At 37.1% G+C, this 57,671-nt stretch carries 52 protein-coding genes and 1 pseudogene (1 of these 53 running past the window's edge); 43 read left to right on the top strand and 10 right to left on the bottom strand.

Translation table 11 applies throughout. The features are described from left to right. A protein-coding gene (locus ANASTE_RS04890) for a deoxyribonuclease IV (protein WP_007049861.1) crosses the window boundary here: on the bottom strand, positions 1 to 687 show its 5' portion. 147 nt of this gene lie to the left of the window's left edge; only the first 687 of its 834 coding nucleotides appear in the window; its start codon is at positions 685 to 687; its stop codon lies beyond the left edge, outside the window. A 191-nt stretch (positions 688 to 878) separates the two neighbouring features. Between ANASTE_RS04890 and ANASTE_RS04885 the strand changes: the two genes are divergently transcribed. The 6 genes from ANASTE_RS04885 (at position 879) to ANASTE_RS04860 (ending at position 6,935) form a co-directional block, all read left to right on the top strand. Continuing rightward, positions 879 to 1,361 (top strand): NADH-quinone oxidoreductase subunit NuoE family protein, encoded by a 483-nt coding sequence (locus ANASTE_RS04885; RefSeq protein WP_007049860.1) that lies wholly within the window; start codon positions 879 to 881, stop codon positions 1,359 to 1,361. Next, complete coding sequence (locus ANASTE_RS04880; RefSeq protein WP_007049859.1) at positions 1,361 to 2,611, top strand: NADH-ubiquinone oxidoreductase-F iron-sulfur binding region domain-containing protein; 1,251 nt, start codon at positions 1,361 to 1,363, stop codon at positions 2,609 to 2,611. The genes ANASTE_RS04885 and ANASTE_RS04880 overlap by 1 nt, the downstream gene beginning before the upstream one ends. Positions 2,612 to 2,613: 2 nt before the next feature. After that, positions 2,614 to 4,074, top strand: a complete 1,461-nt coding sequence (locus ANASTE_RS04875; RefSeq protein WP_007049858.1) for a [Fe-Fe] hydrogenase large subunit C-terminal domain-containing protein — start codon at positions 2,614 to 2,616, stop codon at positions 4,072 to 4,074. Positions 4,075 to 4,139: 65 nt separating this feature from the next. Continuing rightward, a complete protein-coding gene (locus tag ANASTE_RS04870; RefSeq protein ID WP_039945147.1) occupies positions 4,140 to 5,147 on the top strand; it encodes a LysM peptidoglycan-binding domain-containing protein in 1,008 nt (335 codons plus the stop codon). Between the two features lie 165 nt (positions 5,148 to 5,312). Next, complete coding sequence (locus ANASTE_RS04865) at positions 5,313 to 6,197, top strand: glycyl-radical enzyme activating protein (RefSeq protein ID WP_007049856.1); 885 nt, start codon at positions 5,313 to 5,315, stop codon at positions 6,195 to 6,197. A 402-nt stretch (positions 6,198 to 6,599) separates the two neighbouring features. Beyond that, a complete protein-coding gene (locus ANASTE_RS04860) occupies positions 6,600 to 6,935 on the top strand; it encodes a hypothetical protein (protein ID WP_007049855.1) in 336 nt (111 codons plus the stop codon). A 33-nt stretch (positions 6,936 to 6,968) separates the two neighbouring features. Here ANASTE_RS04860 and ANASTE_RS04855 read toward each other — a convergent pair whose 3' ends face one another. Beyond that, positions 6,969 to 8,477 (bottom strand): peptidoglycan D,D-transpeptidase FtsI family protein, encoded by a 1,509-nt coding sequence (locus ANASTE_RS04855; protein ID WP_007049854.1) that lies wholly within the window; start codon positions 8,475 to 8,477, stop codon positions 6,969 to 6,971. 115 nt (positions 8,478 to 8,592) lie between these two features. On the opposite strand from ANASTE_RS04855, the gene ANASTE_RS04850 reads away from it, so the two are divergent. The 4 genes from ANASTE_RS04850 to ANASTE_RS04835 are packed head-to-tail and all read left to right on the top strand — an operon-like array spanning position 8,593 to position 13,281. Continuing rightward, positions 8,593 to 10,044 (top strand): nicotinate phosphoribosyltransferase, encoded by a 1,452-nt coding sequence (locus ANASTE_RS04850; RefSeq protein WP_007049853.1) that lies wholly within the window; start codon positions 8,593 to 8,595, stop codon positions 10,042 to 10,044. 19 nt (positions 10,045 to 10,063) lie between these two features. After that, positions 10,064 to 11,140 carry a D-alanine--D-alanine ligase family protein gene (locus tag ANASTE_RS04845; protein ID WP_007049852.1) on the top strand — a complete coding sequence of 359 codons (1,077 nt, stop codon included), beginning with the start codon at positions 10,064 to 10,066 and terminating at the stop codon, positions 11,138 to 11,140. Positions 11,141 to 11,154: 14 nt separating this feature from the next. Continuing rightward, positions 11,155 to 12,828, top strand: coding sequence for an arginine--tRNA ligase (gene argS / locus ANASTE_RS04840; protein ID WP_007049851.1), 1,674 nt, complete (start codon positions 11,155 to 11,157; stop codon positions 12,826 to 12,828). A gap of 9 nt (positions 12,829 to 12,837) precedes the next feature. After that, the gene (locus tag ANASTE_RS04835; RefSeq protein ID WP_007049850.1) at positions 12,838 to 13,281 is read left to right on the top strand and encodes a C-GCAxxG-C-C family protein; all 444 of its coding nucleotides are present in this window, start codon (positions 12,838 to 12,840) and stop codon (positions 13,279 to 13,281) included. Positions 13,282 to 13,320: 39 nt separating this feature from the next. Here ANASTE_RS04835 and ANASTE_RS04830 read toward each other — a convergent pair whose 3' ends face one another. Next, the gene (locus ANASTE_RS04830) at positions 13,321 to 14,328 is read right to left on the bottom strand and encodes a YeiH family protein (protein WP_039945143.1); all 1,008 of its coding nucleotides are present in this window, start codon (positions 14,326 to 14,328) and stop codon (positions 13,321 to 13,323) included. Between the two features lie 129 nt (positions 14,329 to 14,457). Here ANASTE_RS04830 and ANASTE_RS04825 point away from each other — a divergent pair, with 129 nt between their 5' ends. The 15 genes from ANASTE_RS04825 to ANASTE_RS12200 all read left to right on the top strand — a co-directional run bounded on the left by ANASTE_RS04825 (position 14,458) and on the right by ANASTE_RS12200 (position 29,968). After that, a complete protein-coding gene (locus ANASTE_RS04825) occupies positions 14,458 to 15,336 on the top strand; it encodes a LysR family transcriptional regulator (protein ID WP_007049848.1) in 879 nt (292 codons plus the stop codon). Between the two features lie 43 nt (positions 15,337 to 15,379). Further along, entirely contained in the window at positions 15,380 to 15,805 is a 426-nt protein-coding gene (locus ANASTE_RS04820) for a C-GCAxxG-C-C family protein (RefSeq protein ID WP_007049847.1), read from the top strand. Positions 15,806 to 16,089: 284 nt separating this feature from the next. Beyond that, positions 16,090 to 17,703, top strand: a complete 1,614-nt coding sequence (locus ANASTE_RS11350; RefSeq protein ID WP_007049846.1) for a leucine-rich repeat protein — start codon at positions 16,090 to 16,092, stop codon at positions 17,701 to 17,703. Continuing rightward, the gene (locus ANASTE_RS04810; RefSeq protein ID WP_007049845.1) at positions 17,700 to 18,056 is read left to right on the top strand and encodes a hypothetical protein; all 357 of its coding nucleotides are present in this window, start codon (positions 17,700 to 17,702) and stop codon (positions 18,054 to 18,056) included. Before ANASTE_RS11350 ends, ANASTE_RS04810 begins: the two co-directional genes overlap by 4 nt. Before the next feature lie 8 nt (positions 18,057 to 18,064). After that, a complete protein-coding gene (locus ANASTE_RS12085; protein WP_198004126.1) occupies positions 18,065 to 18,280 on the top strand; it encodes a hypothetical protein in 216 nt (71 codons plus the stop codon). Then, complete coding sequence (locus ANASTE_RS04805) at positions 18,216 to 18,413, top strand: DUF3847 domain-containing protein (RefSeq protein ID WP_007049844.1); 198 nt, start codon at positions 18,216 to 18,218, stop codon at positions 18,411 to 18,413. The genes ANASTE_RS12085 and ANASTE_RS04805 overlap by 65 nt, the downstream gene beginning before the upstream one ends. A gap of 383 nt (positions 18,414 to 18,796) precedes the next feature. Then, entirely contained in the window at positions 18,797 to 20,503 is a 1,707-nt protein-coding gene (gene mobQ, locus ANASTE_RS04800) for a MobQ family relaxase (protein ID WP_007049842.1), read from the top strand. A 27-nt stretch (positions 20,504 to 20,530) separates the two neighbouring features. Further along, complete coding sequence (locus ANASTE_RS04795) at positions 20,531 to 21,178, top strand: recombinase family protein (protein WP_007049841.1); 648 nt, start codon at positions 20,531 to 20,533, stop codon at positions 21,176 to 21,178. A 280-nt stretch (positions 21,179 to 21,458) separates the two neighbouring features. Further along, positions 21,459 to 27,536, top strand: a complete 6,078-nt coding sequence (locus tag ANASTE_RS04790) for an InlB B-repeat-containing protein (protein WP_007049839.1) — start codon at positions 21,459 to 21,461, stop codon at positions 27,534 to 27,536. A gap of 66 nt (positions 27,537 to 27,602) precedes the next feature. Beyond that, positions 27,603 to 28,376: a class B sortase gene (locus tag ANASTE_RS04785; protein WP_039945138.1), complete on the top strand. Its 774-nt coding sequence runs from the start codon at positions 27,603 to 27,605 to the stop codon at positions 28,374 to 28,376. 33 nt (positions 28,377 to 28,409) lie between these two features. After that, positions 28,410 to 28,649, top strand: coding sequence for a recombinase family protein (locus tag ANASTE_RS12220; RefSeq protein WP_341271234.1), 240 nt, complete (start codon positions 28,410 to 28,412; stop codon positions 28,647 to 28,649). A gap of 200 nt (positions 28,650 to 28,849) precedes the next feature. After that, a complete protein-coding gene (locus ANASTE_RS12215; protein ID WP_007049837.1) occupies positions 28,850 to 29,077 on the top strand; it encodes a hypothetical protein in 228 nt (75 codons plus the stop codon). Further along, positions 29,059 to 29,487, top strand: a complete 429-nt coding sequence (locus ANASTE_RS12210) for a recombinase family protein (RefSeq protein ID WP_007049836.1) — start codon at positions 29,059 to 29,061, stop codon at positions 29,485 to 29,487. The genes ANASTE_RS12215 and ANASTE_RS12210 overlap by 19 nt, the downstream gene beginning before the upstream one ends. Next, a complete protein-coding gene (locus ANASTE_RS12205; RefSeq protein WP_007049835.1) occupies positions 29,468 to 29,707 on the top strand; it encodes a hypothetical protein in 240 nt (79 codons plus the stop codon). The genes ANASTE_RS12210 and ANASTE_RS12205 overlap by 20 nt, the downstream gene beginning before the upstream one ends. Positions 29,708 to 29,830: 123 nt before the next feature. Then, positions 29,831 to 29,968 carry a DUF4368 domain-containing protein gene (locus ANASTE_RS12200; protein WP_341271233.1) on the top strand — a complete coding sequence of 46 codons (138 nt, stop codon included), beginning with the start codon at positions 29,831 to 29,833 and terminating at the stop codon, positions 29,966 to 29,968. 79 nt (positions 29,969 to 30,047) lie between these two features. Here ANASTE_RS12200 and ANASTE_RS04770 read toward each other — a convergent pair whose 3' ends face one another. From ANASTE_RS04770 to ANASTE_RS04755, 4 genes are all read right to left on the bottom strand, one after another. Beyond that, entirely contained in the window at positions 30,048 to 31,892 is a 1,845-nt protein-coding gene (locus ANASTE_RS04770; RefSeq protein ID WP_007049832.1) for an ABC transporter ATP-binding protein, read from the bottom strand. Continuing rightward, positions 31,885 to 34,149 carry an ABC transporter ATP-binding protein gene (locus tag ANASTE_RS04765; protein WP_039945136.1) on the bottom strand — a complete coding sequence of 755 codons (2,265 nt, stop codon included), beginning with the start codon at positions 34,147 to 34,149 and terminating at the stop codon, positions 31,885 to 31,887. Before ANASTE_RS04765 ends, ANASTE_RS04770 begins: the two co-directional genes overlap by 8 nt. A 24-nt stretch (positions 34,150 to 34,173) precedes the next feature. Beyond that, a complete protein-coding gene (locus ANASTE_RS11335) occupies positions 34,174 to 34,629 on the bottom strand; it encodes a MarR family winged helix-turn-helix transcriptional regulator (protein WP_007049830.1) in 456 nt (151 codons plus the stop codon). Positions 34,630 to 34,750: 121 nt separating this feature from the next. Next, positions 34,751 to 36,052: a bifunctional folylpolyglutamate synthase/dihydrofolate synthase gene (locus ANASTE_RS04755; RefSeq protein WP_007049829.1), complete on the bottom strand. Its 1,302-nt coding sequence runs from the start codon at positions 36,050 to 36,052 to the stop codon at positions 34,751 to 34,753. A gap of 219 nt (positions 36,053 to 36,271) precedes the next feature. Here ANASTE_RS04755 and ANASTE_RS04750 point away from each other — a divergent pair, with 219 nt between their 5' ends. The 12 genes and pseudogenes from ANASTE_RS04750 to ANASTE_RS04695 form a co-directional block, all read left to right on the top strand. After that, positions 36,272 to 37,441 (top strand): ABC transporter substrate-binding protein, encoded by a 1,170-nt coding sequence (locus ANASTE_RS04750; RefSeq protein WP_039945134.1) that lies wholly within the window; start codon positions 36,272 to 36,274, stop codon positions 37,439 to 37,441. Positions 37,442 to 37,592: 151 nt separating this feature from the next. Beyond that, positions 37,593 to 38,471, top strand: coding sequence for a branched-chain amino acid ABC transporter permease (locus tag ANASTE_RS04745; RefSeq protein WP_007049827.1), 879 nt, complete (start codon positions 37,593 to 37,595; stop codon positions 38,469 to 38,471). A gap of 21 nt (positions 38,472 to 38,492) precedes the next feature. Next, complete coding sequence (locus ANASTE_RS04740) at positions 38,493 to 39,500, top strand: branched-chain amino acid ABC transporter permease (protein WP_007049826.1); 1,008 nt, start codon at positions 38,493 to 38,495, stop codon at positions 39,498 to 39,500. Between the two features lie 3 nt (positions 39,501 to 39,503). Continuing rightward, positions 39,504 to 40,286: an ABC transporter ATP-binding protein gene (locus tag ANASTE_RS04735; protein ID WP_007049825.1), complete on the top strand. Its 783-nt coding sequence runs from the start codon at positions 39,504 to 39,506 to the stop codon at positions 40,284 to 40,286. A gap of 1 nt (position 40,287) precedes the next feature. Further along, positions 40,288 to 40,995: an ABC transporter ATP-binding protein gene (locus ANASTE_RS04730; protein WP_007049824.1), complete on the top strand. Its 708-nt coding sequence runs from the start codon at positions 40,288 to 40,290 to the stop codon at positions 40,993 to 40,995. Positions 40,996 to 41,249: 254 nt separating this feature from the next. Then, positions 41,250 to 42,911 (top strand): biosynthetic-type acetolactate synthase large subunit, encoded by a 1,662-nt coding sequence (gene ilvB, locus ANASTE_RS04725; RefSeq protein WP_007049823.1) that lies wholly within the window; start codon positions 41,250 to 41,252, stop codon positions 42,909 to 42,911. Positions 42,912 to 42,927: 16 nt separating this feature from the next. Continuing rightward, positions 42,928 to 43,425, top strand: coding sequence for an acetolactate synthase small subunit (ilvN, locus tag ANASTE_RS04720; protein WP_007049822.1), 498 nt, complete (start codon positions 42,928 to 42,930; stop codon positions 43,423 to 43,425). Positions 43,426 to 43,483: 58 nt separating this feature from the next. Further along, positions 43,484 to 44,479, top strand: coding sequence for a ketol-acid reductoisomerase (gene ilvC / locus ANASTE_RS04715; RefSeq protein ID WP_007049821.1), 996 nt, complete (start codon positions 43,484 to 43,486; stop codon positions 44,477 to 44,479). Positions 44,480 to 44,491: 12 nt separating this feature from the next. Then, the gene (ilvD, locus tag ANASTE_RS04710; protein WP_007049820.1) at positions 44,492 to 46,156 is read left to right on the top strand and encodes a dihydroxy-acid dehydratase; all 1,665 of its coding nucleotides are present in this window, start codon (positions 44,492 to 44,494) and stop codon (positions 46,154 to 46,156) included. 140 nt (positions 46,157 to 46,296) lie between these two features. Beyond that, positions 46,297 to 47,832 carry a cardiolipin synthase gene (gene cls, locus ANASTE_RS04705; protein ID WP_039945620.1) on the top strand — a complete coding sequence of 512 codons (1,536 nt, stop codon included), beginning with the start codon at positions 46,297 to 46,299 and terminating at the stop codon, positions 47,830 to 47,832. 204 nt (positions 47,833 to 48,036) lie between these two features. After that, on the top strand, positions 48,037 to 49,014 hold the full coding sequence (locus ANASTE_RS04700; RefSeq protein WP_039945130.1) for an ABC transporter substrate-binding protein: 978 nt from the start codon (positions 48,037 to 48,039) through the stop codon (positions 49,012 to 49,014). Between the two features lie 121 nt (positions 49,015 to 49,135). Continuing rightward, positions 49,136 to 50,086 (top strand): annotated as a pseudogene (locus tag ANASTE_RS04695) (ABC transporter substrate binding protein); the annotation flags it as partial. A gap of 67 nt (positions 50,087 to 50,153) precedes the next feature. On the opposite strand, the gene ANASTE_RS04690 reads toward ANASTE_RS04695, so the two are convergent. Next, positions 50,154 to 50,816, bottom strand: coding sequence for a nitroreductase family protein (locus ANASTE_RS04690; protein ID WP_039945127.1), 663 nt, complete (start codon positions 50,814 to 50,816; stop codon positions 50,154 to 50,156). A 20-nt stretch (positions 50,817 to 50,836) separates the two neighbouring features. Further along, entirely contained in the window at positions 50,837 to 51,205 is a 369-nt protein-coding gene (locus tag ANASTE_RS04685) for an ArsR/SmtB family transcription factor (protein WP_007049816.1), read from the bottom strand. Between the two features lie 257 nt (positions 51,206 to 51,462). On the opposite strand from ANASTE_RS04685, the gene ANASTE_RS11940 reads away from it, so the two are divergent. The 6 genes from ANASTE_RS11940 to fba all read left to right on the top strand — a co-directional run bounded on the left by ANASTE_RS11940 (position 51,463) and on the right by fba (position 56,621). After that, a complete protein-coding gene (locus ANASTE_RS11940) occupies positions 51,463 to 52,416 on the top strand; it encodes an ABC transporter permease (RefSeq protein ID WP_007049815.1) in 954 nt (317 codons plus the stop codon). A 3-nt stretch (positions 52,417 to 52,419) separates the two neighbouring features. Continuing rightward, complete coding sequence (locus tag ANASTE_RS11935) at positions 52,420 to 53,214, top strand: ABC transporter ATP-binding protein (RefSeq protein ID WP_007049814.1); 795 nt, start codon at positions 52,420 to 52,422, stop codon at positions 53,212 to 53,214. A gap of 265 nt (positions 53,215 to 53,479) precedes the next feature. Continuing rightward, a complete protein-coding gene (locus ANASTE_RS04670) occupies positions 53,480 to 53,902 on the top strand; it encodes a hypothetical protein (RefSeq protein WP_007049813.1) in 423 nt (140 codons plus the stop codon). Positions 53,903 to 53,904: 2 nt separating this feature from the next. Next, positions 53,905 to 54,852: a tRNA modification radical SAM protein MnmL/YtqA gene (mnmL, locus tag ANASTE_RS04665; RefSeq protein ID WP_007049812.1), complete on the top strand. Its 948-nt coding sequence runs from the start codon at positions 53,905 to 53,907 to the stop codon at positions 54,850 to 54,852. A 15-nt stretch (positions 54,853 to 54,867) separates the two neighbouring features. Continuing rightward, on the top strand, positions 54,868 to 55,686 hold the full coding sequence (locus ANASTE_RS04660; protein ID WP_007049811.1) for a GTP pyrophosphokinase: 819 nt from the start codon (positions 54,868 to 54,870) through the stop codon (positions 55,684 to 55,686). After that, positions 55,686 to 56,621: a class II fructose-1,6-bisphosphate aldolase gene (fba, locus tag ANASTE_RS04655; protein ID WP_007049810.1), complete on the top strand. Its 936-nt coding sequence runs from the start codon at positions 55,686 to 55,688 to the stop codon at positions 56,619 to 56,621. Before ANASTE_RS04660 ends, fba begins: the two co-directional genes overlap by 1 nt. Before the next feature lie 40 nt (positions 56,622 to 56,661). Here the strand turns inward: fba and ANASTE_RS04650 are convergent, their stop codons facing one another. Next, the gene (locus tag ANASTE_RS04650; protein ID WP_007049809.1) at positions 56,662 to 57,582 is read right to left on the bottom strand and encodes a DUF2589 domain-containing protein; all 921 of its coding nucleotides are present in this window, start codon (positions 57,580 to 57,582) and stop codon (positions 56,662 to 56,664) included. Positions 57,583 to 57,671 lie beyond the last annotated feature (89 nt).

Raw genomic sequence — 57,671 nt, 5'->3', positions numbered from 1 at the left:
TATTTTTGCATGTCTGTCTTTATTTGTGTTAAAATCGTTCATTGTATCATTTAAATGAACAGCTTTTAATTTATCAAGTCCAATTACTTTATCGAATTTTGTAAGGACTCCGTCCAAATCATTTACTATATCGTATCCCGCACAGAAAACATGGCATGTATCAATGCATACTCCCATTTTATCTTTTAACTTTACCCTGTCTAAAATTTCTCTGAGTTCTTCAAATGTTTTTCCTATTTCACTTCCCTTACCGGACATTGTCTCCAAAAGAATGAAGGTGTCGTCATCTTCTTTTATACATTCATTCAATGTTTCCTGTATTCTTGATATACCTTCTTCAATAGAATCGGTAGTATGACTTCCGGGATGAAAGTTATATAAATGTGAGGGGATTTGGTTCATTATATCAAGATCTTTTCTGAATAATTCTTTGGCGAATTCTCTTGTGTCTTTTTTTGCCGATGCCATATTAAGAGTATATGGTGCATGAGCAAGTATATCCGAAAAGTTATTTTCTTCCATTATTTTTCTCAGTCTGTCTATATCTTTCTCACTTAAATCCTTTGCTTTTCCGCCTCTTGGATTACGTGTAAAAAACTGAAATGTATTTGCTCCGATTGAGAGTGCGTCTTTTCCCGCTGCCTCATAGCCTTTTGCTATGGACATGTGTGCTCCAATATTTAACATATATATTTCTCCTAACTGTTTTATATATTAAGTATAAGTAAAATTAATCAAAAATCAATGTTATATTAAGTATTTTGTTTTTTAAAGCATATTTTATAAGTAAAAATAATTTATTAGTAAATTGTATTTAATTGAATAATTGATACTTTTTTGATATAATACTTAAACTATATACTAGGAGGTATACTATTTTGAAGTTACCAGAAGAAATTAAGAAGGTATGTAAAAATATCATTGAATATTATGACAATAATCCATCTGATTTACTGCAGATAGTTCTAAAGATACAAAGACAAATCCCGGGGAAATTTATAAATTTTGATATTGCAAAATATATAGCGGATGAAATGCAAATCCCTTTGAGTAAGGTTTCCGAAGTCGTTACTTATTTTGACGCTTTAAGTACAAAAAAAAGAGGAAAATATATTCTTGGTCTTTGTAATGCGACAGCATGCAGTTTAAACGGAAAAGACAAAATAAAAGAAATTTTTGAAAGAGAACTTGGAATAAAAGAAGGCGAAACCACAGAAGACGGGCTGTTTACTCTTGAACTTGTGCCTTGTTTCGGTGCATGTGATGTAGCTCCCGCGGTAAGAGTGAATGATAATGTGGTTGGAAGATTGAATGAAGAAAAAATAAAGGCTTTGATAGCAAAGCTTAAGGGGGCTAAGTAATGGGAACGGTAAAATATATCACGAAAGATTATGGTACCTACGACGGTTTTAATATAGATGAATACATAAAAAGAGGCGGTTTCAAAGGGCTTAAAAAATCAATACTCCAAGGATATGAAAAAACAGTTAAAGATGTTTCAGATAGTGGACTTCAGGGAAGAGGCGGTGCAAATTATCCTACAGGAAGAAAACTTACTCAGGCAAGAGAAGCCAAAGGAAACGGAGACAGATATATATTATGTAATGCCGACGAGGGTGAACCGGGTACATTTAAAGATAAATATCTTCTTCAAAACGGGATATATAAGGTTATAGAAGGTATAATAATCTCTGCATTTTGTGCGGGAGCAAATAAAGGCTATATATATGTAAGAGAAGAATATACTTTCATGCATAAAGACATCGAATTTGCAATTAAGCAGGTTTATGACAAAGGCTTTTTGGGTGAGGATATTCTATCAAGCGGTTTTGATTTTGACTTATCTTTATTTTCCGGAGGCGGGTCTTATGTATGCGGTGAAGGCTTTGCCATGTGTGAAAGTATCGAAGGCAAGAGCGGAAGACCTAGGAGTAAACCTCCTTATGTAAAAGAATGCGGGCTTCATAATAAACCTACTCTTGTTATAAATGTCGAAACCGTAAGTGTCATAGCGACTATGATGCAAAACGGTTTTAAGACCGTACTCAAATACGGAGTGGAAGATTGTCCGGGGACAAAAATGGTATGTGTAAGCGGAAAAGTCAAACATCCCGGGGTTTACGAAGTTGAATTCGGTACTACAGTACAAAATATAATAAAAATCGCAGGCGGTATAAAAGGCGGTAAAAAAGCTAAATTTGTGCAAATCGGAGGGGCGAGCGGAGTAATCGTCCCATATGAAAAATTAAATATCCCTTATACTTACAGCGGTATGAAAAAGGTCAAAGGAAATATCGGTTCGGGAGCTATAGTAGTAGCTGACGAAGATGACAGCGTAATTGATTATTTATCTGTCGTTGAAGATTTTTTCTTTCACGAATGCTGCGGTAAATGCGTTCCATGCAGAGAAGGTAACAGACAACTTAAGAAAATAATGGATAGATTTAAGATAAAACAAGGTACTTTAACAGATCTTAAAAATTATGTAAGAATAGTAAATGCCCTTGACGCTTCTTTATGCGGCAGCGGAAAAGCTCAAATCATTCCGTTTATCAGTGCATATACAAATTTTTCACAAGAATTTAAGAATGCACTTAAGAGGGAGGAATAAAAGTGATTAATTTAACTGTTGATAATATAGAAGTAAAAGTAAAGGAAGGTACGACGATTTTAGAGGCTGCAAAAAAAGCAAAGATCGAAATCCCTACACTTTGCTATTTAAAAGATTTAAACAGACCTGCGTCATGCAGGATGTGTATGGTAGATGTGGGCGGGAAGTTGCTTCCAGCATGTGTAACACATGCTTCTGAAGGAATGGAAGTAAAGACTCACACAAAAAGACTTAGAAATATAAGAAAGACAATTCTTGAACTTACTCTTGCCAATCATAACTGTGAGTGTACGACATGTGAAAAAAGCGGGAACTGCAAACTTCAGACTATGGCAAATAAATATCTCACAGGTCCCGGTGAATTCGAAGTAGAGTTCGAAAAGGGAATAGATAACAGTTTCAGTGCTGTTACGAGAGATTTAAGCAAGTGCATAAAATGCAATAGATGTGTAAGTATGTGCAGTGATAAAGTAGGTGCTTCAGCCATTTCCCTTATTAACAGAAGCGAAGAAACTACTGTTGCTACTCCTTTTAATATACCTATCATTCACAGCGACTGTATAGGATGCGGGCAGTGTATAACGGTTTGTCCTACGGGGGCTTTGATTGAAAGAGGTACTACGGAAGAAATATACGATTTACTGGGTGAAGATACATATTATAATATCTGCTTATTATCACATGGTACATATGAAACTTTAGCTGAAGGTGTAGGGGTAGATAATGCTCTTATGAAGGCAAAGGTCGTAGATGTTTTAAACAAGCTGGGATTTTCCGAAGTAATAGATTATGAAGAGTATTTAATAAAGGAAATGAATGCCGTTGCATATTTACTTAAGGAGAATATGCTTGAAGGAAAGCCGTTGATTTATTCTTGTTCATCGGGTATACGTAGAGAAATAGAAGATGTTTACCCTGAAGCTGATGATCTTTTTGTCAATCTTTCTAAAATAAGGAAAGATATAAATACTAGGTTTAAAGAAGGTTATCTTGACAGGAATATAGATAAAGATGTTCATTTAACCAGAGTTGAGAACTGCACTGCTTTTCTCCCTGAAACCAATGAGACATCGGGGATAGATATTTCAATAACCACAAGACAGCTTGCAAAACTGATAAAAACAAGCGGTATCGATTTAAACAAGGCTGATAACAAACCTCTTGATAACCTTGATTATACAGGGGTATTCAATCCTTATTTCTTGAGCGTAAACACTGCATACGCTATAATAAGACTTGGAGAAAAAGCTTCAATAAAGAATGATAAAGGAAATATCAAAGAATTTTCATTCGATTTATCCGATGGCAAGGAAATCAAATGCGCTGTTGTAAACGGGCTTAAAGCTTCGAAAGAAGAAGTTAAGAAAATTTTGGATGGTGAAAGTGAATATAATTTCCTTTGTGTCATTCCTTGTGAAGGCGGGTGTGAATTCGGCGGAGGAAGACCTGTCATAACCAAATAAGTTAAATAAAATACCAAGACTATTCATAAGTATTTATGAGTAGTCTTTTTTATTTAGGAGGGAACATGTTAGTTCATATACTTAGAGAAAATGAAAATATAGAAGATTTATGTAAATTGTATTCAGTAAGCAAGAAAAGTATTTTAAATATAAATCGAATGAATGAGAACAGTAAAATGAAATCAGGTCAGAAAGTATTAATCCCCATAGATGATTTTTATTATTTTAAAAGAAAGGAAGAAAGTTTGGAAGATATAGAAAATAAATTTAATATTTCAAAGGAGGAAATTTATAAAAAGAATATTAATCCTATGTGTTTTAATGACGGTAGTATAAGGCTTAGGATAGATACACATAAAAAAGACATTAAAGTATATTCTCTTGTAGATTTAAACTTAAAGAGCAACGCTTTTATAGAGGCTGATTTGGAAAGTAGATATGTGAATTCCGTTCTTGGATATAACGGGATAGGGAATAAGGATGATCCTTTGTATGTAGAGGATTATTATTTAAAGAAGATACATGATGTGGATAAAGTATCTACCGGTCTGATTATTAACAGTATAAAATGTGATACTTATGAATTTTTGGCGGATTATATAACTAAGAATATAACCGAGAGTATTTATTATGATGATGTTACTTTATATTATGATTTAATGGGAGTAGATTTGATTTCGCTTTTTGATATATTGAACAGCAGAAATATAAAAACGAATATATTTCTCGATGAATATTTATTTTCCGGCATTTCAAATAATGAAGAAATAATAGAAATTATAAATAAAAATGCAAATAAAGTATTTGTTTTGCCAAATTTTATAAGTGATGTTTTATATACTTCAAAAGAAGAATATCTTACATTTTTAAATAAAATCTCTGTTTTTGATAAAAATAAAGTAGTGGCGGGATTTAATTTAAATAATGCTGGAAATGAAGATATTTTGGACATTATAGAAAAAGTGAGGTATTTATATGATATGGACTTTAGACATTTATTACTTTATAGTTGCGGTAATAGATTTTTTGAAATGGAATATATTTTAAAACATTTTTTTGCCATAAATAAGTAGTTTTCCTAATTTATTTGATATTTTCCCGAAATGTATTATAATAATATGGAATATGCTATATAATCATAAAAAAATAATGAATTTAACAATAGTTTATGTTTAATAATTGATATTGATAATAAGAATAATAGTCATTAAATCAATATAATACTGTGAGGAGATAAAATGGAAGGGTTAATATATAAGATCGAGAAATATACCACTCAGTGCGGTCCCGGATTTAGGACTGTAGTATATATGAAAGGTACACCTCTTGAATATCCATGGTGCGAATTTCCCGAAGCACAGGAAAATGATATAGAGATGCTTTTTGATAAAGAAAAGTGTAAATTATGCTACAAATGTACGGAAGCATGTAACCAAAGGATCGTAGCAGAGGCTGAGCATCAGGTGTTTGAATGTACAAAGTGCGGTAAATGTGTAGAAGCTTGTCCAAACGGAGCAAGAGAGCTCATTGGTGAATATATAACTCCAAAAGAACTGGTTGATAGGATAATGCCTGAAATGGAATATTATAAAACAAGCGGTGGCGGCGTTACTTTTTCAGGCGGCGAGCCTTTGATGCAGTCGGATTTTTTACTTGAAGTGATTAAAATCTTAAAAGAAAATGATGTCAATGTCGCTATAGAAACCGATGGATTTGTCGATTATAAGATATTTGAAAAATTGATACCTTACACAGATTATTTTTTATATAATTTGGATTTGGTAAATGATGATATACATAAAAAATTTACCGGTGTCAGTAATGAACTTATAATAGAAAATTTGAAAAAGGTATCTTTCAGTATGTCTAAAGTGATCGTAAATGTTACATTCGTAAGCGAAGTAAACTGTAATATGGACGAACTTAAACTTATCGTATCTCTTCTTTCGAAACTTGAACTTGAGGGCATAATTATTAAGGTATATAATAACACCAATGAACATATGTACAGTCTGCTTGGTAAAAACAGAGAATATAAGTTCAAAGCTCCGAATAAAAAAACACTATTAAATATATCAAATCTATTTAAAAGAATATGTGATGATGTAAAAATCCTCTCTTAATGTTTTATTTAAAAATAAAACATTAAATAACATAATATGCAAATTAGCATATGTTATATATCATAAATATAATATAATGTCGCATTAAATAGTATGAAAATTATGGAAATATACCCTTGTATTTTTCTTATTATTCTATATAATAGTAGTTACAGGATTATGTAGAAAAAGAATATTTTTTTAACTATTGTGACTATATTTGTTATTATTTGTTTTTTGATAAATAAGTTGCCTTAACTATAAAAATATCCTTTTTTTCATAGTAGGGATATTAAAGGGTATATGACGGGGAATGGGACCTGATTAAAAAGTAACTTTTTATGGGATACATAAGGAATTTAAAAGTATTTATCTTTAATATTCTTACTTGATCTTTTTAATTTTTAAGGGGAGATTGGTTTTATGGCAAAGAGTGAAAATTATAAGATTTTTGAACGAAAATTAAAAGATGTAAATTATAAAAAGAAAAGGTTGTCTCTTCTTGAGCAATTGGATTCTTTAGATGAAGAAATCTTGACTGAAAGAGACAGGATTTCCAAAGAGCTTTCTTTTTTTGAAAGAGCATTAGATTCACTTGAAGATATGGATAAGAATATTATTGAATCTAATTATTTAGAAAAAATCAGTATGGTGAAAATAGCTGAAGAAACTAATTATGCCACAAGTGTTTGTTCAAGAAAAAAAGTAAAAGCCGTTAAAAATCTTATGTATTTAATGACCGGTATCAAAGAAGATTAAAAAGAAGGGATATCCCTTCTTTTTTTCGTATATTTATATTCCTTTGTCATTTTCCATATTCATCATTTCAAGGGCGATACTATCAAACACTTTAAGTGCCGGTCCGGAACCGTATCCTCCGTTTTCAATGAATACCGTCATTGCATATTTAGGGTCGTTATATGGGAAGTATCCGGAAAACCATGCATGAGGAGATTCTTTTTCATGATTTTCAGCTGTTCCCGTCTTACCCGCAATACCGCCGTAGCTATCCATAGAATTACTTTTTGCAGTACCGTCGACGCAAACCATTCTAAGTGCCTTTTGAAGATTTTTTATCGTACTTTCTTTAAGCTTCAAATCAAATATTTGGTTTTGTTTTATATCAACTATATCCTCACTCGTATTTTTTACACTTTCAACTATATATGGCTGATAACCTATCCCTCCGTTTGCTATTGCACTCATTATGGTGTTTAACATTAAAGGTGTCGCCTGAACTTTTCCCTGTCCCAAAGCTAAGTTAAATGTATCTAAATTATTATAGATGTTATCGGGAACAAAGGAATAATAATCGTCATATTCCAAAATAAATTTTTTGTTTTTATTGGTTTTATCATTAATACTTCCAAATCCGAGTTCTTTGGCATAATCGATCACTTTGTTTGAAATTATATTTCCTTTATCATCTTTGATGTTAAGTCTTTTTGCAAGTCTGTAAAAAACTTCATTGCATGATTTGCTGAGTCCTTCGAGAGCTGTTATCTTTCCGTGACCTTCTCCCTCATGACAATATCTTGTTACTCCGTCGATTTTTATCTTTCCCGTACAGTTAAATTCCTCTTTTAAGTCTACTGCGTTGTTTTCAAGTGCCTGTGCTAAAGTAAGTATTTTAAATACGCTTCCCGGCTGATAAGATAAAACATTTTTATTGAGCGTTTCATCGCTTGAGACCATTGTTAATATCTCTCCGGTTTTAACATCGGTCACGACCACGCTTCCTCCTTTAAAGTTATTTTCCTTTAAAAATTTCTTTAAGTATTCTTCGGTATATTTTTGAAGATGATAATCCACAGTAGTATTTATCGTATTGCCTTCATTTAAATGGTCATTTACAGCAGTATAATTTTCTTCGTTTATTATGCTGCCTGTAGCGTCTATGCTTGAAATTATATTGATCGGTGTACCTCCGTTCAGAAGTTCATTATAATATAATTCAAGACCGCTAAGCCCTTCCACTGCATCTTTTGTAGTAGTATCTTCATTTATTCTTATGTTTCCTATGAAGGTTTTTCCCACATTAAAAGAAGTATTATTCTGTAGACTTACATTTAGCTTTTTATTTGCGGAATTATCCGCAAAGTTTATGCCGTTCCTGTCCAGTATTGCTCCTCTCGGATAATAAGTCTGTATGGTCTTTTCATATTGTGATGCAAGTTTTTTTATGTTATCCTCGTCTTGAAACATGAATGCTTTTACTACAAAAGCTGTAAGTAATATAAATAGAAATATTATAAAAATAGATAACATTTTAATTCTTTTTTCTAAAGTATCTCTAAACATATTATAAGTATTGGTATAATGAGGAAAAATATACTATTTTTAGTGATTTTTCTGTAAAAAGTGTTATAATAATAAATTGAATATAACATTTAAAAGTAATGATTGGGAGTAACAAATGGAAGAACAAAGGAAACTTCAATTAGCTACTGATTTCTATCAGTTGAGCGTAAGTAATGTATATTTCGAAAAAGGATTTAAAGATAGAAAAGCTGTTTTTGATGTCTTTATCAGAAGAAATCCTTTTGAAGGAGGATATTCTGTTTTTGCGGGACTCGAGCAGGTAATAGAATATATAAATAATTTAAGATTTGAAGAAGATGATATAGCTTTATTAAAAGAAAATCATCCCGAACTTACCGACGGATTTTTAGACTATTTAAGAGAATTTAAATTCAGCGGTGAAATATACGCAATGGAAGAAGGAGAAATATTTTTTCCTACGGAACCTGTACTTAGAGTAAAGACGAATTTGATAGAAGCACAGATAATCGAAACTGCGATACTTGCAATAATAAATCATCAAAGTCTTATTGCAACAAAGGCTTCGAGGATAGTTTCCGCAGCAGGAACTTATGCACCTGTACTTGACTTCGGGCTTAGAAGAGCACACGGCACGGAAGCCGGACTTTACGGTTCAAGAGCATGTATCATAGGCGGATGTGTAGGTACAAGTAATGTGGAAGCGGAATATAAATGGGATACCGTATCTAAAGGTACGATTTCTCATGCTTTTATTATGGCCTTTGACAGTGAGCTTGAAGCTTTCAGAGCATATGCAAAGTATAATCCCGATAACCTAATACTACTAGCGGATACTTACGATACTTTAGGCAGCGGTATCAAAAATGCCATAAAAGTATTTAACGAAGAAAGAGAAGCGGGAAGACTGAAAGGCAGTTACGGTATACGTCTTGACAGCGGAGATCTTACTTACTTATCAGTAAAAGCCAGAGAAATGTTTGACGAAGCAGGATTTGAAAGTGCTGTTATAAGCGCTTCAAACGACCTTGATGAGTTTATTATCTCAGACCTTAGAAATCAGGGGGCAAAGATAGGTATGTACGGAGTTGGTACAAAGATGATTACTGCCGATGGTACCAGCGCTTTAGGCGGAGTATATAAGCTTGCAGCAATAGAGCGAGACGGAAAATTATCTCCTAAAATCAAAGTTTCCAATGATCCAATAAAAATTACAAACCCCGGATATAAAAAAGTTTTAAGATTTTATGATAATCTTACGAATGTTGCCATCGCGGATTTAATAACATTAAATGATGAAGTAATCGACGATACGAAACCGCTTACGATATATCATCCTGTTCATACTTGGAAAAAGAGAACGATTGAAAATTTTCATGTAAAAGAATTGTTAAAACCTATATTTGTAGATGGAAAACAAGTATATAATTCACCTAAGCTTTCTGAAATAAGAGAAAACCATATGGTTGCCAGAAGTACTTTCTGGCCGGAATTCTTAAGGCTAATAAATCCAAGTGAATATCATGTAGATGTTTCTGATAAATTATTTGATATAAAGAAAGATTTACTTGCATCGGTACAAAAATAATTTAAGAGGAGAACGTTTTATGAGTGAGAAAAAAAATGTAGGCGTTGTATTCGGAGGCAAATCCGGAGAATATGACGTTTCGCTTTTGTCTGCCTATAATGTGATAAACGGTATCAACAAAGAAAAATTTGATATAACTATGATTGGAATTACTTTAGAAGGTAAATTCTATATTTATAAAGGCGATGTAGAAAAAATAAAAACAAACGAATGGATAAATGACAGTAAAAATCTGATCAGTGATTTTTCATTGTTTGACGGAGATATAATAAATAACGTAGATATTATTTTCCCTGTTTTACATGGGCAAAATGGAGAAGACGGAAGGATACAAGGTCTTTTTGAAATGATGGATAAACCTTATGTGGGCTGTGAAGTTTTGGCTTCAAGCGTATGTATGGATAAAGATATAGCCAAAAGGATATTCAGAAGCGTCGGTATTCCCGTCGTAGACGATGTTTTGGTTTTTAATACGGATATAGAAACGGATAAACTTCTTGAAGCTACTCTTGATAGATGTGAAGAAAATCTTCCTTATCCAATGTTCGTAAAGCCCGTTAACATGGGCTCAAGTGTCGGTATATCAAAAGCTAAAGACAGAGATAGCCTTAAAGAGGCACTTCTCAAAGCTGTTAAGTTCGATACTAAAATATTAGTCGAAAAAGGAATAAATGCCAGAGAAATCGAAGTTGCTGTACTGGGTAATTCTCACCCCGAAGCTTCTTATCCCGGAGAAATCGTTTCATGTAAGGAATTTTATGATTATGAAGCTAAATATCTTTCAGGGGATGGAAGCAGGATAGATATTCCTGCAAAAATAGATGATAAGATAATCGAAAAAATAAGGACTTATGCAGTAAAAGCATTTAAAGCCGTAGGAGGAAGCGGGTTATCAAGGGTTGATTTTTTCCTTGATAAAGACAGCAAAGACATATATTTGAATGAAGCGAATACGCTCCCGGGTTTTACAAATATAAGTATGTATGCTAAAATGTGGGATTACATGGGGATCGGATATTCCGATTTGATTGAAAAACTGATTGACTTAGGTTTTGAAAGATATGAAATAAAACATAGATTAACTATAAAAGAATAATATGGGAGAAAATAATGTTCGGGAAAATAACAAGAGAAAAAGAAATAATTAAATTAGTCGATAATGCTATAGATAAATGTATCGAACAGGGTCTGCTTGAAATAAAAAAAGAAGATGTTCCTCAAATCAGAGTCGAAGTACCAAGGGAAGAAAAGTTTGGGGATTTTAGTGTAAATACTGCTATGCAGCTCGCAAAAGCTGCCAGATGCAACCCAAGAATTATTGCAGAAAATATAATCAAAAATATCGATACAAAAAATTCTTATGTAAAAGATATTTCTATTGCAGGTGCCGGTTTCATTAATTTTACTTTGGATAATAAATGGCTTTATGACGAATTAAAGAAAGTTATCACTTTAAAAGATAAGTACGGAAAAATAGTGGAAGAAAATCCTAAGAGAGTAAATGTTGAATATGTAAGTGCAAATCCTACCGGACCTCTTCATATAGGTAATGCCAGAGGAGGGGCTATAGGTGATGTTATAAGCAATATCCTTACTTGGGCAGGTTGTGACGTTACAAAGGAATTTTATTTGAATGATGCGGGAAATCAAATAATCAAATTCGGTGAGTCTTTGGAAGCAAGATATTTACAGGAGCTGGGTAAAGATGTCGAATTTCCTGAAGACGGGTATAAAGGTGAAGATATCACAGACCTTGCCAAGAGCTATATCGAAGAAAACGGAGACAAACTTTTAAATGTAAGCGAAGAAGAAAGACAATCCGAACTCGTAGAATATTCTCTTGATAAAAATGTTTCGAACATGGTTAATGACCTTAAGGATTACGGAATTGATTACGATGTATTCTTCAGCGAAAGAACTCTTCATAATTCGGGAGCCATAGATGACGTAATCTCAAAGATGAAAAATGACGGCAGTGTATATAAAAAAGAAGGTGCGTTATGGTTTAAGGGAACCGAGTACGGGCTGGAAAAAGACGAAGTTCTTATAAGACAAAACGGAGTGCCTACTTATTATGCTGCGGATATAGCTTATCATTATGATAAGTTAGTAAAGAGGAATTTTGATTATGCGATAAATGTTTGGGGAGCAGACCACCATGGTCATGTTGCAAGACTTAAAAAGGCAATGGTCGCACTTGGAGTAAACGAAGACAGACTTGATGTGATTTTAATGCAGCTTGTTCACTTGGTTAAAAACAATGAAGCTTTAAGAATGTCAAAGAGAAAAGGAAATATTTATACACTTTCTGATTTAGTCGGTGAAGTCGGAAAAGATGCTGCAAGATTTGTATTTAATTATAATAAACCAAATACCCATATGGATTTTGACCTTGACCTTGCAATCAAACAGTCAAGTGATAACCCTGTTTTCTATGTACAGTATGCTCATGCAAGGATTTGCAGTATAATAAGGAATATCGGTAAGGAAGTTAAAGCAGAAAATCTTGAACTTCTCAATAAAAAAGAAGAAATAAACTTACTTAAAGTGATTTCTAATTTCAGTGATGAAATCTTAAAAGCAAGCAATGATTTAGACCCAAGCAAGATTACCAAGTATGCCATGGATTTGGCTGGTTCATTCCATTCTTTCTATAATGCACACAGAGTCATAGTAGATGATGAAGATTTAATGAACGCCAGACTTGCCTTAGTCACTGCAACGAGAAACGTTCTTAAAAACACTCTCGATATATTAGGTGTAAGTGCTCTCGAAAAAATGTAGGAGTTAAATATGATAGATAAAGATATTGTTAATATAATAGATGAAATTAGAAATGAGTCGGAATTAAAGCCTGAAAATGAAAAACAACTGTATCACAAGAATTGTGGTGAAACTGTAATGGAAGCTCTTAAAATAAAATATGAGCTAAATATCGATGATAATGCAATTAAAATGCTTGCGCCATATGGTTTTGGGCTCCAAAGAGGAAAAACATGTGGAGCGTTTGCAAGCGGAGTGGCTGCGATAGGCATTATGTTTACCGAAGATAAACCTTCTACCAACCAGAAAATGAAAGAGATTGTTGGGAAATGGGTAGATGTTTATATTAAAAAATTTGGTTCTATTAATTGTGATTATATAAGACCAAATCATATGGATCCTGTGAAAGGCTGTTTAAAGGTTCAAGAAGAAGCAGGGGCATTATTCGAAGATTTTATAAAGGATTATATATAAAAAAGACGCTAAATGCGTCTTTTTTATTTTATGTTTATTTTACCAAATCCCCAGTATATTCTGCATTAATAAACTTACTCCGGCTATTCCTACCCAACAGCAGGCACCCATAAAAATAGGTTTTGTTTCTGATTTTATTAGGTGTACTATGTTTGTATTTATCCCTATAGCCGCCATAGCCATGATTATAAAGAATTTACTTAATTCTTTCAGAGGTGTTGTTATTACGGGAGAAAGATTGAACACAGTGGTTATAACAGCCGCTAAAACGAAATATAAGATAAAGAATGGAAATATTTTTTTAAGACTTACATTTCCGCCTTCTGCTTTTTCTTCTTTTCTCGTTCTCACAAAAGCAAGTACTAATGTTATGGGAATTATCGCAAGAGTTCTTGTTAGTTTTACTATTGTTGCGGCTTCCAACGTATTGCTCATATGTATCCCGTCCCATGCTGCGGCAGCCGCAGTTACCGATGATGTATCGTTTATTGCGGTACCTGCGAATAAGCCGAACCCTTCGTTGGATAATCCAAGAAATGACCCCAGTGCAGGGAATATCAATGCGGCTATTACATTAAATAAGAATATTACGGATATAGCCTGAGCGATTTCTTCGTCATTTGCATCTATTACAGGTGCCGTTGCAGCAATGGCAGAACCTCCGCATATGGAAGAACCCACACCTACCAATGTAGATATTTTTGAAGGTATTTTAAGCAGTCTGCATATCACATATGATATTACAAGTGAAGTTGTAATGGTTGCGATAATTATCGGAAGAGATTGTTTTCCTTTCATCAATATATCCGTTAAGTTCATTCCGAATCCTAGCAGTATGACCGCATATTGAAGTATCTTTTTTGATGTGAAAGTTATTCCCGACTTATATGAAGATTTGTCTTTTATAACGTAATTTATTACCATTCCCATAAGTATTGCAAATACCGGACCTCCGACTACCGGAACCAGTTTACCCAAAAACCAAGCCGGAATAGCGATGAGCAGACATAGAATTATTCCTTTGATGTTTTGTTTTATAAATGCCATGTTTTCTCCTTTAAGTATTTTTTTCAAGTTACTTTGATATTTTACCATTATTTATAAATAATTTAAAATTATAAATATTTATTTATATATAAATATATGTTATGATAATTCAAAGGAGAATTATGTAAAATGTTAGATTTTAGAATTGATACTTTTTTGGAAGTTTGTAAATATATGAATATAACAAAAGCAGCTAAAAGTTTGAATATTACTCAGCCTGCGGCGACTCAGCATATTAAATTTTTGGAAAACAGTTATAATATCAAATTGTTTAACTATAAATCTAAAAAACTATCGTTAACAAAAGAAGGGGAAATATTCTTAAATTATATAACTACTCTTAAACATGATGATTTAAAGTTAAGGAGTGAAATATGTTTGATTGATAATAAAAATTTACAATTAAACTTCGGAACAACTCTTACTATAGGTGAATATCTCATCCCGGATAAAATAATCAAATATTTAACTGATAATTACAATGTAAATATGAAGATCCTCGTAGCGAATACAAATGAACTTTTAAATTATATTAATATGGGGAATATTGATTTTGCGATTATAGAAGGAAATTTTCCAAAAAATGAATTTGATTATATAAAGGTATCCGCTGAGAATTATATAGGAGTTTGCGGTAAAAATTGTGAATTATATAGTAAAAATTTATCTTTGGAGGATCTATTAAATCAAAGACTTATAATAAGAGAAAAAGGTTCGGGGAGCAGGGAACTGATTGAAAAATATTTGGGAAACAGAAGTATAAGCATAAATGATTTTAGTAATACGATTGAGATTAATAACATTAATACAATAAAAGAATTAGTAAAAAGTAATATTGGTATAACTTTTTTGTATGAAGCTGCTGTCAAAAAGGAACTTAAGAATAATGAACTTGTTAAATTACATATCAAGGACTTTAAAATAGAACATGATTTTAATTTGATTTGGAGAAAAAACAGCAAATACAAAAATTATTATTATAAAATATTTGAAGATTTTATAAAATAGGTATAGAATATAAAAAAGGGTAATTGAAAAGGAGTAAAAATTTATGGAAAAATCAAGAGTCGATATTGCTGTAAATAAATTTAAAAGCGGTTATAATTGTGCTCAAGCTGTAGTATGTACATATTGTGATTTGCTCGGGCTAGATGAAGAAACAGCCTTTGCTATGTCTGAAGCATTTGGGACGGGTATTGCAAGAATGCAGGAAACTTGCGGAAGTGTGTGTGGTATGATCATGTTAGCCGGACTTTTAAACAGCGATAAAAATTTAAAAGAACCCAAAACAAAAATCCAATCACTAACATTAGGAAAAGAATTAGCAGATAAGTTTAAAGAAATGAACACCACTGTAAGATGCAGAGAATTAAAAAGTGTAGGTATGGACAGACCTCCAATAAGAAGCTGTGACGGATGTGTTCATGACAGTGCTGAAATAATAGAAAAGTATTTATTAAAAAAATATTTTGAATAATAAGAAGTCCTTTAATAAGGACTTTTTTTATTGTAAAAAAGAAAGGAACGGGGAAATAAAAGTCAAAAGTAAAAAAAGGTAATAGGCAGAATAGGTGAAAGATAAGTTAAAAAGAAATAGAAAATCAGATAAAATAAGTTAAAAAGGAGTGGAAAAGAAGTTAAAAAAGAGTCAAAAAAGATACAAAAAAGAAGTAAAAAAATAAATAACCCTATTATTCGTACAAGAAGTATTTAGTAGGATAGTAGAATATTAAAGTAGTATGAAATAAGGGGAAGTGTGAGATGAAGAGATCTGTAAGACTATTTTGTATTATATTTTCAGCGGTAGTATTATTATCTTTTCAAGGTGCAAAGGTAAAAGCATCGAACGGAGAGTATACATATAAAGAACTTCAGGACGGTAATATTGAAATAGAAAGTTATACGGGAAGTGAGAAGGAAGTGGTCATTCCCGATGAGATAGATGGTAAGAAGGTTGTAAGCCTCGGGGAATATTCTTTTTGCTGGTTGGATATAGAAAAAATAACGTTGAATGAAAGTCTTGTGAAAATATCAAGATATACATTTACATCTCTGCCAAATTTAAAAGAAGTAATATTCAATAAAAATTTAAAAGAAATAGGCGAAAATGCTTTTGTTAATTGTAGGGGGCTGACCTCTGTAAATATACCTCAGGGGGTAAAAAGGATAGGTGAAAGTGCTTTTTCCAAATGTACTTCTCTTGAAAATGTAAATCTGTCCTGCTCTATAAGCACTATAGAAAAATATACTTTTGCAGGGTGTGTATCTTTAAGGAATATAACGATGTCGGATGATATAACATCCATAGGAGACTACGTTTTTGATGGATGTAAGGAACTTGAAAGTATATGCCTTCCTGATAATCTGAAAACTATAGGCGAAAGCTGTTTCAGCGGATGCCGTTCTTTGAAGAGCATTACAATACCGAGAGGTGTTACGAGTATAGGTGAAAATGCACTGAAGGGTGTGGCAGATGATTTTAAGATATATAATAATTCTGTTGTGGAAATAACCGATCATATATATCCTAAGGAGGATCAGAGTGATAAATATGTTTCTTTGACGCTAAAGTATAATGACGGCGGAAGTGTGGAATTAAGGTGCGGAAGTGATATAATAAAGGAAGCGGCATCGGTAAAAGTCGGAAGTAAAGTAAAATTAAATATAAACAGTGATGTTGGTAACATATATAAAGTAACTGTAAACGGAGTACACCTTGAAAAACCTTATGAGTTTACCTTAGGTAATGTGGATTATAACGTAGAAGTAGAGTTTAAGAAATGTACATCTCATAATTATTCAAGTAATAATATCATTTATGAGAAAGCGACTTGTACGTCAATAGGGACTGTGACTAAGAAGTGTATATATTGTTCCTTACCTGTTGCCGAAAAGCTCCGTGAGTTCAAGGGCATCAATATGCTCTGCGATATTGGCAACGGCACGATGAATGTCATGTATATCAACGAGTGCCGCCCTCTTGCGAAAAAGTGCTTTACCGAAAAATACGGCACCAATCAGTGTATGCTTGCCGTGCGTGAAAATCTGATGAAGCAGTTTGGCGTATCGGTGGATGAAACCGTCCTTGAGCGTGTTATCCGTCACGGCACAGCAGACATCAGCCAGCGTTATCTGACCACCATCCGTGATACCGCAACCGAATATGCGGAGGGCATCTTCCGCAGATTGCGTGAGCATGAATACGATTCCGAACTGATGCGCCTGTATGTGGTAGGCGGCGGAAGCTGTATTCTCAAAAACTTCGGCAGCTATGACAAAGACCGTGTGATTATCAACGATGATATTTGCGCTACCGCAAAGGGCTATGAGCTGCTTGCTGGGCAGAAGCAGAGCAGAAAAGGCGGCATCGTATGAAGCAGATCTACACGACCACACTACGCTTAAATCTTGCGGATGAAGATGACCGCCGGGCCTACGAGCATTTACAGCAGATGAACAAAAAGCAGTATCGCTCGTACAGCAAGGCGATTGTTACTGCCATCAACGACTATTTTGAACGGCAGGAACGGCTTGAAAATGACCCGTATCTGGAAACCCGTGAAAAAGAGGATGCTTTTCTTCGGCGTGTGACAGAAGCCATTGAACAGGGCTTGCGGTTTGCACCCGTCGGTATGCTGACCGTCATGCCGCCTGCCGCCGTTGAAGCTCTGTCTGCCGAGGATGACGAGAATATTTCGGCGGCATTGGACTTCGCTGACAGCTTCTGATATTACTTTTGCCCTCGTTTGGTATTACTGCGATACCAAACGGGGGCATTTTTGCTACTACAACGATTTTCGGAAAAAGCGTAATACCAAACAAACGGACATTTGGTATCACGCTGCTATCAAATAACCCTATTTTTACTACCAACAAGAGGATTTTCTATGACTACAGACGAGAAGAAATTACTGCAAGCCAAGCACCGATTGGAGGAAACCGAAATGCGTGACCGGCAGAAAGAGCGAAAAGCTCGGACACGACGGCTGATCCAGGAGGGAGCGATACTGGAAAAGGTCTTTCCGAGCGTTGTTTCCTTAAATCTTGACGAATTGGAGGACTTTCTATGCGGACTAAGACGATAAACTTACGACGAGGGGCGTTCGGGCAATCGAGCGTCCCGTTTCTTTTATCCCGAAGGGCGCACTTACTCACCACCTGTAAAGCAGGCGGTGGTATCCTTCCCGATGGTCGGACCGTGCGCTCTTCCCGAAGCGTCCGCCGGACACTTCTCCAGAGGGGGCAGGCAATGTCGCAAGCGAACATCGCCTGTGCAGACGGCTCTTTATTTTGCTCTGTCAGCAAAACGATGTGGCGGCATATTGCCGCCCCATCCCGCCGTCTGCCTGCGAAAACCTGCCACTGGCAGATTTATCTCAGTTATGGGTGTGCCGAATAACACGACACACCCATTTTCTCTTTAAAAAGAGAAACAGAAAAAATAAAAATGAAAGGACGATGAAAACGAATGGCTATTTATCACTTGGAAGCAAAGGTTATCAGCCGAGGTGCAGGACGATCCGCTGTTGCAGCTTCTGCATATCTGAGCTGCTCCAACATTTTAAATGACTACGATGGAGTACGGCACGATTACACTCGAAAGAAAGGGCTTGTCTGGCGGGAGGTGTTCCTGCCGGAGTACGCACTGCAGGAATGGCAGGACAGGGCCGTTTTATGGAACGCTGTTGAAGAAAATGAGAAAACCAAGGACAGCCGACTTGCCCGTGAGTTTGTTCCGACTCTGCCTGTGGAGTTGACGAAAGAACAATGGCAGGAGCTTCTATCCGATTTTATTCAAGCCAGCTTTGTTGCAGACGGAATGTGTGCGGATGTGGCCATTCACGATCCTGACCCGCCCGGTCATAATCCCCATGCCCACATCATGCTGACCGTGCGCCCATTGGACGAAAACGGCAGATGGCAATACAAGACTGAGAAAGAATATCTTTGCATAAAGAATGGTGAGGAACGGGGCTTTACCGCCGCCGAGTTCAAGGCGGCGCAGACGGACGGATGGGAGAAACAATATCAGTACAAGGTAGGCAGGAAAAAAGTGTATATGACACCCTCCGAAGCTGAGAAGCATGGATATGAGCGTGTCAACAAATATCCCAAAAGCACCAAGTTCGGCAGGCAAAATCCTATCTCCGAACGTTGGAACAGTGAGGAACAGCTTGTGGCGTGGCGTAAGGCATGGGCTGATGTGACCAACCGCTATTTGGAGCGATACGGTCACGATGAATGCATCGACCACCGAAGCCACGCCGAGCGAGGTTTGGACGAACAGCCAACGATTCACGAAGGTGTGGTTGCCCGTGCTTTGGAGCGGAAAGGCATTGTTTCTGACAGATGTGAACTCAACCGTCAAATCAAGGCTGACAATGCTCTGCTGCGTGAACTGAAAGCGGCGGTCAAAAAGCTGATGCAGGCAGTTAAGAACACAGTACCCGCCATCGCAGATGCAATGGAAAAGCTGCGTGGGAATATGATTATTTTCAAGTATCAGCTATTGCACATCGGAAGCGGCAAGCAGGCAATCAACAAATCCTTGAAAATGTATCGGGAGGATATGGCGGAGTACACCGCCCTTGCGGATAAAATCAAGGCGAAATCCAAAGAGCACAAAACGCTGTTGACTGAGAAAAAAGCTATGCCTGTCATTCATGTGCTAAAACACAGGGAACTTTCCAGCCGCATAGCAGAGCTGACTGAGGATTTGGAAGAACTGCGGACAGAAAAGGCAATGCTGCTCCGTCGGCTTCAATACCCTGAGAACGCTACTGCCGATATGCTCCGAAGGGAAATCCGCACTTTTGAGGACGGTCTGAAAAAGCTGGAAGCCAGCGAAACCAAGTACGCTACCGAGCTTGACAGCGCCTTAAAGCAGTATGCCGAGCTGCAAGAACAGGCGGCAGAGTTTGACCCGATAGAACTTCACGATGCACGGCTGACTATTCGCTCCGAACAGGAACGCCGAGCAACACAGAGAGTACAGGAAGCCTACGGAGATAAATATGATATACTCCGTATGTATGACAGCAAGCGTAGTATAGCAAATCTGCTGAATGAGAGTGCTGATGAGCGGTCTTTGACGGAACGATTGCGAGCAAAGCAGAGAGAACAAAAACAACACCAAACGAAGAGAAAGCCCAAACATCCCGAACAGGAACGGTAAAACGCCGTTCCTGTTTTTCTTTTTATAATGATTTTGAAAAATGGAGGAAACAAAGATATGAATATTTACGGATATGTAAGGGTATCCAGCACTGATCAGAATGAAGAACGGCAGATGATTGCCCTGCGGGAGACAGAGGTGCCTGCGAAAAATATTTTCATGGACAAGCAGTCCGGCAAGGATTTTGACCGTCCCAATTATAAGAAGCTGGTAAAAAAGTTAAAAGCCGGGGATTTGCTGTATATTTTAAGCATTGACCGACTGGGACGTAATTATGAGGAAATTCAGAAACAATGGCGTATTCTCACGAAGGAAATCGGTATCGATATTTGTGTGTTGGATATGCCGCTTTTGGATACTCGAAACGGTAAAGACCTGATGGGAACTTTTATTGCTGATCTTGTGCTGCAAATCCTATCCTTTGTAGCGCAGAATGAGCGTGAAAACATTAAGAAACGGCAGGCTGAGGGAATCGCCGCAGCAAAAGCAAGAGGGGTGAAATTCGGCAGACCTGAAAAGGAAGTTCCAGAAGATTTTGGAAAAATCGTCCACGCCTGGGAACAAAAAAGACTTCCTTTTGAAGAAGTCCTTAATCAATGCAATATGAGCGAAGCTACGTTTTACCGCAGATTGCGGGAATACAGGCTTCTCAAAGGCGAGAAAATGAAAGGATAACAGTAATAAAGCTGTCAAAGGGTGTACTTTTTGACAACCTTTCTCATTTTCAAATCATACAACAAAACAGCCTGAAATTCAAGAGCATTTGAGGATTTTGAGTGTGTATCAGAGGAGTTTTTCTTGCCCCTGAAGTGCAGGAATTCTGTCGGAGGGCTATTGTCAAAAGGTACACCTTTTGATTATAGCTCTAATGCAAAACACAACATTCATTTTTTAGCTTTTGGTCTCTTTTATCGTGAGATAGTTTGTATTTATAGGGAGAGTGAGGATTATATCAATGAAATCACATAAACACAGGCCTTATTTTTGGTGCAGAGCTGTCAGTGTGGCACTTTGTGTTGTGCTGCTCAGCGCAAATATGATGGAAGTATCGGCGGCCGAGGAACTTATGCGGGATGAGCCGCTCATTGAAGAAGAAAGACAGAGTGCGGAGAGTGTCTCTCCGGGTGCTGATGCCACGGAGGGGCTGTTAGAGTCATCCAATGTGGATGGGCAGGAGGAAACGGATACCTTGCCCAATATTGAAGAACAGCCGGAAACAGTCGGAGCAGAAATGTGCAAACACCATATGGAGCATGATGAGACATGCGGCTATACAGAGGGGAACCCCGTGTGCAGCTTTATCTGCCCCATCTGTCCCGTGGAAGAGCAGATCGACGCCGTCCTTGCTCTGCTGGAGAAGACAGAGGAGTTGGACGAAGAAGGTATGCTTAGCCTTTCAGAGCAGGCCATTGCCGCCAAACAGGCATACGAACGCATGGCGAGGGAAGAACAGACCCAGATCGACGCAGACAAGATCGACAAGCTTTTAGCGTTTGTGGAGACCCTGAATGTTCAGACGCTGGAAGATGGCGATAGCGCTGTCGACGGAATGAAGATTGCCACCGCCGAGATCCGGGCGGAGGGAGTGAACAATCAGGCTTTGTCAGATGGAGGTTCCTTCTCCATTGACTTTTCCAAGCAGTTTACCCTGCACATTGAGGTGGAAAGCAAGTTGAATCTGGCGAACAAAAAGGTGAAGATCACCGTGCCGGATGGGCTGACCGTGGTGGAATATCCGATTCCTGAGCGGGGCGGTATGGCGGAGAGCGTAACGCCTGAAAGCATTGACGAGCTGCATAGTAAGAATAACTACGGCGGATACTGTCCTACTAATGGCACCATCACCTATTCCCTCAAAAATACGGCGGAAAAGAACAGCTTTAATATCGTTCTGGCTCCGGACACCACCCTGTGGAACAGAAGGTCGGAGCAGAAACTTGAGGATTCTTCGTTCAAAATCGAAGTCTACACAGACGATCAAACATATCAGACAATCTCCGTAACTCCTAAGATTACGGGCAAATACAATGATACGCCTGGTGACGACAGAGCCATCCAGACCGGTCCCAGACTGTCCCGGGTTGGTGTGAAGACCGGCGTGCCCACGGCGGCGAGCCAGCCCTTTGCCCTGCGGCAAATCTGGATAAACCCGGACAAGGACTACATCGATATGCCCCAGTTCTTTAAGAAGCTGGAGATCACCATTGCCCTGCCATACTACACAAAAAATGGCAGCAATATTTATGCGGAATTCGACCATGTCACCTATGACCCTGCGGGACAGTCCACCAGGCCCAACCTGCTGGATCCGGAAAATCACAAGGATGCGGACGGCGGCTATAAGGACGGCTTTAACTTCAAGAAGACGCAAAACGATATCGATCATACCGTCACACTGACATGGGAAAACTTGTATCTGGAGTATGGCCAGGACTACTTTACGCCCTACTTTAAGTGGACGTCTGATTGTGACGTCACAACTACAAATGCCGTCAAGTGGGGCAGCGATTCGATTCTCAACACCGGTAAGACAGCCCCCGGATGCTACGAGGGGAAGACGCCCACTACCAGCGTTGCCTCCGCAGTGGGCGGAACGATCACCTGGCAGGATGACAGTGCATGGTATCTCTATAATGGTGACTGCACGACATTCAGCTTCACGGTCCAAGCAGGAGAGAGCATGAGTGTGACGGGAAAAGCCAACAATCAGCCAATCTATAATAATTACGCAGGCGATTCCGATATTATCTATTATCTGGGACAGTTCCATGTGGTCAACCAGGGCGGCGATAAGAGCGCTGCAAAGACGGTGGAATTCACCTACGCAAACAATGATAAAATCGGCGTCACCGCCCAGAAGATTCCTGCAACCACGGGCAATACTGTGGAAGTCTGGTATACGACGACAAAGAACCCAAGCGAGCAAAAGTATAGCGGCCCCCTCACCAGCAGCGGCGGCTTTGTCACCTTTACCGCTAATATGGCAAACCTTGTCGAGGGCGAGTATTTCACCAAGATCAAGGCCAACGTAGGCAGCTATGAGAAGGATTACGTGGGCTATGTGTCCTCTCGTGACCAGGATCCCACATCGGGATACGCCACCACCTTCGGCAAGCTGCTGACCGCAGACGAGGCTACGTATTCCAACTTTGCTTCCATGAAAATGTACGATACCGGTTCAGATGATAGCACGGCCAAATCGGGCAACTATACCGTAAAGGTCACAAACACAAGGGGCGAGATCCCTCTGGCCATGGAGCAAGCGTATAAAGAAGGAACTTTGGAGCGAGTGCCTGTCCTGAGCAAGACCTCCGCAACAGCGGGAGACACCATTACCTTCAATGGTCTGCTCAGCTCCTCCGCTTATCCCTATTCCTCCAACAATATTACAACGGATCAGGAAATCTATATCCGTCTGCCGGAAAAAATCACGGTCACAAACCTCAAGCTGTACCAAGAGGTTGGAAGGAAGGCGGATAAGGTATTCCTGCTCGATGCGGTCACGGAGACGGTACGGGGTCCCACAAGAACAGAAATACCCGACACCGCATACAAGTTTGGGGAAGTGACTTCTGCCGCAGCTGCGGCGGACGACACCACCGCAACCGGTTACAAGCTGTACAAGATTACATTCACGGACAAAGATAACCCCGTAAAAGTCGGCTGGTTCGGCCCGGAACTGGGGCAGTATCAGGTTGGGATTTCCTTTGATATGGAGATCGCCAAGGATGCCGACGCTATGACCCTCGATATGAGAGACTGCGTACGGTTCAAGAGCGCATCACTGACCTCAACATCAAACAATGGTACCTTGGCACAATATCAGGTTATGGATGAGGGGGTGCGGTACAGCACCTTCAATGTCAACGCAAAGGGTACTAAGCTATCTGTAGTGGCGGCAAGGCTTGGCTTGACCTTCACTTTCGGCGCAAGAATAACGGAAAAGGGTTCTACGGCTGAGTTCGATACGGCGAAGTATTCCAACTTTGAGGTTGACAAGAACACGGTCTATCTGAAGGACGCAAATCACGTGGTGGACATGCTGTTCACCCTGAAGAATGAAACCGGGCGGGAGTTTTCCGAGGAGGACGCCCATGCCTTCTATTACTTTATTCCGGTGCCTGAGAAAGACGACTTGTGGGATAGCCATATGCAGGAGCAGGCATTTGAATTTGATATGAGTCTGACCCGTGCGCCGGAGCTTCAGGGAACCTCTGCGGAGCACATCCTGGTCACCTACGCCACGGAGATCGATTCCAATGCGCAGGCGGGTGAAGAGAAGCATTACACCAATACGGCTAACTACAAGACAGAGAAAGAGTTGTTAGATGGGTGTGCTACCGATGAAGAAAAGGCTGCGAGGTGGAAAAAAGTCAAAATGATCCGCATTGCGGCGAAACCTGGTATTGATTCAATCCCAAAAAACGCCGAACTGAAAGTCAACATGCGTTTGGAGCCGATGTTTGATGAGAACGCGGATTTGGTGGGCAGTGAGATCAACTTCGGACCATGTGGGGTATCTCCCTACTCCGTGGGCAATACGCTGAATCAGGGTCACAACCCTCTGCCCCGCATTCAGGTGGAGTTCCAGACGGGCATCATTGGCGGTGAGTTTTTTATCGATAAAAACTTTAACGGCACATATGACAAAGGCACGGATGAACTTTACACAGGCAGTGTTACGGTAGAAGCGAACCATAGCAACGGCAATGAAAACTGTACGGAGGGGGATGCTGCGCATAAGACAACTGCCTCAGATGGAAAATTTAAATTCACAGGCCGCCGGGCGGACACCTACCATGTGACTGTCACCAACCCGGGCAGCACCGACGCCAACGGCAAAAATCCGCTGAAATTCTCCCTGCCGGAAAGCGGAGGAAAGTTCTCGTTGGATGCGGGAGAGAACACCGCCACGGCCAGCGTTGTTCTGGATATGAACAAGAAGCCCAATGACATCGAGGATGCAGGATCCCTTCTGATCGGCTTCCAGCAGCCTCATACGGTGACGTTCAGCGTGCCAAATGGGCAGGGCGGAACTACAACCAAGGTGTGGCACGGGGACAAACTGGGGGACGTGATCCCAACAGTCAACGCCGATAAAGGCTATCGCTTCACCGGAAACTGGACGGTCGGAGCCAACACATATACCGCCGACCAACTCAAGGAAGTAGCAATTTCCAGTGACGTGACCGTTAAAGCGGAAGTAAAACAGCTCTATTCCCTCACCTATGACCTCAACGGAGGCAGCGGGGCAGCGGCTCCGGCGACCACCTGGTATATTCAGGGAGAGAAGGTCAGCCCGGATTATACCGGCACGGGAAATCTGAAAAAGGGCGAAAAGACGATTTTTGTCGGCTGGAGTAAAACGCAGATCGAGAAGGCGCTTCCGGAAGACGCGGCGCAGGCGGACATCGACAAGATTATCTCGCATGATGAGCACATCATGCCCGCCCAAAATGTTACGCTTTATGCCGTCTACGCGGTGGACGGCAACGGCAACGGCAACCCGGATTACAATGATGATGCCGTCCATGTCCGTTACCACGGCAACAACGGCGACTATACGGACATTCTCTGCCCCCACCACCATGTGGTAGGCGCAACGGCGCAGCTCTCCACCAGCGGTACGGTTTCCGGCAAGAGCTTGAGCCATGATCAACCGGCATCTGCTGCCAGCGGCGAGGTAACCTCCCATACCTTTACCTTCACCGATAAAACCACAGGCAACGCCCACATCTTCATCGGCTGGAGCACATCGCCGATTCTGGACAAAGTGATCAAAACCAAGGCGGATTATGACGGATTGGCGAACAGTATTGTGACAGAAGTAACGATGGAAAAGGCGAAGGTTGACGGCAGAAACGCCGACACAGACGGCAACACCAATGTTTATGCTGTCTGGGCGGCTGACAGAAACGGGAATAAAACGGCGGACTATCTGGAAGAGTATACGCTGACCTACAATAACAATGCCCAGCAGGGCGGTACTGTCAGCACTGTACCTACGGATAACCACATTTATATCCCTGGAGACAAGGCAGAGCTAAGCGAAGATATACCTACCCACGACAATGTGGACGGCAAGAAGGTTGTCTTTGTCGGCTGGACTGAAGCGCAGACGAATTCAATTTTCAGCCGCGCGGACACAGCACCGGTAATGGTCACCGAGGTCACCTTCGGCAGTGCCAACAAGACGGTTTACGCCGCATGGGGTTATGATGAGAATGACAACGGAACAGCCGATGTGCTGGAGACCTATACCCTCACCTATGACCTCAATGGCGGCAACGAAGCTGCACCGGCGAAGGTATCGGGCATTGCAAAGAACACCGAGGTCGAATTGACAGAGGAGAAGGGATTTACAAGAAATCCTAATGAAATCTTTGTGGGATGGAGTGTGACAAAGCATGATGCCGCACTCACGGCTCAGGATAAACAGGAGGATGTGGAGAAATTCCTGATTACCGGAGCGACGTATCGGATCATAACGGCGGATGTGACCCTCTACGCCGTGTGGGCGATTGACAGCAATGGCGACGGAACGCCGGACTATCAGACCACCTATACCGTGACCTATGAACTGAATGGCGGAAAAGCTGTCGACGGCGAGACCTACGATGAGGAGAACGTGAAGCCAGGTGAGACGATTACGGTCAAGGCGGCACCAACCCGGAATGGTTATACCTTTGACGGCTGGTACGACGGGACAGAAACCCATCAGCCAGGAGATAATGTGATCATTCTGGATGCGGATCTGAAGCTGACGGCTCAGTGGAAGAAAGACCTCAATCCAACGAATCCGACCGATCCAACGAATCCGACGAAGCCGACCGAGCCGACTGATCCAACGAGGCCGACCGATCCAACAACCTCGAGCAAGCCGGATAAGTCGAACGATAATACCCCTCAAACAGGGGATGAGACAAATCTGGCATTGTGGCTGGTACTTTTAGGAATTTCTGGCATGGGTGCAATGATTACATTGCTGAGTAGTAAACGCAAATATAGAGGAAAATACAGTAAGAAAAAGTGAAGATGGCGGCGAGGCGGGGTATGAAAGACACCTGTCTCGCCGCTTTTCTTGTGAAAGGGAAGCGCCATGAAAAGAAAAAACAAACTGCGTTCTATATTGCTCCTTGTGTTCAGTGTCTTGTTCTTCGTCTCCGCATATATGGTCTATGGGATCATATCGCTGGCTCACCGAGAGCAGGATAACTTTGAACGGCTAGAAGAAACGATAAAGCAGCCCTCCGCGGCTTCTGATCCGGTACAGCCGCAGGAGCCTTCGGAAACTGACGCTGCCTCCTCCCCTTACGCAGCTTTGAAAGAGCAAAACCCGGACTTCTTTGGTTGGATTTCCATAGAAGGAACCGAGCTGAATTACCCAGTGATGCACACGCCAAAGGATGAGGAATATTATCTGCGCCGGGACTTTAACGGTGAGGATTCGCAAAGTGGAGTTCCCTTTCTGTCGGCCTCCTGCTATGAGGGCTGTGGGAACTATCTCATTTATGGCCATAACATGAAAAACGGCTCCATGTTTGCCACGCTCCTCGCCTATGCCGACCGCGATTTTGGGGGGCAGCATCCATCAATCCGATTTGATACGCTTTCTGACAGTGGCGAATATGAAGTCATAGCCGCTTTCTATTCAGAGGTGTATTCACAAGATGCCAGCAATGTCTTCCGATTCTATCAATATACGGATTTGTGTGATCCTGATATTTTTACAGAATATATGGAGCAGGTACAAGAGGCCGCTCTGTATGATACCGGAATCAATGCAAAACATGGAGATTCTCTTTTGACCTTATCAACCTGCAGCTATCACACAAAAAATGGGCGGTTTGTAGTGGTTGCCCGAGGGATGTAACCACCGTATTTTAGATGAAAACACCCTTGACAAATCGCATCTCAAAAGTTAATATTACAGAAGTACGCTGATGATAATGGATTCCTTAACACAAAATTTTTGGTTGACGATGGTGTGAGTGGTACTATCTTCGATAGATCGGACTTTAAACGTATGATTGCAAAAATGGACGCAGATCTTATTGGAACAATCATTGTAAAGGACATGAGCCGTCTTGGGAGAGACTACCTCTTGGGCGAGACTACCTTAAGGTTGGTTACTATACCGAGATAGCCTTCCCGGAAGCAGAAGTTAGATTTATTGCAATTAATAATGGTGTTGACAGTAATAATCAGCAGGAAAGTGACCTCACACCATTCATCAACATTTTCAATGAATTTTATGCCAAGGATACAAGCAAGAAAATCCGAGCAGTGTTTAAAGCTAAGGGCGAATCAGGAAATCCATTATGTACCAATTAACCATATGGATATATGAAAGCCCCTGATGATAAGAATCATTGGATTATTGATGAACCTGATGCAGAAGTCGTAAAGGAAATATTCCATCTTTGCATGCAAGGGAATGGACCAACACAGATAGACAATATTTTAAGGGAACGTCAGGTATTGACACCAGTCGATTACGCTAAGACAAAAGGATTACCCCTTGCAGCCAGAAAGGATTCAGATGATCCATATGATTGGAAGGATTCTACATAGTACATATTCTTGAAAAACAAGAATACATTGGAAATACTGTAAATTTCAAAACCTACAGAAAGTCCTATAAGCTGAAGAAGCAAATTAAGAATAACCCTTCTGAATGGCAGATATTTGAGGGTACACAGGAAGCTATCATTGATAAGGAAGTATTTGATGTAGTTCAGAAAATCCGTGATTCCAGAAGACGCAGAACTCCAATGGGAGAAATGCCTATTCTATCTGGAATGGTTTATTGTGCAGACTGCGGAGCCAAACTATATCAAGTAAGGTCTAAGGGTTGGAAACATGATAAGAAACATATGGTATGTGCCACCTATCGTAAGAAAGGAAAGCACATCTGTACATCCCATCAGATACGCAATGTAGTTATTGAGGAACTTCTGCTAGATGATTTACAGCTTTGCTAGAGAACATGAAGATGAATTCTTACAGATGGTTACCAAGTCCAAAGCACGAGAATTAGACCGTGACCTTCGTGAAAGCAAGAAAGAATATGAACAGTCACAGGCTCGTATCACAAAGCTGGATATCATCATTCAAAGGCTTTATGATTATAACATTAATGGGAAAATCAGTGATGAACGATTTATGAAAATGACTGCTACTTACGAAAGTGAACAGAAGTAGCTTTCGGAAAGGAGCATTGAACTGAAATTCTTCCTATCAAGGGCTAAGGAAGAAAGTTTCAATGCACAGTAATTCTTATCATTAGTAAAGAAATATGCAGAAATCACAGAATTGAATGCATAGATTATACGAGAGTTCGTTGATAGTATAATCGTATTAAAAGCAGAAAAAGTAAATGGTCGCAGGCAACAAAGAATCCAAATCGTCTATAAATGCATTGAAGCAGTTGAAATGCCTGCAAACAAAGGAAAAACGGCATAGCTGGATTTCTCCGAAACTATGCCGAATTTTTTAAAGGATAAAAATCCCTTACTTGCACCCTCAAATGAGGTCCTTTTTATTATTCTTCAAACTGAGAATTATATAGATTTGCATAGAAACCATTTTCTTCAATAAGTGAATCGTGTGTTCCTTGTTCTACAATGTTACCGTCTTTCATAACTAGGATCAAATCTGCATCTTTAATGGTAGATAATCTATGAGCTATAATAAAACTTGTTCTGCCCTGTACTAATGTATCCATAGCTTTTACGATTAATTTTTCAGTTCTTGTATCAACGGAACTTGTTGCTTCATCCAAAATCAATATCTTAGGATCTGCAAGAAGTGCTCTTGCAATAGTTAAAAGCTGTTTCTGACCGCTTGAGATATTGCTCGATTCTTCATTTAATATCATTTGATATCCGTCTACATTCGTCTTGATAAAGTGATCCACATGTGCCGCAATTGCTGCCTGTTCAACTTCTTCATCTGTGGCATTTAGGTTGCCGTATCTGATATTGTTCATTACGGTATCATTATATAGCCATGTATCCTGTAAAACCATACCAAACATTTGTCGTAAATCTCTACGTTTATAATCATTTATGTCTATTCCATCGATTTTGATCTTACCGCTGTTTATATCATAAAATCTCATAAGAAGTTTTACTATGGTAGTTTTACCCGCTCCCGTAGGACCGACTATTGCTATTTTTTGTCCCGGTTCGATTTTAGAAGAAAAATGTTTGATTATAGGTTTATCTTTTTCATAACCGAAACATACATCTTCAAATTCTACAGAACCTTTAACTTTATCTACATCTACCGTAACAGGATCGTCTGTTGTTTCTTTTTCATCTTCTTCATCCAAGAATTCGAAAACTCTTTCTGCTGATGCAGCAGTTTGCTGTAAGATATTTGATACGTTTGCCAGCTGAGTTATCGGCTGTGTAAAGTTTCTTACATATTGTATGAATGCTTGTATATCACCGACCGTTACCTGTCCTCTTGTTGCTCTGTAACCTCCTATGATACATATAACTACATATCCAAGGTTGCTTATAAAGTTCATTATAGGCTGCATCATTCCCGATAGGAATTGAGATTTCCAAGCAGAATTATATAATGTTTCATTGTATTCGTTGAATTCTTCAATAGATTTATTTTCTCTGTTGAAAGCTTTAACGATTATATGTCCGGAATACATTTCTTCAATATGCCCGTTTACATGTCCCAAATATTCCTGTTGACTTCTGAAATACCTTTGTGAAAAATGAACGACTATCATGATACATATTATTGATACCGGTATTATCAGTATAGCTACCAATGTCATCGTTAAATCTATGGTTGCCATCATGTATAATATACCTATTACAGTAGTTATACTGGTGATTATTTGCGTTAAGCCCTGATTTAAGTTTTGGTTTATGGTATCTATATCGTTTGTTATCCTTGATAATACTTCACCATGCGTTTGCTTATCATAATACTTAAGCGGAAGTTTATTTATTTTATGGGAAATATCTTTTCTTAGTCTGTAAGTTAAATCCGTGGTAACTCCTGTCATAATAAAACTTTGTAAATATGAGAAAAGTGCGGATATTAAATACAGTATCACTAATGTGATAAGGATCTTTCCTATATAAGTAAAGTCGATTCCCGTTGCTGTTCCTGCGATCTTACCCATAACGCCTTCAAATATCTTAGTCGTTGCTTTACCTAAGATCTTAGGTCCGACGATACTGAATACCGTAGATACGACCGCAAATATAAATACTATAAATATACTGAGTTTCTTTGAACCTAAATATTTGAGAAGAGTTTTTATTGTTCCTTTGAAGTCTTTGGCTTTTTCTCCGCCTCTCATCATAGCGGGACCTCTGCCCATAGGACCTCTTCTGGGTCTGTTTTCATTACTCATTGTCTCTAACCTCCTCTTCTGATAATTGAGATAAGGCTATTTCTTTGTATACATCACAGTTTTCCATAAGCTCTTTATGTGTTCCTATTCCTGCAATTTCGCCTTCGTCCAGTACAATGATTTTTTCTGCGTGTATTATTGTACTGATCCTCTGCGCTACTATAATCATGGTAGCATCAGATAATTCCTTATTTAATGCTGAACGAAGATTTTTATCCGTCTTAAAGTCAAGGGCGGAAAAACTGTCGTCAAATATATATATTTCGGCATTTTTTATAATAGCTCTTGCAATTGACAGTCTTTGTCTTTGTCCTCCCGAAACATTCGTGCCTCCTGAAGATATCTCTGTTTCAAATCCGTCAGGTTTTTCATTGATGAATTCACTTGCCTGCGCAATATCGCATGCTCTCTTCATTTCTTCTTCGGTTGCATCCTGTTTACCGTATTGGAGGTTAGACTTTATCGTACCTTTGAATAATATACCCTGCTGAGGGATATATCCGATTTTGTTTCTTAAATGTTCTTGATTTATATCTTTTACATTTACTCCGTCTATCAGTATCTCACCTTTGCTTGCTTCAAAAAGTCTCGGTATCAACTGTATCAGTGTGGATTTACCGCTTCCCGTAGAACCTACGATTGCAGTCGTCTCACCTTTGTTAGCGGTAAAGTTTATATGATGAAGGACATATTCGCTAGCACCCGGATAAGCGAAAGATACATCATTGAACTCTACAACGCCTTTTTTATATTCATCAAAATCTTTTTCTTCTTTAGGGTCTTTTAGTTCCACTTCCGTTTCCAATACTTCGTTGATTCTGTTTGCGGATACACTTGCTCTCGGAACCATTATAAACATCATGGAAATCATCAAGAATGACATGATTATTTGCATTGCATATTGTATGAATGCCATCATATCTCCGACTTGGAGTGCGCTTGCTTCTATTTGATTTGCTCCTACCCATACTATTAATAATTGAACGAGGTTCATAACTATCATCATGAAAGGAAATAGGAACATCATAAATCTGTTTACAAATAAATTGGTTTTGGTAAGGCTTTTGTTTGTTTCATCAAATCTTTCTTCTTCAAAATCCTCAGTTCCGAAGGCTCTTATAACCATTAATCCCGATAGGTTTTCCCTTGCGACCAAGTTTAGCTTATCCGTTAGTTTTTGAACTATTTTAAATCTTGGCAAAACTACTGAAAAAGCTATCATCATAAATCCTAAAATAAGGATGACCGCAAGTAATATTATCCAGCTCATGGAAGCACTGAACTCAAGTGCTTTGAATATTGCTATGGCTCCCATGATAGGTGCAAAACAAATCATTCTCATTCCCATAGTTACGAGCATTTGCACTTGGTTGATGTCATTCGTCGTCCTTGTAATTAAAGACGAAACAGCAAATTTATTAAATTCCGCATTTGAAAAGCTTTCTACTTTTCCGAATACATCTTTTCTAAGTGATTTTGCAACTCCGGCACCTGCTCTTGAAGCAAGGAAGCCGACGCATATCGCACATACCGCTGATAATAAAGCTATAAGAAGCATTTTAGCTCCTATATTGAATATATATGAGGACTGAACATTTTCAAGGTTTAAACCGACAGCTTTATATTCGGTTTTTATAAAAGTTCCCGCAACTTGGCTTATGCTCGTTTCAGGTATCTTATCAAGGCTTGTATAAATCTTATCCTTGAATTCGTTCAAACTCTTTTCGGGCATGCTCTTTATCATTGTAAAAGCATCCGGTTTAGCTGATGTCATACCCTGCATTTGTTTCATTTTATCACCGTCGGTATCCAAGCTGAATAAGTTTTGGTCTTTTATCTTTTCAGGATTATCAATAGAACTTACTATTATTTCACTTTTGCCCACTGCGGCATCAAGTTTTTCTATTAAATCCTTATCGGCGTTATCCTTTAAAACATATACATTTTCTTTTTTTAGGACTGGATAATCTTCTTTGTATTCATTGTAATCAGAACTTTTCTTAGTTACTTTTGTGTAAAGTTTATCTAAGTCTTTCTGGTCTTTTTCATCCAAGAAGAATTTTACTTTTTCATATTCGTCTTCTCTTATTACGTTTGGGATATTGTTTTCTATCCCTCCGTTTTGTATACCATAGTTTACTATCTTTGACATGTAATCGGGAAGTGATAATTCACAGTTTGCCTGAACAAGTAAGAAACATATGGTAAATATGATCGAGAAAATAAATGGTTTTAAGTATTTTCTTAATTTTATCATATTATGTCTTTTCCTTTCTCTGATTTAATTTTTGTAAATTTCCACTATTTCCTTGAAGATGTCCAAAAGTTGTTTTATTTTTTCTTCTCCAAGTTTATTGGCTATTTCCATTAATTGAGTAAATTTGTCCTCAAATGCTTCGTTTAAAATCTGTATACCTTCCTCTGTAATACTGACTTTAAATTTCCTTCTGTCATTTTCTTCAAGTACCCTTATGATATACCCTTTTTTTTCAAGACTGTTCAGAGTCTGAGTTATTGCGGGTCTTGAAAGTCTGCTTTTATCGCTTATTTTTGAAGGATAAATTTCATCAACTTTGTTTTCTTTCTTTTCTCTTAAGAGAATAGTAAGCAGAAAAAATTCTGATTTGGGTAAAACAAGATGACAGTCCATTTTAGGAGTAAAAATTTTATTAATGGAATGCAGATAATAAACAAATTCTTTTAGTTCTTTTTTTAATGTTTCATTATCTTCTTTCATTTGATCATTCCTCTCTTTAAAAAAAAAAGCAACAAATAGTTAAGTTACTTAATTATTTTGTTGCTTAATTATAATCTTGCTATATATAAAAGTCAATAGATTTTAATGTTTTATTTTAAATTTAATTTATAAGATTTTTTAGCTTTGTTCTGACTTCTCCGATTAAATAGAGTGACCCTACAAAAGCATATATTTCATCGCTGTTTTTATCAATTATGCCCGCTATTTCGTCACTTTCATCCAAATAAGTTGCTTCAATATGATTATCGACTTTTTTTATTTTTTCATACATATCTTTGCTTGTATATGCTCTGTTGTTATTCGGAGTCAGTGTATAAATCTTTTTAGATAGCGGTATAAGCTTTTTTAATGCACTGTCGATATCTTTATCAGCCAGCATTCCGAAAAATAGAGTTATTTTTTTATCTTTAAAATATAATTTTATATTTTTTACAAAGCTTTCAATACCTTCTTTGTTGTGTCCTCCATCGAGTATGATATAAGGTTTTTTATTAAATATTTCAAATCTTCCATTAAAATGTATATTTGTCAAGGCTTTTTCAATATTACATTTATTTATTTTATAACCATCTTTTTTTAGTGTTTCAAGTGCTTTTATGACGGTAAGTACATTATATATTTGATTTTCTCCAAGAAGGGATAATCTGAATTTCTCAAGACCGAATTCATTTTCCTTTTTGTAATAAAGCTCACTTCCGTCAATATCAGTTTTGATCAATTCTATATCTCTTTTATTTCCTATGATATATGAGGTATTTTTTTCTTTTGATATCCTGATAAGCTCGTCCAAAGCTTCTTTATGAGAGGGGTATAAAATAACCTTGCTGTTTTCTTTTATTATGCCGCCTTTTTCATAAGCTATTTGTTTTAAAGTATTTCCCAGATATTCGGTATGGTCAAAGCTTATAGAAGCTATGATCTCCAAAATCGGATCATCAATTACATTCGTAGCGTCCAGCCTTCCTCCAAGCCCCACTTCCAAAATGACGATATCCACATTCTTTTCTTTAAAATAATAAAGTGCCATTGCGGTTATGATTTCGAATTCCGTAGGGTGATTAAGCCCTTCGGATATCATTTCGTTTATTTTCTCTTTTACTTCGGTTAGATAATATGCAATGTCTTCATCTGGTATATCCATGTTATTTGTTTTTATTCTTTCGTTGAACTTTTCAAGGAAAGGGGAGGTATAAAGTCCCACGTTATATCCCGCCTGTGTAAGTACTCCGTTAAGCATAGTGGAAATGGAACCTTTACCGTTGGTTCCTGCTATATGGATGACTTTTAGATCCTTTTGCGGGTTACCTAGCCTATCCAGTAAATTCAATATATTATCAAGCCCCAAAACGGAGCCGAATTTATTTGTCATGTGTATATATTCTATTGCTTCTTTATAATTCAAAATATCATATCCTCCTACAAAAACTTAGGGATAATTATAGCATAATTCGTAATAAAAATACTTAATATATAATATTTTTTTAATTTTCTGAAAATTGTATCATTTTGACTTGACAAAAGAAAATTGTAAGGGTAATATAATAACAATTATTAGTATTTTCTTTGAAAGATAAGATGGGAAAATATAGGAAAAATTATATTAAAATAAGGGGTAATGAAAATGAAAAAAACTATGAAAAAAGCAGCAGCTTTAGTTCTTGCATCTATGATGCTTGTTGGTTTTACCGCCTGTGGCGGCAGTGATTCTGAAAGTAAGGGCGACACTATCAAAATCGGTGCCAACTACGAACTTTCAGGAGACGTAGCTACTTACGGACAAGCTTGTACAAAGGGTATCGAAATGGCAGTTGCTGAAATCAATAAAGACGGCGGAGTAAACGGCAAACAAGTTGAAGTAGTTAAAATCGATAATAAATCGGATAACAACGAAGCTATGAGTGCCGCTACAAAACTTGCTTCAAAAGAAGGCGTAAGTGTTATGATAGGACCTGCTACATCAGGTGCATTCAAAGCTACTATTTCAGCTGCAAATCAATATAAGGTTCCTGCTATAACTTGTTCAGGTACTTCTGATGATATCACAGTAAAAGAAGATGGTTCCGTTCAGGATTATATCTACAGACTTTGCTACACAGATACACTTCAAGGAAGCAAAATGGCAGAATTCGCTGCTAAAAAATTAGACGCTAAATCTGCTATCGTATTAGCTGATAATTCAAATGACTATTCAAATGGTCTTGCAAAAGCATTTGAAGCTAAATTTAAAAAGGACGGCGGAAAAGTAGTTTCAACAGAAACATTTACAGCTCAAGATAAAGACTTTGCTCCTGTTCTTACAAAGATCAAAGATAAAAAAGCAGATGTTATATACCTACCTGGTTACTACACAGAATGTTCATTGATCATCAAACAAGCAAGAGATCTTGGTATAGATCTTCCTATCTTAGGTGCTGACGGATACGACTCTCCTTCAATGCTTGAAACAGCAGGTAAAGATGCTCTAAAAGATGTATATTTTACAAACCACTATGCTGCCGATGATAAATCAGATGTAGTTCAAAACTTCGTTAAAGCATATAAATCAGCAAACAACGATGAAAACCCTGGTGCTTTTGAAACATTGGGTTACGATGCAGCTAAATTTGCATGTGATGCTATCAAGAGAGCCGGAAGCGCCGAACCTCAAAAAGTTGCTGAAGCTTTAGCAGCTACAAAAGATTTCAAAGCTGTTACGGGTACATTATCAATCGATAAACAACATAACCCTGTAAAAGAAACAGTTGTACTTGAATTCAAAGACGGTGTGGCAACATTCAATACTAAACTATAATTTAATATTTTGAAATTTATTATTTAACTAAATAAATTTTAAGTAAAGTGGTAGGTGATACTTACCACTTTACTATAGTTTAAGGCTATAATTAAAACGATATATTATATGGTTTTACAATATCTTTAAATAAACAATGGGGGTATAAAATTTGGAACAATTTATTCAGCAAATCATTAATGGTATATCCATCGGGAGCATTTATGCTTTGATAGCGCTCGGTTATACCATGGTATACGGAATTATCAATTTAATCAACTTCGCCCACGGTGATATATTAATGGTCGGAGGATACATAGGATTTTTCTGTGCATATACTTTGGGGATTGGATTTATTCCCGCTACTTTGATAGCTATGGTCGTTTGTGCACTGCTTGGCGTGGTAATAGAAAAAGTTGCTTACAGACCTCTTAGAAATGCACCTAGGATCACTCTTTTGATTACGGCAATAGGTGTCAGTTTCTTGCTTGAGTATGCAATGATGTATTTCGTCGGTCCTGATGTAAAAACATATCCTTCAGGATTTTTCGGGCTTGGTTATATAAGTTTGGGCGGATTATCTATTTCAAGTGATAAATTAATGGTTACATTGATCACACTTGTTTTAATGGTGGCTCTTCAATTCTTGATAAGCAAGACAAAGATAGGTAAATCTATGAGAGCCGTTTCTTCGGATCCGGATGCGGCTCAGTTAATGGGTGTCAGTGTAGATAAAGCTATTTCATTTACTTTCCTTATCGGTTCTGCATTAGCAGCCGTTGCGGGAGTTATGTACGGGGCTATGTTTACCATAAATCCTTTATCAGGTATGACGCCGGGGTTAAAAGCGTTCATTGCCGCTGTATTCGGCGGGATAGGGAGTATCCCGGGTGCGATAGTCGGCGGAGTATCTCTCGGACTTATTGAAACTTTGGTCAGCGGATACTTGTCGAGTGCATATAAAGATGCGGTTGCCTTTGCGATACTGATTATAATCCTTATAGTAAAACCTTCCGGTTTACTAGGTAAAAATAGGAAAGAAAAGGTATAGGAGGCAGTATAATGAAATTTTTTGATTTTTTTAAGTAAAAAAGATGAAAGTAAAATATCGGGACTCAGTGATAATTTACCGACATTGTTAATCTTTATTGCCGCTTATGTAATAATAAAGCTTTTAATAGTCGTAGGTATAATTTCTCCGTTCTATGAAACTGTTGTACTTAAACTTTGTATAGATATAATCCTTGGTCTCGGTCTTAACCTGATTACCGGTATTACCGGACAATTTTCTTTAGGGCATGCGGGATTTATGGCTATAGGTGCATATACAAGTGCTTTGATGACGCTTAGGATATCATCTTCTCCCGTAATGATTATCTTAGCGGTGATCTTAGGCGGTATATTATCGGGTTTCTTAGGTTTCCTAATTGGTATTCCAACCCTTAGACTTAGGGGAGACTACCTTGCAATTGCAACCTTGGGTCTTGGCGAAATAATAAAAATAGTAATACAAAATGTAGATCAGACAATTCTCGGAGGAGCAGCGGGTCTTTCTTCGATACCTCTTTATTCTTCGTTTGAATTTTGTTTTATATGTATGGTCATATGCTACTTTGTAATAACGAATGTGCTTAAATCCTCATTCGGAAGGGCTTGTATTTCGGTTAGAGAAGATGAGATAGCTTCAGAATCTATGGGTGTAAATGTCACAAAGGCAAAGATACTTGCATTTATAATAGGTACGTTCTTTGCTGGTGTTGCAGGTGCTTTATACTCAGGTTACGTAGGTGTAATCCAGCCTAAAAACTTCGGATTTATGAAATCTATCGATATTTTGATGATAGTTGTATTGGGCGGACTCGGAAATATCAACGGAACCATAATTGCGGCATTTATTTTGAATATAGTTTCATTCGCACTTCAGGATTTTGCAGAGCTTAGAATGATACTTTATTCATTACTTCTTATTGCAATAATGCTTATTAAATCGGGAGAAACTCCTTTCTTTGTAAAATTAAGAGAAATGTTTTCCATTGAAAATATGAAAAAGAAATTAAATAGCAGGAAAGCGGAGGAATAGTTTATGGCGATATTAAAAATAGAAGACTTAAGTAAAAGCTTTGGCGGCTTAAAAGCTGTTTCTCATGTAAATATAAATGTTGAAAAAGGTGAATTGATAGGTCTTATCGGACCTAACGGGGCAGGAAAGACTACCATATTCAATCTTTTGACCGGAGTTTATGTTCCGACAAGCGGTAAAATCGAACTTAAAAACGATAAAACGGGAGACAGCATATTAATAAACGGGCTTAAACCTTATATAACTAGCAGTTTCGGTATAAGCAGGACTTTCCAGAATATCAGGCTTTTCAGAGATTTATCTGTTCTTGATAATTTAAGGATAGCTATGCACAAAAGAGTTAAGTATAATGTGTTTTCCGCAATATTCAGAACAAAGGCTTACAGGGAATGCGAAAAAATATTCTATGAAAATGCAATGGCTATACTGGATTTTGTGGGGCTTGCAGATAAAAGAGATGAGCTTGCGGATAATCTTCCTTACGGAGAACAAAGAAAGCTTGAAATCGCAAGAGCGGTTGCCACCGGAGCAAGCGTTATATTTCTTGACGAACCTGCCGCAGGTATGAACCCAAGCGAAACCGAAGAGCTAAGAGTTTTGATTGAAGATTTAAGAAAAAAATATGAGCTTACGGTTATCCTTATCGAACATGATATGAAATTCGTAATGGAAATCTGCGAAAGGATATATGTTTTGGACTTCGGTACGATAATTGCCGAAGGTACACCTGAGGAAATCAAAAATAATGATAGAGTTATCAAAGCTTATTTAGGGGAGGAAGCGTAATATGTTCTTTGAAATAAAAGATTTAAATGTGCATTATGGTGCTATTCATGCCCTAAAAAATGTTTCTTTACAAGTAAACGAGGGTGAAATAGTTACCCTAATAGGTTCAAACGGTGCAGGAAAGACCTCCACTCTCAGAACTATTTCAGGACTTGTTCCGAAATCAAGCGGCACTATCGAATTTATGGATAAGCCTATTGAAAATACAAAGGCGACGGATATAGTAAAAATGGGTATTTCTCATGTTCCCGAAGGAAGAAGGATATTTTCGGACATGACAGTTCTTGAAAATCTTGAAATGGGTGCTTACCTGAGAAATGATAAAGATGGTATCAAAGAAGATATACTTGATATATATAATAAGTTCCCGAGACTTAAAGAAAGAAAAAGTCAGTTGGCAGGAACTTTAAGCGGCGGGGAACAGCAAATGCTTGCCATTTCGAGAGCTTTGATGTCTAAGCCTAAGTTCTTACTTTTGGATGAACCTTCGATGGGGCTTGCTCCTGTTATCGTACAGGATATATTTAAGCTTATTAAGCAAATAAACGAAGAAGGTACAACTATCTTCCTTGTTGAACAAAATGCAAATATGGCTCTTTCGATTTCAAACAGAGCATATATCCTTGAAACCGGAGAAGTTGTCATGAGCGGAAACGCAGGCGAACTTTTGGAATCCGACGATGTCAAAAAAGCTTATCTCGGAGGATAAAAAATTTATTTGGTTTTAGATAATTAAAAATAATAAAACAAAAATAATTGCTTCCCATTAATTTTAATTAGTGGGAAGTTTTTGTAAATATTTAAGTGAAATTAATGTAAGTATTTGTTACAATATATAAAAAGACTTAGAAATATAAAAAATTCAGAAAATTCTGAAATAATTTACTCTAAAGTCTTGTACTTTGTATACAAAATTGTATATAATAGAAAGGTCAATAAAAATTTAGAAAAGGATGATGCGATATGAAATTAACAGGTTCTGAAGTTTTAGCAGAAGTATTATTAGAGCATGGTGTTGATACCGTTTTTGGCTATCCGGGAGGGGCTGCTTTAAACATCTACGATGTTTTATACAAGTACAGTGACAAAATCAAGCACGTCCTTACGGCACATGAACAGGGTGCTGCTCATGCTGCCGATGGTTATTACAGAGCGACAGGTAAGACGGGTGTTGTAATTGCGACAAGCGGTCCGGGGGCTACCAACTTGGTAACCGGGATTGCAACGGCATTTATGGATAGTATCCCAATGATTGCCATTACGGCGAATGTTCCGGATAATTTGATAGGAAGAGATTCTTTTCAGGAAATATGTATTACGGGAGTGACACTTCCCATTACAAAGCATAATTTCTTTGTAAATAAAGTTGAAGATCTGGCACCTGCCCTCAGAGATGCTTTTAGGATCGCAAACAGCGGAAGAAAAGGTCCTGTTTTGGTGGATATAACCAAAGATGTGACCGCCGCACTGACTGAATATGAAAAGTCTGAACCTCTTTTATTATATAAAAATCCGGTTGCAAAAGAAGAAGATATCGAAGAAGTCGCAAAACTTATAAACGAATCGGAAAAACCGGTCATATATTTCGGAGGCGGTGTTGTTGCTGCCGAAGCATTGGATGAATTGAACGAGCTTTTATCAAAAGGTGATATACCCGCAACCAATACTTTGATGGCAACGGGTGTTTTGGGATACAACAACAAAAGAAGGCTCGGTATGATAGGTATGCACGGTACCGTAGCCGCAAATAAAGCAATACATAATGCAGATTTGGTTTTGGCTCTCGGAACGAGATTCAGCGACAGAGTTGCGCTTAATCCGAACAAATTTGCAAGTCATGCTAAAAAAATTCAAGTAGATCTTGATATGAGTGAAATAAATAAGAATGTATTTGTACATAAAAGCGTTATAAGTGACGTAAAGGATTTCTTAGTTAAATTATTACCTTTGATTGAAAAGAGATCCCGTAAAGAATGGATAGACCAAACATTACTTTGGAGGAAAACTCCCGTAGAAGATAAGTATTATAAGGGAGATTTGCATCCGGGAGATATCGTAACCACCGCATGTGCAATGGCGGATAAGGAACCTATAATCGTTACGGATGTAGGACAGCACCAAATGTGGGCGGCACAGTATCTGAAAAATGTGAAGCCGATAAAATTCCTAACCAGCGGCGGGCTCGGAACTATGGGATATAGCTACGGAGCTGCTATCGGTGCAGCAGTGGGTTCACCGGATAAAAGAGTTATCCAGTTTGTCGGAGACGGTTCGTTCCATATGTGTTTAAATGAAGCTTGTACCGCAGTTAGTCAAAATCTTCCAATAATAACCATTATAATGAATAACGGTGTTCTCGGAATGGTTTATCAGTGGCAGACAGTCTTTTATGAAAAAAGATATTCTCAAACTGTGTTAAACAGAAAAACAGACTTTGTAAAACTTGCCGAAGCATTCGGATTAACGGGTTTTAGGGCTGAGACTTTGGAAGAATTCGAAGATATTTATGAAAAGGCACTAAAAATAGACGGCCCTGTTTGGATAGATTGCAGGATAGAAGAACTTGAAAGAGTTCTGCCTATGATACCTAACGGCGGAACCGTAGATGATATGATAATTAATTAAATAAAGGAGAATTAACATGGCTTATAGAAAAGAAGTTATAAGCATTTTGGTTGATAATCAATCAAATGTCTTAACAAGGATTGTCAGTTTGTTTGGAAGACGTGGTTTTAATATTGATTCTCTTACAGTATCTACCACAAATGATAAAGACATATCAAGGATAACTATTGTTTTTAACGGTACAGATCAGTCTTTATATCAAATCATGACTCAGACTAAAAAACTGGAAGTCGTAAAAGATATATTTACACTGGATTCAAGCAACTCTTTATACAGAGAACTATTGCTTGTGAAAATCAAGACCGATAAGACCGAGAGAACTTCTCTTAAGGAAATAGTTGATATTTACAGAGGTAAGATAATAGATTTATGCAAAGACAGCATGATCATCGAGCTTACCGGAGCGCCGGAAAAGCTGGACGGATTTATGAATATGATAGACTGCTACGATGTAGTAGAGGTCTGCAGGACAGGTATTACAGGTATTGCAAGAGGACTTGAACCTGTAAGATAAAATAGCTAATTAATAAAATTAATTATAAATTATACATACAAAAGGAGATATATTTAAAATGATTAAAAAGTATTATGATCAAGATTGTAATTTAGGTTTATTAGACGGAAAGACAGTAGCTATCATCGGATATGGTAGCCAGGGACATGCTCATGCTCAAAACTTACATGAAAGCGGTGTTGATGTTGTTGTAGGTTTAAGACCAGGCTCTGCAAGCGTTAAGAAAGCTGAAGAAGCAGGACTTAAAGTTATGGATATCGAAGCTGCTGCTGAAGCAGGGGATTTGGTAATGATGCTGGTTCCTGATGAATTAGCTGCTGATATCTACAAAACTCAGGTTGCTAAACATATGAAAGAAGGCAACGTATTGATGTTTGCTCATGGTTTTAATATCCATTATAACCAAATCGTACCTGCCAAAGACATCGATGTTATCATGGTTGCTCCTAAGGGGCCGGGACATACTGTTAGAAGTCAGTATGTTGAAGGCAGAGGAGTTCCTAGTTTGATAGCTGTATATCAAGATGCTTCAGGTAAAGCTAAAGATTATGCACTTGCATATGCTGCGGGTATCGGAGCAGGCAGAGCGGGGATTTTGGAAACATCATTCAAAGAAGAAACAGAAACTGATTTATTCGGTGAACAAGCAGTTCTTTGCGGCGGTGTAACAGAACTTATGAAAGCAGGTTTCGATACTCTTGTTGAAGCGGGTTATGAACCTGAAATGGCATATTTTGAATGTATCCATGAAATGAAACTTATCGTTGACCTTATAAACAGCGGCGGATTTGAAATGATGAGATACTCTATTTCAAATACAGCTGAATACGGAGATTACAGAACAGGTACAAGACTTATAACAGAAGATACAAGAAAAGAAATGAAGAAAGTTCTTCATGAAATCCAAGACGGTACATTCGCAAGTGAATTCATCCAAGAATTCAAATCAGGCGGAAAAGCTAAATTCTTAGCTACAAGAAGAAAAGAAACAGAACATCTATTATGTAAAGTTGGTGCAGAACTTAGAAAAATGATGAGCTGGTTAAAAAAATAGGAGATACATATAATGGGCTTAAGAAGTGAAAATGTTACTAAGGGTGTAGAAAAGGCTCCCGCAAGAAGTCTTTTCTATGCCATGGGATATACAAAAGAAGAGCTAAACAGACCTCTCATCGGTGTTGTTAATGCTAAAAGCGAAATTGTCCCTGGTCATATGCACTTGGATAAAGTTGCCGAAGCCGTAAAGGCGGGAATAAGAATGGCGGGAGGAACACCAATAGAAGTTCCTTCGATCGGTGTTTGTGACGGTATTGCCATGGGACATGACGGTATGAAATATTCTCTTCCTAGCCGTGAAGTTATTGCAGACAGCGTTGAAACGATGGCTATCGCTCATTGTTTTGACGGTTTGGTATTGGTTCCTAACTGTGATAAAATCGTACCCGGAATGATTATGGCTGCTGTAAGACTTAATATTCCTACAGTTGTTTGTTCGGGCGGGCCTATGATGTCTGGACTTGTAAAGGGAGAAGAAACTTCTCTTTCAAAGATGTTTGAAGCCGTAGGTGCAAGAAAAGCGGATATGATAAACGACGAAGAATTACTTGAATATGAAGAAAATACATGTCCGGGATGCGGTTCATGCTCCGGAATGTATACTGCAAATTCAATGAATTGTCTTTCTGAAGCTGTTGGTATAGCACTGCCCGGTAACGGAACTATACCCGCTGTTGAAAGCGGAAGGATAAGACTTGCCAAAGAAGCCGGTATGGCAATAATGAATTTGGTTGAAAAAGATATCAAAGCGAGAGATATAATCAATGAAAAGTCTATCAGGAATGCACTTGCCTGCGATATGGCTCTCGGATGTTCATCAAACAGTGTACTTCATTTATTAGCTATTGCAAATGAAGCCGGTGTTGAACTTAACCTTGAAATATTCAACGAATTCAGTTCAAAGGTTCCAAACCTCTGTCATTTGGCTCCTGCAGGCGGCACTCATATGCATGACTTGAACAGAGCAGGCGGACTTAGAGCTGTTTTAAATGAACTTGATAAAAAAGGACTTATAGATACTTCTCTTATGACGGCAAACGGTAAGACAGTAGGAGAAAATATCAAAGGTCATGAAATTAAGGATGTTAACCTAATCAAACCGGTAAGCTGTCCTTACAGTGAGACAGGCGGTATTGCTATCCTTTGGGGCAATATAGCTAAAGACGGCTGTGTTGTAAAGAGAAGTGCCGTTGATAAAAGTATGCTCAAACATACGGGCCCTGCAAGAGTATTCAACTGTGAAGAAGATGCTATTGACGCTATTTACAACGGTAAAATAGTTGACGGAGACGTGGTTGTCATTCGTTATGAAGGACCGAAAGGCGGTCCGGGTATGAGAGAAATGTTAAATCCTACTTCAGCACTTGCTGGAATGGGACTTGATAAGACGGTTGCTCTTATTACAGACGGAAGATTTTCAGGTGCATCGAGAGGCGCTTCAATAGGTCATGTTGCTCCGGAAGCTTACGACGGAGGAAATATCGGACTAATCGAAGAAGGAGATATCATCGAAATAGATATCCCGGCTTCAAAAATCAATGCAAAAATCACAGACGAAGAATTCGACAACAGAAGAAAATCTTATGTTTGTCCTAAAGATCCTGTTAAAAGCGGCTGGTTAGCCAGATATCAAAGAAACGTTTCATCTGCAGATAAAGGCGCGGTAATGAAATAAAACAGTTTAAAAGACCACTCAAGTGGTCTTTTTTGTTGTTTAAAGAAATAAAAAATAAAAATAATAATTATTATGGAAAATATGGACTTTCGAATTTTGTAATGCTATATTATATTAAAAGACAACTTAAGAGGGAAACAATGAAATTTTTAGACAAAATATTTAGCAGAATAGTTATTTTCGGACTTTTATTATTATTTCAAGCATTTATGTTGTTTTATTTAGTATTTGCTCTCGGAGAAAGTGTAAATGAAGTTTACGGAATTCTTTTATTTGCAAGTATCCTGACAGTGGCTTATGTAAACACAAGAAACATGAACCCTGCGTATAAACTCGGCTGGGCTATAGTTATTATGGGTTTTCCTTTCTTTGGGATACTTTTCTATTTGGCTGTCGGAAATAAGAAACCGACAAGAAAACTGAAGAAAAAATTAAGCAGAGCAAGTGAATTTGCTCACAGGATGCTACCGCAGGACGCAGATACGATAGAAGAAATCGTAAAAGAAGATCCTATGGTTGCGGGAAATGCAATGTATATATCCAATTACGGTCCTTATCCTATGTGTAAAAATACAAAAACAAAATTTTACCCTGTGGGTGAAGACGCTTTTGTAGATATGATAGAGGAGCTAAAGAAGGCTGAAAAGTATATATTTATCGAGTATTTCATCGTTCACGAAGGAAAAATGTGGGATACTATTTTAGATATTTTGGAAGAAAAAGTAAAAGAAGGGGTAGATGTAAGGTTTATCTATGATGATGTAGGTTCTCTTACGGTACTTCCTAGCAAGTATCACAGAGTACTTGAGAAGAAAGGTATCAAGACTATCGTATTCAATCCTTTTGTACCTTTTTTATCTCTCGTGATGAATAATCGTGACCATAGAAAGATAACGGTCATAGACGGTAAAGTAGGTTTTACCGGAGGTATAAATTTATCCGATGAATATATAAATGAAGTAGAAAGGTTCGGTCACTGGAAAGATAACGCCATTAAGCTGGAAGGTGAAGGTGTATGGAACCTTACCATAATGTTCCTTGAAATGTGGAATGGGTTAAGACCTACCGATAACGAGCTTGCATATGAAAAGTTCAAACCCGATTACAGCTTTGCCGCTGATTATAAAGATGAAGGTTATGTTCAGCCATACAGCGATTCTCCTTTGGATAATGAAGTGTTATCGGAAAATGTATATATGAATATATTAAATTCCGCAAGGGATTATGTATATATATATACTCCTTACTTGATAATAGACAATGAAATGACCACAGCTTTGACTTTAGCCGCAAAAAGAGGTGTTGATGTAAGAATAGTTATTCCTGGGATACCTGATAAAAAGACTGCATTTGAGCTTACAAAGTCCTTCTGCCCCGAGCTAATCAACAGCGGAGTGAAAATTTATCATTATACACCGGGATTTCTGCATGGAAAATGTTTTGTTTCAGATGATAAAGTTGGAACGGTCGGGACTGCAAATATGGATTACAGAAGTCTATATCTTCATTTTGAATGCGGAGTATATTTGTATAAAACAAAAAGTGTCATGGAAATCAAGGATGATATGCTTAAAACATTTGAAAAGAGCGAAAGACGATATAACAAGAGAAACAAGCTTCCGATTATATTCAAGATTTACAGAAGCCTGCTAAGATTATTTGCTCCTTTGATGTAATAGTACTGAATAAAATAAAATATAAAGTTTATTGCAGATGGATATTATCCATCTGTTTTTATTATTATTTATTTTTTTATGTTTAATTATATTAATAGATGATTATTATATAAAGTCATATGGTAAGTTTACAGAAAATTCTTGACACTTTTTGATATTTTGGTTACAATTAATTCAATATAGAAAATTATGGGGAGATTTAAAATGACAAAGAAAATAATATCTATGATGCTTTGTTTGGGACTAATACTAGGTCTTACCGCTTGCGGTTCAGGCGGAAGTTCAGACAAAGTATACAAAATCGGTGTACTTCAACTCGTTCAGCATGATGCTTTGGATAAAGCAAACGAAGGTTTTATGAAAGCCTTGGAAGAAAAAGGTTACAAAGACGGCGAAAAAATCAAGCTGGATTATCAAAATGCTGCAGGGGATCAATCAAACTGCCAAACTATTTCCGATAGTTTTATAAATGATAATAAAGATTTGATACTTGCTATCGGTACTCCTGCCGCACAAGCTGTAGCAAATAAAACCAAAGATATTCCTATTTTGGTTACTGCAGTTACAGACCCAGCGGATGCGGGACTTGTTAAATCAAATGAAAAACCTGAAACAAACGTATCGGGAACAAGTGATTTAACTCCTGTAAAAGAACAAATCAAGCTTTTAAAAGAAATATTGCCAAAGGCAAAAAAAGTCGGTATTTTATACTCAACAAACGAATCTAATTCTATCCTACAAGCTAAGCTTGCAAAAGAAGCTATAAAAGCAGAAGGTATGACAGCTGTTGACGCTACAGTATCAAGCTCAAATGAAATTCAGCAGGTAACCGATGCGGTATCTGATAAAGTAGATGCTTTATATGTTCCTACTGATAACATGATTTCTGCGGGTATCGCTACTGTTTCCATGGTTGCAAACGAAAAGAAAGTTCCTATCATATGCGGTGAATCAGGTATGTTAAAAGGCGGAGCTCTCGCAACATACGGAATCGACTATTACAATCTCGGATATAAAACGGGTCTACAGGCTGTAGATATATTGGAAGGAAAGATGAAAGTCAGCGATATGCCTATCGGTTATCTTGACCAAGAAGATTTGGAAATGGCTGTAAACGAAGATGCTGCTAAAACTTTAGGTATTACAATTCCTGACAGCGTAATGAGTAAAGTAAAAAAATAATCAATTAAGTGATTGAGTATTCGTATTTCTGCTCTGTTTAAGGGTAGAAATACATGTTTTTATAATATTATAGGAGTTTAAAACGTAAACATTAATTAATTATAATAAGGGGAGAAATTTTATGTTAAAGAAAATATTATCTGTTATGCTTTGTTTCGGCATGATGATGGGGCTTGCAAGCTGCGGGAGTTCCTCATCGGGTTCCGATAAAGCATATAAAATAGGTGTGTTACAATTAATTCAGCATGATTCATTGGATGCTTCTTATAAGGGCTTTGTTGCTGCTTTAAAAGAAAACGGATATGAAGACGGAGATAAAATAAAAATAGATTTCCAAAATGCTGCGGGGGATCAATCAAACTGTCAAACCATTTCCGACGGATTTGTGAATGACGGTAAAGATTTGATTTTAGCTATCGGTACACCTGCCGCTCAAGCTGCCTCAAGCAAAACAAAAGATATTCCTATCTTGATAACTGCAGTTACAGACCCTGCGGATGCGGGACTTGTTAAATCAAATGAAAAACCTGAAACAAACGTATCGGGTACGAGTGATTTAACTCCTGTAAAAGATCAGCTTGAAGTATTAAAAGAGTTTTCACCAAAAGCTAAAAAAGTAGGTCTTTTATATTCGTCAAACGAAGCAAACTCTGTTTTGCAGGCTAAAATAGCTAAAAAAGAAGCGAAGAAATTAGGACTTACAATCGTAGAAGGTACAGTATCAAGTTCAAATGAAATCCAGCAGGTCACTTCTTCAATAGTAGATAAAGTAGATGCGATCTATATTCCAACGGACAATACGTTTGCCGCAGGTATGGCTACGGTTGCACTTGTTACGAATGAAGCAAAAGTTCCAGTTTACTGCGGGGCACAAGCTATGGCTACTGACGGCGGTCTTGCTTGTTACGGTATAGATTATTATGACCTTGGTTATAAAACAGGTATTCAGGCTATTAAAGTTTTGGAAGGAAAAGCTAAAGTTAACGACATGCCAATCGAATATTTAAATGGGGATGATTTAAAACTTGTAGTTAATAACGATACTTTAAAAACTTTAAATATGAAAGTTCCGGATAATTTAAAAAGAATAAACTTTGTTAAAATAAAAAAACACCCACATGGGTTGTTTTTTTTGTTATTTATATGTCAAAGCATTTTCTATTCGAACCTATTTCAAAATGATACTTTACTATTCCTAGGTCAAGTTTCGAATAAAATCCTTTTAGTGCATGTACCGATACTTTGTCTTCATTTATATCAAATATAAATTTTTGTTGATTTGTTGCTGTCGGTACCAAAAGAGCGGCTTCTATTCCGTCCTTAAACCAATCCGGCATATGATCATCATTTTTGACTACTTCTTTTATGGATTTCGATTTGCTTTTTACTCCGTTTGTTTTCCCGTAACCCACCGCTATAGTGCAGTATATTTTTTCATCTTTTTTTAGGTCGTAAGGTATTTTTCTTTTACCGTAAGTGAGAGCTACCCAACATGTATTTAGTCCCAGCATTTGTGCTTTTAAAACTATTTCTTCTCCGAAATATCCGCACATTTCATCAGTACCTTTATCTTTTTTACCTATAAGAACGATATAATTATTCACATTTTCGAATTTTCCGTAGTGTGCCATAAATGTATCAAAAGCCTTCGGTTCATCTAGGAATAATTTTATATTAAGTCCTGATTTTTTATTGCACTCTTCTATTATATTGATTAATTTTTCTTTTACGTCTCCGTCTATTTTTTTATTAGTGTAACTTCTCATGGAATGTCTCTGTGCTATTGCTTTTTTAATGTCCATCTTTATCTCCTCTATAATTTTTATTCTTGATTTTCATTGGGATATCCCCATGACGAAGCATTTTGTATCATGTCATATACGTCATCCGTTAAATTTTTAATTTCTTTCCAAATCGTTTTGTTTGCATTTATATAATAAAAATTCATAGTTCCTTTTTTATACATGGAAATTATATTTGCTTCTTTTAAAATTTTTAAGTGATGTGAAACGGCAGGACGGGAAAGATAAGTTTTATTGGTTATTTCTCCTACTCTCATGCCTATTTTATCACTTTCCAAAAGCGCTATGATTATATTTTGCCTCGTTTCATCTCCTAAAGCCACAAAGGCATTTTTACAATTTTTAAATTTACTAGATAAGCTTAATCTCTGTTTTTTACAATCGTCCATTATAAACTCCTTTGTTCAATAGTTTAAACAATTATACTATATTTTATTTATAAATGATCATTGGGAAAGAAATTCGAGACGATTGATTTTTTATAAGCATTTTTAATCGCTTTATATTCCTTCTATAACCTTATAAAAAAGTATTTTTTTATTGAAAAGTTTTGTAAATAATAGTAGAATAGAAATAATAGTGAAATGGATATTATTTTTATTTCTTTTTTTATTTTATTATAAACAGTAATTTCAGGGGGTAGAGAATGGAACTATTTATGGGTATACTCAAGAACCTTCCCGATGCCATCAGTTTAGGTATATTATGGGGAATAATGTGTCTTGGCGTATATATAACATTTAAAATATTAGATATAGCGGATCTTACAGTTGACGGGACTTTTGCTCTCGGAGGATGTATCACTGCTACGCTTGTAGTATCGGGAGTAAATCCTATTTTGAGTTTGATTGCGGCAACTTTGGCGGGTATGATAGCAGGGTATGTTACCGGTTTTTTACATACTAAACTTAAAATCCCTGCAATCTTGGCAGGTATCCTTACCATGCTTTCACTTTATTCCATAAATTTAAAGGTGTTGGCAGGAAAATCAAATTTAGCTATGCCTCAAATCGGCGGAGGAAACGTTAAGACTGTTATCGATATTATAACTAACCTTACAGGGCTTTCAAACAGAAGTGCCACTTTGGTTTTCGGTATTATAATCGCAGTTATATGTATGGTAGTGCTTTATTGGTTCTTCGGAACGGAAATAGGTTCTGCAATAAGAGCTACGGGTAATAACGAAGACATGGTAAGAGCACTGGGTGTGAATACCGATACCATGAAAATCATAGGACTTGTTATTTCAAACGGACTCGTTTCTCTTTCAGGAGCCATGGTAGCTCAGTCTCAGAGATACGGAGATGTAGGAATGGGAACGGGTACCATCGTAATAGGGCTTGCGTCGATAATCATCGGAGAAGTCATTTTAACTCACGCACGTTCTTTTAAAACAAAACTTTTCAGTGTGGTTTTAGGTAGTATCATATACAGAGTGATCATAGCGGTTGTACTCAGACTCGGTATGAACCCTAACGATTTAAAATTATTAACTGCTATTATCGTTGCACTTGCTCTTTCTCTTCCTATTATTAAATCAAAGCTTAATATGAGAAAGAAAATAAAAATAAATAAAGAAATCAACGGCGGGGAGGTGTAGAAAATGCTTAAATTACAAAATATAAATAAGACATTCAACGAAGGTACAATAAATGAAAAGAAAGCATTGATAGATATAAATCTACACTTGAACCCTCAGGATTTTGTAACTGTTATAGGCGGTAACGGAGCGGGAAAATCTACAATGTTAAATATGGTAGCCGGCGTATATCCCGTTGACAGCGGTAAAATCACTCTTGCGGACCATTTGATTACAAATCTCGACGAACATAAAAGAGCAAGGTGGATAGGAAGAGTATTCCAGGACCCTATGAGAGGTACCGCTTCGGATATGATGATAGAAGAAAATCTTGCAATGGCGAACAGAAGAGGGGATAAGAGAGGTTTTGCCTGGGGAATCAAGAATGAAGAAAGAGAAGAATACAAAGAGCTTCTTAAAACTCTTGATCTTGGTCTTGAAGACAGATTAAGTGATAAAGTAGGTCTTTTGTCAGGAGGACAAAGACAGGCTTTAACACTCCTTATGGCGACTTTAAAGAAACCGGAGTTGCTTCTTTTGGACGAACATACTGCAGCCCTAGACCCTAAGACTGCGGCTAAAGTTCTTAAAATCACGGATAAGATAATTGAAAAAGATAATTTGACCGCACTTATGGTAACTCACAACATGAGAGACGCCATCAAATATGGAAACAGACTTATAATGATGTATGAAGGTCATATAATATACGATGTTAGCGGAGATGAAAAGAAAAATCTCGAAGTGAAAGATTTGCTTGAAAAATTTGAGATGTGTTCGGGCGGAGAATTCGCAAACGACAGAATGTTATTATCATAAATTCAGGAGTGCAGATTTACTGCACTCTTTTTTATTTTAGAAATAAATTTAACTCATGATTTTAAAATTGAATAAAAAATAAATAAAAAAAGAAAATAGGAAAAAACAGTCAAAATTACTGAAAGCGTTTATATGAAGCATAATGAAAGATAAGGAAAGTTTTTGATATTATGGAAAAGATAATTTGTATCGTAAATGCACTTCACATTTTATATAAATTGTGGTAGAATACTTATAAATAAAAAAAGCGTACGAGGTGATTAAAATGGTTAAAATTATCGGTGGTGCAGAAGGCACCGGAAAGACAAAAAGACTTATAGACTTAGCTAACAATGAAAACAAAGAAACGAAAGGGCTTCAAGTCTATATCGATTCATCATTAAACCACTCAAGAGAAGTTATGACTCAAATCAGATTTATAAATACATCTGAATTCCATATCGCTTCTTCTGAAATGTTCTTCGGATTTTTATGCGGACTTATCGCGGGAAATTACGATATAACAAAAATATACATAGACGATATTTTATCAATCATAAATGCAAAACATTTGGAAACTGCAATAGCTTTCTTAGATCAGCTTGAAGCATTTACCAAAGAATATGAATGTGATATTACTCTAACTCTTGGCGCGAGAGATGAAGATGAATTAAATCTTCTTAAAAAATACGAATATCAAGAAGCGTAACATTGTATACTAAATTTTCTACTAAATTAAAGGAGAAATATTCTTCTAAGGTTTATAAAATACCAATTAGTATCGATACGACCTGTCCGGTAAGAGATGGGAGTATATCTAAAGGCGGATGTATATTTTGTGGTGAAAAAGGTGCAGGCTATGAAAACGGCGACTGCAAAGAATCAATAACCAAACAAATAAACGATAATTTAGATATTTTTGTTAATAAATATAAGGCTGAAAAGTTTATATTATATTTCCAAAATTTTACTAATACATATATAAAGCTTTCTACTTTTAAAAATAACATTATAGAAGCTGTAAACGCAGTGGATAATGCGGTGGCGATTTCGATTTCTACCAGACCTGACTGCATCGACGGCGATTATCTTGACTTTTTAAAAGAAGTAGAAAATATGTATCATCTTGATATAATCATCGAACTTGGATTACAGTCAGTAAATAATGAAACACTGAAAAAATTAAATAGAGGTCATACTCTTGCAGATTATTTAAAAGCTGCTCTTCTTATAAAAAGTTATGATTTTGAAATTTGTACGCATATAATTGCTTCCATTCCATACGACCGTGATGAGGATTTGGTGGAAGCGGCAAAAATACTTAGTATTTTAAATACAAATAGCGTAAAAATTCACTCTTTATATATTGAAAAAAATACAATTTTGGGTAAAATGTATGAAGAAGGAAAAATCGAAATGTTAGAACTTGATGATTTTGTAAGAAGAGTAGTTTTATTCTTGGAGAATTTAAGTGAAAATATTGCGGTTGAAAGACTGGTTTCCAGAGTTCCCAAAGAAGAAGATGTGTTATTTTTAAACTGGGATAGATCACACTGGGTCATTCAAGATATGATAATAGATGAGATGAAAAAACAAAATACTTATCAAGGTAAAAAGTATAAAGCATATGAAAAAGGACTTCTTGATAAGTTTAAGTAAAAGGAGCATGATAAGGTGCTTGAAAACAGCGTAAATTGGGAAGATTTTTTATACCCATATAAGCAGGCAGTAGACGAGCTTACTTTAAAGTTTGAAACAATAAGAGACCAAAAATTAAAAACCGGACAGTATTCAGAGATAGAAGAAGTTCACGGAAGAGTAAAAAAAGTAAGCAGTATACTGGAAAAGTTAGATAAAAATGATTATAATATTGAAGATATTGAAACTAAGATAACCGACCTTGCCGGAATTAGGATAGTATGTCAGTTTGAAGAAGATATAAATAAAGTTGCAAGCCATATTGCAGGCAGAAATGATATGAATATCATCATCAAAAAAGATTATCTTTCCAATCCCAAGGAAAGCGGATACCGTTCGGTACATCTTGTAATAGAATATCAAGTCCATACCGCTTTTGGTGTCAAGGATATATTATGTGAAATTCAAATAAGGACACTGGCAATCAATTTTTGGGCTACCATAGAACATTCCCTCAATTATAAATACGAGGGGGATATACCAAAGGAAATTTCCGAAAGACTCAAAGCAGCTGCTGTAAAGGTCAAAGATTTAGATCAGGAAATGAGTGCAATACGTGATGAAGTAATGCATGCACAAAAATTATTCAGGGCAAAGAAGAATGCCACACTTATGACAAGTCAATATATATCTCTTCTAAATAAGATGGGATATTTGGAATTAGGGAATAAATATGTTAAAATATTTACAAAGTTATCGGAAAAAGATGACACCCTACAGCTTATGCTTTTGGAAAAAGAACTGGAAGCAAAAGTTAAAAATTTAGTAAAAAAAGAAAACAAAGGAGAACAATAATGGCTTTAATCTCAAGCAAAGAAATTTTACAAAAAGCAAAAGAAGGAAAATATGCAGTAGGTGCTTTCAATGTTAACAATATGGAAATTATCCAAGGCATCGTTGAAGCAGCTGAACAAGAAAATGCACCTGTAATCTTACAAGTATCAGCAGGAGCTAGAAAATACGCTAAATCAGTTTATTTAACATCTTTAGTAGATGCTGCTATCAAAGATACGGGAGTAGATGTAGTACTTCATCTTGATCATGGTGACAGTTTTGAACTTTGTAAATCTTGTATCGATGACGGATTTACATCTGTTATGATCGATGCTAGTAAATATGACCTTGAAAAAAATATTGAAATCACAAAACAAGTTGTAGAATATGCTCATGACCATGGTGTTACAGTTGAAGCTGAACTTGGTAAATTAGCGGGTGTTGAAGATGCAGTTAAAGTTGCAGCTAAAGACGCTACTTACACAGACCCTGAAGAAGCTGCTGAATTCGTAGAAAAAACAGGTGTTGACTCACTTGCTATAGCTATCGGTACTTCACATGGTGCTTATAAATTCTCAGGTGAACCTAGCCTTGATTATGCAAGACTTGAAAAAGTTTGTGAACTTATACCAAACTTCCCAATAGTACTTCACGGTGCTTCATCTGTACCTCAAGAATTTGTTGAACTTAACAACAAATACGGTGCAAAAATTCCGGGAGCTCAAGGTGTACCTGAAGAAATGCTGGCAAAAGCTGCTAAATTAGGTGTTGCTAAAATCAACGTAGATACAGATATCCGTTTAGCAATGACAGCTGCTATCAGAAAAGTATTCGTAGAAGAACCTGAAGTATTTGATCCAAGAGGATATTTGAAACCTGCAAGAACTGCTGTTAAAGATATGGTTGCTCACAAAATGCAAGTATTCGGATGTGCCGGTAAAGGCGGACTTAAATAGTTTTATATGCTAATAAAAAGACCACATTTAAGTGGTCTTTTTATTTATTTTCAGATTTATGTTTTATGACTTTTAACAATATAACATCATTAATTATCTGAAATAAAGGATCATCTTCTAATGATAAAGGTTCTTTTATTAAATCTTTATCTATATTATCAATTACCATTTCATATTTCAGAGAATTTATATTTTTAAAATCATTTACTAGGATATTAATATCTTTTTTAAATATATCCAATGCATTTTTATATTTGATTTTCTCTTCTTCGGTGTTGCTTTTTTCGATAAGGTTATTATAGATTTTATCATAATATTCTATTTTTGCTTTTGCACATAGCTCTATCTTTTCTATTGATTTTTTTATTAATTCATCTACTTGATTTAAGTAGTCTGAAGAAATATTATCTTGTATTACTTTATCCTTTTCTGCGTTGTTCTCTTTATTATTTTTAATAGATACCCTTTCATTAATATCTTCAAGTAATATTTTAAGACTCTCTGGTGCCATTTCATTTACTGTTTTTAAATTTACTTCATATTTACTTTCGTTCGTATTTCTTTTTGTATTTTTGATGTGAGAAGATTTAGAGCCGTTAATACTAATATCAATCATACTAGATTTTGCATTTTCATTATTTTCAGGTATTTTATTATTTAAATTATCTTTCGTAGTATCTTTGACCTCCATATCAAATAATATATTTATTTCGTCCATATTGAGACTTGGTATAGGTACGAGAGCCAACAAAGGTACATCTATATTTATTTTATTGTTTTCATCATCCTTGATTTTATATTTAAAAGATACTGTTCTTTGTTCATTTTTATCAAAATTTACATTTTGAATAAAATCGGCAGTTGATTTTGCCAATTGTTCGTTAGCGTCAACTGAAGCTTTAAGCGGAGCACCTATTAATTTTTCAAAATCTAATCCCGTAAACTTATCATTTATTGACATTATATAATCATCCTTTCCTTTTAGTAGATTTTAGCATATAAAGTTTATTACTATAATAAATAAATTTAAAATAAATTATAATGTAAAAG

Origin of the sequence: Anaerofustis stercorihominis DSM 17244 (assembly GCF_000154825.1) — a bacterium.
Taxonomy (GTDB): domain Bacteria; phylum Bacillota; class Clostridia; order Eubacteriales; family Anaerofustaceae; genus Anaerofustis; species Anaerofustis stercorihominis.
Note: the sequence above shows the minus strand (reverse complement) of the source record. Positions and strands in the feature narration are given on the sequence as shown.

Excerpts from the sequence above, each read along its gene's own strand:
- argS (WP_007049851.1), top strand. The coding sequence starts at position 11,155 with ATGTTCGGGAAAATAACAAGAGAAAAAGAAATAATTAAATTAGTCGAT.
- ANASTE_RS04650 (WP_007049809.1), bottom strand. The coding sequence starts at position 57,582 with ATGTCAATAAATGATAAGTTTACGGGATTAGATTTTGAAAAATTAATA.
- ANASTE_RS04850 (WP_007049853.1), top strand. The coding sequence starts at position 8,593 with ATGGAAGAACAAAGGAAACTTCAATTAGCTACTGATTTCTATCAGTTG.
- ANASTE_RS11350 (WP_007049846.1), top strand. The coding sequence starts at position 16,090 with ATGAAGAGATCTGTAAGACTATTTTGTATTATATTTTCAGCGGTAGTA.
- ilvN (WP_007049822.1), top strand. The coding sequence starts at position 42,928 with ATGGCTTATAGAAAAGAAGTTATAAGCATTTTGGTTGATAATCAATCA.
- ANASTE_RS04770 (WP_007049832.1), bottom strand. The coding sequence starts at position 31,892 with ATGAGTAATGAAAACAGACCCAGAAGAGGTCCTATGGGCAGAGGTCCC.
- ANASTE_RS04865 (WP_007049856.1), top strand. The coding sequence starts at position 5,313 with ATGGAAGGGTTAATATATAAGATCGAGAAATATACCACTCAGTGCGGT.
- ANASTE_RS04735 (WP_007049825.1), top strand. The coding sequence starts at position 39,504 with ATGGCGATATTAAAAATAGAAGACTTAAGTAAAAGCTTTGGCGGCTTA.
- ANASTE_RS04790 (WP_007049839.1), top strand. The coding sequence starts at position 21,459 with ATGAAATCACATAAACACAGGCCTTATTTTTGGTGCAGAGCTGTCAGT.
- ilvB (WP_007049823.1), top strand. The coding sequence starts at position 41,250 with ATGAAATTAACAGGTTCTGAAGTTTTAGCAGAAGTATTATTAGAGCAT.
- ANASTE_RS11940 (WP_007049815.1), top strand. The coding sequence starts at position 51,463 with ATGGAACTATTTATGGGTATACTCAAGAACCTTCCCGATGCCATCAGT.
- fba (WP_007049810.1), top strand. The coding sequence starts at position 55,686 with ATGGCTTTAATCTCAAGCAAAGAAATTTTACAAAAAGCAAAAGAAGGA.
- ANASTE_RS11935 (WP_007049814.1), top strand. The coding sequence starts at position 52,420 with ATGCTTAAATTACAAAATATAAATAAGACATTCAACGAAGGTACAATA.
- ANASTE_RS04855 (WP_007049854.1), bottom strand. The coding sequence starts at position 8,477 with ATGTTTAGAGATACTTTAGAAAAAAGAATTAAAATGTTATCTATTTTT.
- ANASTE_RS04795 (WP_007049841.1), top strand. The coding sequence starts at position 20,531 with ATGATTTTGAAAAATGGAGGAAACAAAGATATGAATATTTACGGATAT.
- ANASTE_RS04730 (WP_007049824.1), top strand. The coding sequence starts at position 40,288 with ATGTTCTTTGAAATAAAAGATTTAAATGTGCATTATGGTGCTATTCAT.
- ilvC (WP_007049821.1), top strand. The coding sequence starts at position 43,484 with ATGATTAAAAAGTATTATGATCAAGATTGTAATTTAGGTTTATTAGAC.
- ANASTE_RS04845 (WP_007049852.1), top strand. The coding sequence starts at position 10,064 with ATGAGTGAGAAAAAAAATGTAGGCGTTGTATTCGGAGGCAAATCCGGA.
- ANASTE_RS04765 (WP_039945136.1), bottom strand. The coding sequence starts at position 34,149 with ATGATAAAATTAAGAAAATACTTAAAACCATTTATTTTCTCGATCATA.
- ANASTE_RS04830 (WP_039945143.1), bottom strand. The coding sequence starts at position 14,328 with ATGGCATTTATAAAACAAAACATCAAAGGAATAATTCTATGTCTGCTC.
- ANASTE_RS04685 (WP_007049816.1), bottom strand. The coding sequence starts at position 51,205 with ATGGACGATTGTAAAAAACAGAGATTAAGCTTATCTAGTAAATTTAAA.
- ANASTE_RS04880 (WP_007049859.1), top strand. The coding sequence starts at position 1,361 with ATGGGAACGGTAAAATATATCACGAAAGATTATGGTACCTACGACGGT.
- cls (WP_039945620.1), top strand. The coding sequence starts at position 46,297 with ATGAAATTTTTAGACAAAATATTTAGCAGAATAGTTATTTTCGGACTT.
- mobQ (WP_007049842.1), top strand. The coding sequence starts at position 18,797 with ATGGCTATTTATCACTTGGAAGCAAAGGTTATCAGCCGAGGTGCAGGA.
- ANASTE_RS04785 (WP_039945138.1), top strand. The coding sequence starts at position 27,603 with ATGAAAAGAAAAAACAAACTGCGTTCTATATTGCTCCTTGTGTTCAGT.
- ANASTE_RS11335 (WP_007049830.1), bottom strand. The coding sequence starts at position 34,629 with ATGAAAGAAGATAATGAAACATTAAAAAAAGAACTAAAAGAATTTGTT.
- ANASTE_RS04700 (WP_039945130.1), top strand. The coding sequence starts at position 48,037 with ATGACAAAGAAAATAATATCTATGATGCTTTGTTTGGGACTAATACTA.
- ANASTE_RS04690 (WP_039945127.1), bottom strand. The coding sequence starts at position 50,816 with ATGGACATTAAAAAAGCAATAGCACAGAGACATTCCATGAGAAGTTAC.
- ilvD (WP_007049820.1), top strand. The coding sequence starts at position 44,492 with ATGGGCTTAAGAAGTGAAAATGTTACTAAGGGTGTAGAAAAGGCTCCC.
- ANASTE_RS04805 (WP_007049844.1), top strand. The coding sequence starts at position 18,216 with ATGACTACAGACGAGAAGAAATTACTGCAAGCCAAGCACCGATTGGAG.
- ANASTE_RS04870 (WP_039945147.1), top strand. The coding sequence starts at position 4,140 with ATGTTAGTTCATATACTTAGAGAAAATGAAAATATAGAAGATTTATGT.
- ANASTE_RS04670 (WP_007049813.1), top strand. The coding sequence starts at position 53,480 with ATGGTTAAAATTATCGGTGGTGCAGAAGGCACCGGAAAGACAAAAAGA.
- ANASTE_RS04835 (WP_007049850.1), top strand. The coding sequence starts at position 12,838 with ATGATAGATAAAGATATTGTTAATATAATAGATGAAATTAGAAATGAG.
- ANASTE_RS12215 (WP_007049837.1), top strand. The coding sequence starts at position 28,850 with ATGAAAGCCCCTGATGATAAGAATCATTGGATTATTGATGAACCTGAT.
- ANASTE_RS04810 (WP_007049845.1), top strand. The coding sequence starts at position 17,700 with ATGAAGCAGATCTACACGACCACACTACGCTTAAATCTTGCGGATGAA.
- ANASTE_RS04825 (WP_007049848.1), top strand. The coding sequence starts at position 14,458 with ATGTTAGATTTTAGAATTGATACTTTTTTGGAAGTTTGTAAATATATG.
- ANASTE_RS12205 (WP_007049835.1), top strand. The coding sequence starts at position 29,468 with ATGATTTACAGCTTTGCTAGAGAACATGAAGATGAATTCTTACAGATG.
- ANASTE_RS04820 (WP_007049847.1), top strand. The coding sequence starts at position 15,380 with ATGGAAAAATCAAGAGTCGATATTGCTGTAAATAAATTTAAAAGCGGT.
- ANASTE_RS04750 (WP_039945134.1), top strand. The coding sequence starts at position 36,272 with ATGAAAAAAACTATGAAAAAAGCAGCAGCTTTAGTTCTTGCATCTATG.
- ANASTE_RS04860 (WP_007049855.1), top strand. The coding sequence starts at position 6,600 with ATGGCAAAGAGTGAAAATTATAAGATTTTTGAACGAAAATTAAAAGAT.